At 73.3% G+C, this 56,523-nt stretch carries 54 protein-coding genes, 1 tRNA gene and 2 pseudogenes (2 of these 57 running past the window's edge); 26 read left to right on the top strand and 31 right to left on the bottom strand.

All coding sequences use genetic code 11. The annotated features are described in order from the left end of the window. On the bottom strand, positions 1 to 174 hold the start of the coding sequence (locus ACWIX3_RS17060) for a helix-turn-helix transcriptional regulator (protein ID WP_448608531.1). 870 nt of this gene lie to the left of the window's left edge; only the first 174 of its 1,044 coding nucleotides appear in the window; it begins with the start codon at positions 172 to 174; its stop codon lies beyond the left edge, outside the window. A 55-nt stretch (positions 175 to 229) separates the two neighbouring features. Here ACWIX3_RS17060 and ACWIX3_RS17065 point away from each other — a divergent pair, with 55 nt between their 5' ends. Further along, positions 230 to 1,330, top strand: coding sequence for a DUF3866 family protein (locus ACWIX3_RS17065; RefSeq protein WP_448608532.1), 1,101 nt, complete (start codon positions 230 to 232; stop codon positions 1,328 to 1,330). Positions 1,331 to 1,428: 98 nt separating this feature from the next. Here the strand turns inward: ACWIX3_RS17065 and pafA are convergent, their stop codons facing one another. The 7 genes from pafA to ACWIX3_RS17100 form a co-directional block, all read right to left on the bottom strand. Beyond that, entirely contained in the window at positions 1,429 to 2,787 is a 1,359-nt protein-coding gene (gene pafA, locus ACWIX3_RS17070) for a Pup--protein ligase (RefSeq protein ID WP_448608533.1), read from the bottom strand. 331 nt (positions 2,788 to 3,118) lie between these two features. Then, positions 3,119 to 3,982 (bottom strand): proteasome subunit alpha, encoded by an 864-nt coding sequence (prcA, locus tag ACWIX3_RS17075; protein WP_448608534.1) that lies wholly within the window; start codon positions 3,980 to 3,982, stop codon positions 3,119 to 3,121. 5 nt (positions 3,983 to 3,987) lie between these two features. Continuing rightward, a complete protein-coding gene (gene prcB, locus ACWIX3_RS17080; RefSeq protein ID WP_448608535.1) occupies positions 3,988 to 4,830 on the bottom strand; it encodes a proteasome subunit beta in 843 nt (280 codons plus the stop codon). A gap of 518 nt (positions 4,831 to 5,348) precedes the next feature. Next, positions 5,349 to 5,558 (bottom strand): ubiquitin-like protein Pup, encoded by a 210-nt coding sequence (locus ACWIX3_RS17085; protein ID WP_448608536.1) that lies wholly within the window; start codon positions 5,556 to 5,558, stop codon positions 5,349 to 5,351. Between the two features lie 98 nt (positions 5,559 to 5,656). Then, positions 5,657 to 7,162 carry a depupylase/deamidase Dop gene (gene dop, locus ACWIX3_RS17090; protein ID WP_448608537.1) on the bottom strand — a complete coding sequence of 502 codons (1,506 nt, stop codon included), beginning with the start codon at positions 7,160 to 7,162 and terminating at the stop codon, positions 5,657 to 5,659. 256 nt (positions 7,163 to 7,418) lie between these two features. Continuing rightward, complete coding sequence (gene arc / locus ACWIX3_RS17095) at positions 7,419 to 9,143, bottom strand: proteasome ATPase (RefSeq protein WP_448608538.1); 1,725 nt, start codon at positions 9,141 to 9,143, stop codon at positions 7,419 to 7,421. Positions 9,144 to 9,342: 199 nt separating this feature from the next. After that, positions 9,343 to 10,233 carry a tRNA (adenine-N1)-methyltransferase gene (locus ACWIX3_RS17100; protein WP_448608539.1) on the bottom strand — a complete coding sequence of 297 codons (891 nt, stop codon included), beginning with the start codon at positions 10,231 to 10,233 and terminating at the stop codon, positions 9,343 to 9,345. An 87-nt stretch (positions 10,234 to 10,320) separates the two neighbouring features. On the opposite strand from ACWIX3_RS17100, the gene ACWIX3_RS17105 reads away from it, so the two are divergent. From ACWIX3_RS17105 to ACWIX3_RS17115, 3 genes and pseudogenes are all read left to right on the top strand, one after another. Continuing rightward, positions 10,321 to 11,325, top strand: a complete 1,005-nt coding sequence (locus ACWIX3_RS17105; RefSeq protein WP_448612484.1) for a RecB family exonuclease — start codon at positions 10,321 to 10,323, stop codon at positions 11,323 to 11,325. Positions 11,326 to 11,572: 247 nt separating this feature from the next. After that, positions 11,573 to 11,710, top strand: a pseudogene (locus tag ACWIX3_RS17110) (GNAT family N-acetyltransferase); the annotation flags it as partial. 91 nt (positions 11,711 to 11,801) lie between these two features. Continuing rightward, the gene (locus ACWIX3_RS17115; RefSeq protein ID WP_448608540.1) at positions 11,802 to 12,983 is read left to right on the top strand and encodes an amidohydrolase family protein; all 1,182 of its coding nucleotides are present in this window, start codon (positions 11,802 to 11,804) and stop codon (positions 12,981 to 12,983) included. Here the strand turns inward: ACWIX3_RS17115 and ACWIX3_RS17120 are convergent. After that, positions 12,980 to 13,726 carry an HAD family hydrolase gene (locus ACWIX3_RS17120; RefSeq protein ID WP_448608541.1) on the bottom strand — a complete coding sequence of 249 codons (747 nt, stop codon included), beginning with the start codon at positions 13,724 to 13,726 and terminating at the stop codon, positions 12,980 to 12,982. The two genes, ACWIX3_RS17115 and ACWIX3_RS17120, sit on opposite strands and share 4 nt — an antisense overlap. Positions 13,727 to 13,815: 89 nt before the next feature. Then, positions 13,816 to 17,625: a methionine synthase gene (gene metH / locus ACWIX3_RS17125; RefSeq protein ID WP_448608542.1), complete on the bottom strand. Its 3,810-nt coding sequence runs from the start codon at positions 17,623 to 17,625 to the stop codon at positions 13,816 to 13,818. A gap of 115 nt (positions 17,626 to 17,740) precedes the next feature. Here metH and ACWIX3_RS17130 point away from each other — a divergent pair, with 115 nt between their 5' ends. Beyond that, complete coding sequence (locus ACWIX3_RS17130) at positions 17,741 to 18,604, top strand: PAC2 family protein (protein WP_448608543.1); 864 nt, start codon at positions 17,741 to 17,743, stop codon at positions 18,602 to 18,604. A 291-nt stretch (positions 18,605 to 18,895) separates the two neighbouring features. Here ACWIX3_RS17130 and ACWIX3_RS17135 read toward each other — a convergent pair whose 3' ends face one another. Then, positions 18,896 to 19,924: an HD domain-containing protein gene (locus ACWIX3_RS17135; protein WP_448608544.1), complete on the bottom strand. Its 1,029-nt coding sequence runs from the start codon at positions 19,922 to 19,924 to the stop codon at positions 18,896 to 18,898. Further along, positions 19,924 to 21,222, bottom strand: a complete 1,299-nt coding sequence (gene mshC / locus ACWIX3_RS17140) for a cysteine--1-D-myo-inosityl 2-amino-2-deoxy-alpha-D-glucopyranoside ligase (protein ID WP_448608545.1) — start codon at positions 21,220 to 21,222, stop codon at positions 19,924 to 19,926. The genes ACWIX3_RS17135 and mshC overlap by 1 nt, the downstream gene beginning before the upstream one ends. Positions 21,223 to 21,341: 119 nt before the next feature. On the opposite strand from mshC, the gene ACWIX3_RS17145 reads away from it, so the two are divergent. After that, the gene (locus tag ACWIX3_RS17145; protein ID WP_448608546.1) at positions 21,342 to 22,058 is read left to right on the top strand and encodes a maleylpyruvate isomerase family mycothiol-dependent enzyme; all 717 of its coding nucleotides are present in this window, start codon (positions 21,342 to 21,344) and stop codon (positions 22,056 to 22,058) included. Positions 22,059 to 22,067: 9 nt separating this feature from the next. Here ACWIX3_RS17145 and ACWIX3_RS17150 read toward each other — a convergent pair whose 3' ends face one another. From ACWIX3_RS17150 to ACWIX3_RS17170, 5 genes are all read right to left on the bottom strand, one after another. Beyond that, entirely contained in the window at positions 22,068 to 22,451 is a 384-nt protein-coding gene (locus ACWIX3_RS17150; RefSeq protein WP_448608547.1) for a VOC family protein, read from the bottom strand. A 94-nt stretch (positions 22,452 to 22,545) separates the two neighbouring features. Next, positions 22,546 to 23,301, bottom strand: coding sequence for an SCO1664 family protein (locus tag ACWIX3_RS17155; protein WP_448608548.1), 756 nt, complete (start codon positions 23,299 to 23,301; stop codon positions 22,546 to 22,548). Between the two features lie 31 nt (positions 23,302 to 23,332). Beyond that, positions 23,333 to 23,884: a DUF3090 family protein gene (locus tag ACWIX3_RS17160; protein WP_448608549.1), complete on the bottom strand. Its 552-nt coding sequence runs from the start codon at positions 23,882 to 23,884 to the stop codon at positions 23,333 to 23,335. A gap of 48 nt (positions 23,885 to 23,932) precedes the next feature. Beyond that, entirely contained in the window at positions 23,933 to 24,634 is a 702-nt protein-coding gene (locus ACWIX3_RS17165) for a histidine phosphatase family protein (protein ID WP_448608550.1), read from the bottom strand. A 129-nt stretch (positions 24,635 to 24,763) separates the two neighbouring features. After that, a complete protein-coding gene (locus ACWIX3_RS17170) occupies positions 24,764 to 25,225 on the bottom strand; it encodes a MarR family transcriptional regulator (RefSeq protein ID WP_448608551.1) in 462 nt (153 codons plus the stop codon). Between the two features lie 51 nt (positions 25,226 to 25,276). Here ACWIX3_RS17170 and ACWIX3_RS17175 point away from each other — a divergent pair, with 51 nt between their 5' ends. Continuing rightward, positions 25,277 to 26,122, top strand: coding sequence for an alpha/beta fold hydrolase (locus tag ACWIX3_RS17175; RefSeq protein ID WP_448608552.1), 846 nt, complete (start codon positions 25,277 to 25,279; stop codon positions 26,120 to 26,122). A 105-nt stretch (positions 26,123 to 26,227) separates the two neighbouring features. Here ACWIX3_RS17175 and ACWIX3_RS17180 read toward each other — a convergent pair whose 3' ends face one another. Then, complete coding sequence (locus tag ACWIX3_RS17180; RefSeq protein ID WP_448608553.1) at positions 26,228 to 27,061, bottom strand: undecaprenyl-diphosphate phosphatase; 834 nt, start codon at positions 27,059 to 27,061, stop codon at positions 26,228 to 26,230. Positions 27,062 to 27,247: 186 nt separating this feature from the next. Here ACWIX3_RS17180 and ACWIX3_RS17185 point away from each other — a divergent pair, with 186 nt between their 5' ends. Then, complete coding sequence (locus ACWIX3_RS17185) at positions 27,248 to 28,228, top strand: aldo/keto reductase (protein ID WP_448608554.1); 981 nt, start codon at positions 27,248 to 27,250, stop codon at positions 28,226 to 28,228. After that, on the top strand, positions 28,225 to 30,237 hold the full coding sequence (locus ACWIX3_RS17190) for an AAA family ATPase (protein WP_448608555.1): 2,013 nt from the start codon (positions 28,225 to 28,227) through the stop codon (positions 30,235 to 30,237). The genes ACWIX3_RS17185 and ACWIX3_RS17190 overlap by 4 nt, the downstream gene beginning before the upstream one ends. Here ACWIX3_RS17190 and ACWIX3_RS17195 read toward each other — a convergent pair. Further along, positions 30,234 to 30,995: a DUF2470 domain-containing protein gene (locus ACWIX3_RS17195; RefSeq protein ID WP_448608556.1), complete on the bottom strand. Its 762-nt coding sequence runs from the start codon at positions 30,993 to 30,995 to the stop codon at positions 30,234 to 30,236. The two genes, ACWIX3_RS17190 and ACWIX3_RS17195, sit on opposite strands and share 4 nt — an antisense overlap. A gap of 195 nt (positions 30,996 to 31,190) precedes the next feature. Between ACWIX3_RS17195 and ACWIX3_RS17200 the strand changes: the two genes are divergently transcribed. After that, positions 31,191 to 32,801, top strand: a complete 1,611-nt coding sequence (locus tag ACWIX3_RS17200; RefSeq protein WP_448608557.1) for an alpha/beta hydrolase — start codon at positions 31,191 to 31,193, stop codon at positions 32,799 to 32,801. Between the two features lie 46 nt (positions 32,802 to 32,847). Here ACWIX3_RS17200 and ACWIX3_RS17205 read toward each other — a convergent pair whose 3' ends face one another. After that, on the bottom strand, positions 32,848 to 33,114 hold the full coding sequence (locus ACWIX3_RS17205) for a hypothetical protein (RefSeq protein WP_448608558.1): 267 nt from the start codon (positions 33,112 to 33,114) through the stop codon (positions 32,848 to 32,850). A gap of 151 nt (positions 33,115 to 33,265) precedes the next feature. Between ACWIX3_RS17205 and ACWIX3_RS17210 the strand changes: the two genes are divergently transcribed. Continuing rightward, the gene (locus tag ACWIX3_RS17210; RefSeq protein WP_091214422.1) at positions 33,266 to 33,472 is read left to right on the top strand and encodes a DUF5703 family protein; all 207 of its coding nucleotides are present in this window, start codon (positions 33,266 to 33,268) and stop codon (positions 33,470 to 33,472) included. A gap of 109 nt (positions 33,473 to 33,581) precedes the next feature. After that, complete coding sequence (locus ACWIX3_RS17215) at positions 33,582 to 34,151, top strand: class I SAM-dependent methyltransferase (protein WP_448608559.1); 570 nt, start codon at positions 33,582 to 33,584, stop codon at positions 34,149 to 34,151. Positions 34,152 to 34,154: 3 nt separating this feature from the next. On the opposite strand, the gene ACWIX3_RS17220 is transcribed toward ACWIX3_RS17215, so the two are convergent. Both ACWIX3_RS17220 and ACWIX3_RS17225 read right to left on the bottom strand, forming a co-directional pair. Then, complete coding sequence (locus ACWIX3_RS17220; protein ID WP_448608560.1) at positions 34,155 to 34,958, bottom strand: SDR family oxidoreductase; 804 nt, start codon at positions 34,956 to 34,958, stop codon at positions 34,155 to 34,157. Positions 34,959 to 34,965: 7 nt separating this feature from the next. Continuing rightward, the gene (locus ACWIX3_RS17225; protein ID WP_448608561.1) at positions 34,966 to 35,664 is read right to left on the bottom strand and encodes an aspartate/glutamate racemase family protein; all 699 of its coding nucleotides are present in this window, start codon (positions 35,662 to 35,664) and stop codon (positions 34,966 to 34,968) included. Positions 35,665 to 35,762: 98 nt separating this feature from the next. Between ACWIX3_RS17225 and ACWIX3_RS17230 the strand changes: the two genes are divergently transcribed. Beyond that, a complete protein-coding gene (locus ACWIX3_RS17230) occupies positions 35,763 to 36,620 on the top strand; it encodes a LysR family transcriptional regulator (RefSeq protein ID WP_448608562.1) in 858 nt (285 codons plus the stop codon). Between the two features lie 6 nt (positions 36,621 to 36,626). On the opposite strand, the gene ACWIX3_RS17235 is transcribed toward ACWIX3_RS17230, so the two are convergent. Next, positions 36,627 to 37,946: a M20/M25/M40 family metallo-hydrolase gene (locus ACWIX3_RS17235; protein WP_448608563.1), complete on the bottom strand. Its 1,320-nt coding sequence runs from the start codon at positions 37,944 to 37,946 to the stop codon at positions 36,627 to 36,629. A gap of 82 nt (positions 37,947 to 38,028) precedes the next feature. Here ACWIX3_RS17235 and ACWIX3_RS17240 point away from each other — a divergent pair, with 82 nt between their 5' ends. Together ACWIX3_RS17240 and ACWIX3_RS17245 are read left to right on the top strand one after the other, a co-directional pair. Then, positions 38,029 to 39,063 (top strand): diguanylate cyclase, encoded by a 1,035-nt coding sequence (locus tag ACWIX3_RS17240; protein ID WP_448608564.1) that lies wholly within the window; start codon positions 38,029 to 38,031, stop codon positions 39,061 to 39,063. 67 nt (positions 39,064 to 39,130) lie between these two features. Continuing rightward, positions 39,131 to 39,215: transfer RNA gene (locus ACWIX3_RS17245), tRNA-Leu, on the top strand. Between the two features lie 101 nt (positions 39,216 to 39,316). Here ACWIX3_RS17245 and ACWIX3_RS17250 read toward each other — a convergent pair. Next, on the bottom strand, positions 39,317 to 39,442 hold the full coding sequence (locus ACWIX3_RS17250; protein WP_448608565.1) for a hypothetical protein: 126 nt from the start codon (positions 39,440 to 39,442) through the stop codon (positions 39,317 to 39,319). Between the two features lie 429 nt (positions 39,443 to 39,871). Between ACWIX3_RS17250 and ACWIX3_RS17255 the strand changes: the two genes are divergently transcribed. Next, complete coding sequence (locus tag ACWIX3_RS17255) at positions 39,872 to 41,158, top strand: MFS transporter (RefSeq protein WP_448608566.1); 1,287 nt, start codon at positions 39,872 to 39,874, stop codon at positions 41,156 to 41,158. A gap of 12 nt (positions 41,159 to 41,170) precedes the next feature. On the opposite strand, the gene ACWIX3_RS17260 is transcribed toward ACWIX3_RS17255, so the two are convergent. The 4 genes and pseudogenes from ACWIX3_RS17260 to ACWIX3_RS17275 all read right to left on the bottom strand — a co-directional run. Beyond that, on the bottom strand, positions 41,171 to 41,548 hold the full coding sequence (locus ACWIX3_RS17260; protein WP_448608567.1) for a nuclear transport factor 2 family protein: 378 nt from the start codon (positions 41,546 to 41,548) through the stop codon (positions 41,171 to 41,173). A 588-nt stretch (positions 41,549 to 42,136) separates the two neighbouring features. Next, positions 42,137 to 42,451 carry a tyrosine-type recombinase/integrase gene (locus ACWIX3_RS17265; protein WP_448608568.1) on the bottom strand — a complete coding sequence of 105 codons (315 nt, stop codon included), beginning with the start codon at positions 42,449 to 42,451 and terminating at the stop codon, positions 42,137 to 42,139. A 4-nt stretch (positions 42,452 to 42,455) separates the two neighbouring features. Further along, positions 42,456 to 42,596, bottom strand: a complete 141-nt coding sequence (locus ACWIX3_RS17270; RefSeq protein WP_448608569.1) for a hypothetical protein — start codon at positions 42,594 to 42,596, stop codon at positions 42,456 to 42,458. A 429-nt stretch (positions 42,597 to 43,025) separates the two neighbouring features. Beyond that, positions 43,026 to 43,251: pseudogene (locus ACWIX3_RS17275) on the bottom strand (IS3 family transposase); the annotation flags it as partial. 116 nt (positions 43,252 to 43,367) lie between these two features. Between ACWIX3_RS17275 and ACWIX3_RS17280 the strand changes: the two are divergent. The 7 genes from ACWIX3_RS17280 (at position 43,368) to ACWIX3_RS17310 (ending at position 50,168) form a co-directional block, all read left to right on the top strand. After that, positions 43,368 to 43,541 (top strand): hypothetical protein, encoded by a 174-nt coding sequence (locus ACWIX3_RS17280; protein WP_448608570.1) that lies wholly within the window; start codon positions 43,368 to 43,370, stop codon positions 43,539 to 43,541. A 547-nt stretch (positions 43,542 to 44,088) separates the two neighbouring features. Next, a complete protein-coding gene (locus ACWIX3_RS17285) occupies positions 44,089 to 44,709 on the top strand; it encodes a HEAT repeat domain-containing protein (protein ID WP_448608571.1) in 621 nt (206 codons plus the stop codon). A 74-nt stretch (positions 44,710 to 44,783) separates the two neighbouring features. Next, positions 44,784 to 45,434 carry a hypothetical protein gene (locus tag ACWIX3_RS17290; RefSeq protein ID WP_448608572.1) on the top strand — a complete coding sequence of 217 codons (651 nt, stop codon included), beginning with the start codon at positions 44,784 to 44,786 and terminating at the stop codon, positions 45,432 to 45,434. An 855-nt stretch (positions 45,435 to 46,289) separates the two neighbouring features. Then, positions 46,290 to 47,744 carry an alanine/glycine:cation symporter family protein gene (locus ACWIX3_RS17295; RefSeq protein ID WP_448608573.1) on the top strand — a complete coding sequence of 485 codons (1,455 nt, stop codon included), beginning with the start codon at positions 46,290 to 46,292 and terminating at the stop codon, positions 47,742 to 47,744. Between the two features lie 5 nt (positions 47,745 to 47,749). Next, positions 47,750 to 47,872 (top strand): hypothetical protein, encoded by a 123-nt coding sequence (locus ACWIX3_RS17300; protein WP_448608574.1) that lies wholly within the window; start codon positions 47,750 to 47,752, stop codon positions 47,870 to 47,872. A gap of 415 nt (positions 47,873 to 48,287) precedes the next feature. Next, positions 48,288 to 48,431, top strand: coding sequence for a hypothetical protein (locus tag ACWIX3_RS17305; RefSeq protein ID WP_448608575.1), 144 nt, complete (start codon positions 48,288 to 48,290; stop codon positions 48,429 to 48,431). Between the two features lie 309 nt (positions 48,432 to 48,740). After that, entirely contained in the window at positions 48,741 to 50,168 is a 1,428-nt protein-coding gene (locus tag ACWIX3_RS17310; protein WP_448608576.1) for a DUF2252 domain-containing protein, read from the top strand. Between the two features lie 428 nt (positions 50,169 to 50,596). Here the strand turns inward: ACWIX3_RS17310 and ACWIX3_RS17315 are convergent, their stop codons facing one another. Genes ACWIX3_RS17315 through ACWIX3_RS17325 form a run of 3 tightly spaced genes read right to left on the bottom strand, consistent with a single transcriptional unit; the run spans position 50,597 to position 52,988 of the window. Further along, positions 50,597 to 51,244, bottom strand: coding sequence for a response regulator transcription factor (locus ACWIX3_RS17315; protein ID WP_448608577.1), 648 nt, complete (start codon positions 51,242 to 51,244; stop codon positions 50,597 to 50,599). Further along, complete coding sequence (locus ACWIX3_RS17320) at positions 51,232 to 52,437, bottom strand: sensor histidine kinase (protein ID WP_448608578.1); 1,206 nt, start codon at positions 52,435 to 52,437, stop codon at positions 51,232 to 51,234. Before ACWIX3_RS17320 ends, ACWIX3_RS17315 begins: the two co-directional genes overlap by 13 nt. Further along, the gene (locus tag ACWIX3_RS17325) at positions 52,431 to 52,988 is read right to left on the bottom strand and encodes a hypothetical protein (RefSeq protein ID WP_448608579.1); all 558 of its coding nucleotides are present in this window, start codon (positions 52,986 to 52,988) and stop codon (positions 52,431 to 52,433) included. Before ACWIX3_RS17325 ends, ACWIX3_RS17320 begins: the two co-directional genes overlap by 7 nt. 141 nt (positions 52,989 to 53,129) lie before the next feature. Here ACWIX3_RS17325 and dacB point away from each other — a divergent pair, with 141 nt between their 5' ends. The 3 genes from dacB to ACWIX3_RS17340 form a co-directional block, all read left to right on the top strand. Then, positions 53,130 to 54,734, top strand: coding sequence for a D-alanyl-D-alanine carboxypeptidase/D-alanyl-D-alanine endopeptidase (dacB, locus tag ACWIX3_RS17330; RefSeq protein ID WP_448608580.1), 1,605 nt, complete (start codon positions 53,130 to 53,132; stop codon positions 54,732 to 54,734). Positions 54,735 to 54,817: 83 nt separating this feature from the next. Beyond that, positions 54,818 to 56,068 carry a serine hydrolase domain-containing protein gene (locus ACWIX3_RS17335; protein ID WP_448608581.1) on the top strand — a complete coding sequence of 417 codons (1,251 nt, stop codon included), beginning with the start codon at positions 54,818 to 54,820 and terminating at the stop codon, positions 56,066 to 56,068. Positions 56,069 to 56,158: 90 nt separating this feature from the next. Continuing rightward, positions 56,159 to 56,523, top strand: partial view of a serine hydrolase domain-containing protein gene (locus ACWIX3_RS17340; RefSeq protein ID WP_448608582.1) — the 5' end (the start) only. The gene runs 817 nt beyond the window's last position; only the first 365 of its 1,182 coding nucleotides appear in the window; its start codon is at positions 56,159 to 56,161; its stop codon lies beyond the right edge, outside the window.

Below are 56,523 nucleotides of genomic sequence, written 5' to 3' on the forward strand. Positions count from 1 at the left end.
CTCGGCCTTGTCCCGCTCGAACATGCGCTTGAACGCCTCGTCGGCGCGGGCGGTGCCGTCGTCGGGCTCGTAGCCGGGCACGGTCGCCCGGATCTTCGCCGCGGTCACGTACTGCCGGGTGCCCAGCAGGGCGATGACCAGGTTCACCAGCCGCTCAGCCCGCTTCGCCGCCACGCGCCCAGGCTAGTCACGAGCGGCGGCCCGTGAGGGCGCTGGCTAGCCTGCGCGGGTGGGGGAACGCGGAACGGCACAGCAGCGGATCCGGTGGCGCCGGGGCACGGTGACCGCCCTCGGGCGCTCCTGGCGCGACGCGCAGGAGCTCACCGCCGAGGTGGACGGCGACGGTGAGGTGCGGGCGCTGGCGTACCCCTCGCTGGTCGGCGTCCCGGAGGTCGGCGACACGGTGCTGCTCAACACCACCGCGTGGGCACAGGGGCTCGGCACCGGCGGGTACGCGCTCGTCGTCGCCGTCCCCGACCGGCTGCCGCCGGACCCCACGGGCCCCGGCCACCTGGTCAAGGCCCGGTACACGCCGCTGCAGGTGACCGTGCAGGGCGTCGACGAGCAGGACACCGAGCACCACCGCACGATCGCCGACGCCGAGGACCTCGCCGGGATGCCGGTCGTCGTCGCCGACCTGCACTCGGCTCTGCCGGCGGCGCTGATCGGCGTCCTGGCCACCGACCCCGACCTGAGGGTCGCCTACGTCATGACCGACGGCGGCGCGCTGGTCGCCGGGTTCTCCCGCACCCTGTCGGCGCTGGCCCCCTCGCTGGCCGGCGTGGTGACCGTGGGCCAGGCCTTCGGCGGTGACCTGGAGGCGGTCACCCTGCACACGGGTCTGCTGGCGGCCAAGCACGTGCTCGGCGCCGACGTCGCCATCGTCAGCCAGGGGCCGGGCAACCTCGGCACGGGAACGCCGTGGGGCTTCTCCGGGGTCGCCGCCGGCGAGGCGTGCAACGCCGTCACCGTGCTGGGCGGGGAGCCGGTCGGGGCGCTGCGGATCTCCGACGCCGACCCGCGTCCGCGGCACCGCGGTGTCTCGCACCACTCGCTGACCGCCTTCGGCCGGGTGGCGCTGGGCGGGGTGACGCTGGTCACGCCGCGCGGGCTGGGCTCGGAGCTGGGCAGCCAGGTCGAGGAGGACCTCGCCGGCCAGCCCGAGCGCAACCGGGTGGTGTGGATGGATGTCGACGGGCTGGAGGAGGCACTGGGCCTGTCCCCCGTGCCGCTGTCGACGATGGGCCGCAGCTTCCCCGAGGAGCGCGCCTACTTCCTCGCCGCGGCGGCCGCCGGCCGCTACGCCGCCCTGCAGGTCCCGCTGGACTGAAGCATCGCCGTCCTACCGGACCGCACCGCGGCCAGGAGCCGTCCCCCAGCAGCGTGGAGCCGCTGCGTCGTGCCTGCGCGGACCGCTCCTCGGGCACGTCACATCGAGGCGATGAGCTTGTCCACGCGCTCGTCGACGGCCTTGAAGGGGTCCTTGCACAGCACGGTGCGCTGCGCCTGGTCGTTGAGCTTGAGGTGCACCCAGTCGACGGTGAAGTCGCGACGCTTCTCCTGCGCCCGGCGGATGAACTCCCCGCGCAGCCGGGCCCGGGTGGTCTGCGGAGGCACGTTCTTGGCCTCGAACACCCGCGGCTCGTGCGCCACCCGGTCGACCTGGTTGTTGCGCTCGAGCAGGTAGTACAGCCCCCGGGTGCGGCTGATGTCGTGGTAGGCCAGGTCCATCTGCGCCACCCGCGGAGAGCTCATGGGCAGGTCCCGCTTGGCCCGGTAGCGCTCGATGAGCTGGTACTTGGTGGCCCAGTCGATCTCCCGCTCGATGAGCGAGAGGTCGCCGCTGTCGACGGCCTTGAGCACCCGCCCCCACAGCTCGAGCATCTGCCGGTGGATCGGGCCGAAGCCCTCCCGGTCGACGAACTCCGCGGCCCGGGAGTGGTACTCGGACTGGATCTCCAGCGCCGACATCTCCTTGCCGTTGGCCAGCCGCACCTTGCGCCGTCCGGTCATGTCGTGGCTGATCTCGCGGATGGCGCGGATCGGGTTCTCCAGCGTCATGTCCCGGATCGGCACGCCGGCCTCGATCATCCGCAGCACCAGGTCGGTGACGGCCACCTTGAGCAGCGTCGTCGTCTCGTTCATGTTGGAGTCGCCGACGATGACGTGCAGCCGCCGGTAGCGCTCGGCGTCGGCGTGCGGCTCGTCGCGGGTGTTGATGATCGGCCGGGAGCGGGTGGTCGCCGAGGAGACGCCCTCCCAGATGTGCTCGGCGCGCTGGCTGAGGCAGTAGATCGCCCCGCGCGGGGTCTGCAGCACCTTGCCCGCGCCGACGACGATCTGCCGGCTGACGAGGAACGGGATGAGCACGTCGGCCAGCCGGCTGAACTCCCCGTGCCGGCCCACCAGGTAGTTCTCGTGGCAGCCGTAGCTGTTGCCGGCCGAGTCGGTGTTGTTCTTGAACAGGTAGATGTCGCCGGTGACGCCTTCCTCGGCCAGCCGTTGCTCGGCGTCGACCAGCAGCCCCTCGAGGATCCGCTCCCCGGCCTTGTCGTGGACCACCAGCTCGGTGAGGTCGTCGCACTCGGCGGTGGCGTACTCGGGGTGGCTGCCCACGTCCAGGTACAGCCGCGAGCCGTTGCGGAGGAAGACGTTGGAGCTGCGCCCCCACGACACCACGCGGCGGAACAGGTACCGGGCCACCTCGTCCGGCGACAGCCGCCGCTGCCCGCGGAAGGTGCACGTCACGCCGTACTCGGTCTCGATGCCGAAGATGCGTCGCTCCACGCACCGAGCCTAGGCGCCGATGGCGACGGAGGGTGGCTGGCGCGCACGCCCGGGGCCCGGCGGACGGCTCAGGAGCCGGGGAGCGGACCACGCCCGTCGACGGCCGGCAGCGTCGTCCCCGCGGCCGACGGCAGCTGGTCCGACGCCCCGGCCCGCGGGCCGAGCGCAGCACGCGCTCGCGGACCGGCAGCACACCCCGAACGACCGCGCCGACCTGCACGGAGACGATGGCGTCGGCGGTGTTCGCGGTGGGTCGACGACGTCGACGGCTGCGCTTCCCACGGGCACCGTGCCCCTGTGGGCCCGGTGGGCGTCGGGTCGGCGCCCACGGTCAGGTGGTGGGTGCCTCTCCTCCGCTGCCCGCCGTCCCGCCGGTGTCCGGTGCGCCGGGGTCGCCGAGCCCTGCCGGTGTGCCCGGCGCGGGGACGCTCGGGGAGTGCGCAGCGGTGTGCGGCTGCTCGCCGCCGGCGGCCGCGCCGCCCTCGGAGCGGTCGAGCAGCGTGCGCAGCGCGGCACCGGTGATCCGCCGGAAGGCCCGCTTGGGCCGCCGGCGGTCGAGGACCGCGACCTCCAGCTGCTCGGCGGACAGCAGCGCGGGGCCGCCGTTGCCGGCGCTGGTGGCCGGGCTGACCGCCGAGAGCGCCTGCACGCCGACCCGCAGCGCCTCGGCCAGGCCCATGCCGGGCAGGAAGTGCTCGCGCAGGTTGGCGCTGACCGCCTCGGCCTGGCCTCCCATGACGACGAAGTCCGGTTCGTCGACGACCGAGCCGTCGAAGGTCAGCCGGTAGAGCTGGTCGGTCTCAGGGGTGTCGCCCACCTCGGCGACGCACAGCTCGACCTCGAAGGGCTTCATCTGCTGGGTGAAGACCTCGCCCAGGGTCTGCGCGTAGGCGTTGGCGATCACCCGGCCGGTGACGTCGCGACGGTTGTAGCTGTAACCGCGGACGTCGGCCAGCCGCACGCCGGCCACCCGCAGGCTCTCGAACTCGCTGTAGCGGCCGACGGCGGCGAACCCGATCCGGTCGTAGATCTCCCCGACCTTGTGCAGCGTGGAGCTGGGGTTCTCGGCGATGAACAGCACGCCGTCGGCGTAGGTGACGACGGCGACGCTGCGACCGCGGGAGATGCCCTTGCGGGCGTACTCCGACTTGTCGCGCATCAACTGCTCGGGCGAGGCGTAGTACGGCATGGTCATGGCGTTCAGCCCTGCCCCTCGGCGGCGGCCCGCTCGTCGATGATGGTCTTCGCGACGGCGGCGACCTCGTCGTCGGTTAGCCGGACGGCGCCCTCGGCGTCGACCCGGTAGACGATCGGGTAGAGCCGGCGCACCGGATCGGGACCGCCGGTCGCCGAGTCGTCGTCGGCGGCGTCGTAGAGGGCCTCGACGAGGCTGCGCGTGGCGGCGTCGCCGTCCAGGTTCGGTCGCCAGGTCTTCTTCAGCGAGTTGCGGGCGAACAGCGAGCCGGAGCCCACGGCGGCGTAGCCACGCTCCTCGTAGTTCCCGCCGGTGACGTCGTAGCTGAAGATCCGCCCGGGCGTGGTGTCGGGCGCGGCGTCGAGGTCGAAGCCGGCGAACAGCGGCACGACGGCCAGGCCCTGCAGCGCGGCGCCGAGGTTGCCGCGGATCATCTGGGCCAGCCGGTTGGCCTTGCCGTCGAGGGAGAGGGTGAGGCCCTCGATCTTCTCGTAGTGCTCGAGCTCGACCTGGTAGAGGCGGACCATCTCGATGGCGATGCCGGCCGCACCCGCGATGCCGATGACCGACCAGGCGTCGGCCGGGTAGACCTTCTCGATGTCCCGGCTGGAGATCAGGTTCCCCATGGTCGCCCGCCGGTCGCCGCCCATGAGGACGCCGCCGTCGTACGTGACCGAGACGATGGTGGTGCCGTGCGGCGTGACGTCACCGACGGGCAGCTGCGGCACCGGACGCCGGCCCGGCAGCAGGTCCGGTGCGGCCGCCGCGAGGAAGTCGGTGAACGAGGACCCCACCCGGTCCAGGTAGGCGGGCGTGAACCCGCTCCGGCCAGCCGACGACTCGCTCACCCATCCGCCTCTCTCGCCACCGGGGACCAGCAGCCTCACTCGTTCGGCGCCTGTGCACGGGCCCTCTGCGGGGCCGGTCAGGACGCCGTCACGACCCTACCGGCGGGCTCGCGGGACGGCTGGCCGTGTCCGGTGCGGGCGGCTGCCGTTGGCTCGGCCTCGATCCTGGACACTCTGCTCCGCACGGTGTGGCGAGGAAGGCAGTGGGTGGCACGCCCGACCGGGCGGCGGTCGCACGCGGGGACACCTCCAGCGACTTCACGGATCCGCAGGCGGGGCGCCACGTGTGACCACCCGGCACGGTGCGGCCGGGTGCGGCGAACTGGTGTGCGCGGTCGTACGCGCCGGGCTCCGCGGCTCCGCGCGGCGCGCTCCGCCGAGTGCCGGCGACAGGAGAACGCCAGCCCGTCCCGAGACCTCCCGCTCGTGCTGGACTCGGACACAGGACGGTGAGCCCCGCAGTCACGACAGGACTTCGTCGCCACGTGACCGGGACCGGCAGACCGAGATGATCTCGGTCACTGACCCCCTTTCTGCACGTAGCTGCGCACGAATTCCTCCGAGTTCTCCTCCAACACCTCATCGATCTCGTCGAGGATGGAGTCGAGGTCCTCGGAGACCTCCTTGTGCCGCTCGGCGACCTCGGCGTCGACCGACGCCTCGACCTCCTCGGTCTCCTCCCGGTTGCGCGTCGAACGCTGCTGACCGCCGCCGTCCCTCGTGGCCATGGGTTCCTCCCGGTGCAGGTCGTGGCTGGTGCTCTGGGCCGTGCCCTGGTGCTGAAGCTACCCGCGGGGTGCCACGTTCGGAGGTCGACCGACCGGGGTCAACCGCCGGTGATCGTGTCGACCAGCTCCTGGGCCGAGGTCGTCGCCTCGAACAGCTCTCCGACGTGGTCCCGGGTGCCCCGCAGCGGCTCCATGGTCGGGATGCGCACCAGGTTCTCCCGGCCGAGGTCGAAGACCACCGAGTCCCACGACGCCGCGGCGACCTGGGCCGGGTAACGGCGCAGGCACTCCCCGCGGAAGAAGGCCCGGGTGTCAGCCGGCGGGCGCACCATCGCCCGCGTCACCTCGTCGTCGGTGACCAACCGCTGCATCGAGCCGCGCGACACCAGCCGGTGGTACAGCCCCTTCTCCGGCCGCACGTCGGAGTACTGGAGGTCGACCAGGTGCAGCCGCGAGTCGCCCCACGACAGCCCGTCGCGCGAGCGATAGCCCTCCAGGAGCCGCAGCTTGGCCGGCCAGTCGAGCCGGTCGGCGCAGCGCATCGGGTCGATCGCGAGGTCCTCGAGGACCTCGGCCCACCGGCGCAGCACGTCGGCGGCCTGGCCGTCGTCCTCCCCGCGCCGGTCGACGTGCCGCTGCGCCATCTCGAGGTACGCCAGCTGCACCTCCAGCGCCGTCATCCGGCGCCCGTCGCGCAGCCGCACCTGGTGGGTCAGCGACGGGTCGTGGCTGATGGCCTGCAGCGCCGCCACCGGCTCCTCGATCGAGAGGTCCTGGGTCAGGGTGCGCGCCTCGATCATGTCCAGCACCAGGGCCGTCGTCCCCACCTTGAGGTAGGTCGAGAGCTCGGCGAGGTTGGCGTCGCCGATGATCACGTGCAGCCGGCGGTACTTGTCGGCGTCGGCGTGCGGCTCGTCGCGGGTGTTGATGATCGGCCGCTTGAGCGTCGTCTCCAGGCCCACCTCGACCTCGAAGAAGTCGGCGCGCTGGGAGAGCTGGAAGCCCTGCGTGCGGCTCTCGGTGCCGATGCCGACGCGCCCGGAGCCGGCCACCACCTGGCGGGTCACGAAGAACGGGATGAGCCCGCGGATGATGTCGAGGAACGGCGTCCGCCGGTCCATCAGGTAGTTCTCGTGGGCGCCGTAGGAGGCGCCCTTGCCGTCGGTGTTGTTCTTGTACAGCGAGATCGGCTGGGTGCCCGGGACGCGCGCGGCGCGGCGGGCGGCCTCGGCCATCACCTGCTCGCCCGCCTTGTCCCACAGGACGACGTCGCGCGGGTTGGTGACCTCCGGCGTGGAGTACTCCGGGTGCGCGTGGTCGACGTAGAGGCGGGCTCCGTTGGTGAGGATGACGTTGGCCATCCCCGAGTCCTCCTCCAGGTCGTTGTGGTCCAGCGCCTGGGCCGGGGACAGGTCGAAGCCCCGGGCGTCGCGCAGCGGGGACTCCTCCTCGAAGTCCCAGCGCGGCCGGCGGGGCGTCGGCGCCTCCGCCACCGACCAGGCGTTCACGACCTGGCTCGACAGCGTCGTCGGGTTCGCCGTCGGCTGCCCGGGCACCGAGATGCCGTACTCGACCTCGGTACCCATGACCCGCCGCACGCTCATGTCGCCACCCTAGGCGTCCGGAGCGACACCGTCCGGGAGACCGGCGGCCGCCCGCCGACCATGCGCCTCCTCGCGGCGGGATCGGCGATCTCGCCCGGCTCGGAGGCCCGGCGCGGGCGGGATCACCCGTCCCGCCCGGCGGACGGACCCCCGGACGACGGACGGCCCGGCCCCGCCGTCGCGGGGACCGGGCCGTCGGCCGGCCTCGTCCAGGGCCTGCCGTGAGGAGGACGGGGTCCTCCCGGAGGTCCTCCTCCTACAGGTACTGGCCGGTGTTCGTCGCGGTGTCGATGGCGCGACCGCTCTCGGTGCCCTTGCCGCTGATGAGCGTGCGGATGTAGACGATCCGCTCGCCCTTCTTGCCCGAGATCCGCGCCCAGTCGTCGGGGTTGGTGGTGTTGGGCAGGTCCTCGTTCTCCTTGAACTCGTCGAGGCAGGCCTGCATCAGGTGGCCGACGCGCAGGCCGCCGGCGCCGGTCTCCAGCCGCTCCTTGATCGCCATCTTCTTCGCGCGGTCGACGATGTTCTGCAGCATCGCCCCGGAGTTGAAGTCCTTGAAGTACAGGACCTCCTTGTCACCGTTGGCGTAGGTCACCTCGAGGAAGCGGTTCTCCTCGCTCTCGGTGTACATCCGCTCGACGGTGCGCTGGATCATCCCGCCCACGGTGGCCTCGCGGCTGTTGCCGTGCTCGGCGAGGTCGTCGGGGTGCAGCGGCAGCGTGGTCGTCAGGTACTTGCTGAAGATGTCGCGGGCGGCCTCGGCGTCCGGCCGCTCGATCTTGATCTTCACGTCGAGGCGGCCGGGCCGCAGGATCGCCGGGTCGATCATGTCCTCGCGGTTGGAGGCGCCGATGACGATGACGTTCTCCAGCCCCTCCACGCCGTCGATCTCGCTGAGCAGCTGGGGCACGATCGTCGACTCGACGTCCGAGGAGACCCCGGACCCGCGGGTGCGGAAGATCGAGTCCATCTCGTCGAAGAAGACGATGACCGGCGTCCCCTCGCCGGCCTTCTCACGGGCCCGCTGGAAGACGAGCCGGATGTGCCGCTCGGTCTCGCCGACGTACTTGTTGAGCAGCTCGGGGCCCTTGATGTTGAGGAAGTAGGACCTCGCCTGGCCCTCCCCCTTCACCGCGGAGACCTTCTTGGCCAGGGAGTTGGCGACGGCCTTGGCGATGAGCGTCTTGCCGCAGCCGGGCGGGCCGTAGAGCAGGATGCCCTTGGGCGGACGCAGCTCGTACTCGCGGAACAGGTCGGCGTGCAGGAACGGCAGCTCGACGGCGTCGCGGATCTGCTCGATCTGCCGGGACAGCCCACCGATGTCGCTGTAGTCGATGTCGGGGACCTCCTCCAGCACGAGCTCCTCGACCTCGCTCTTGGGGATCCGCTCGTAGACGTAGCCCGAGCGGGTCTCCAGCAGCAGCGAGTCGCCGCTGCGCAGCGGCTGGTCGGCGAGGGAGTCGGCGAGCTGGACGACGCGCTCCTCGTCGGTGTGCCCGATGACCAGCGCGCGCGGGGCCTCGCCCTCGACCGGCTCGAGCAGCTCCTTGAGCATCACGACGTCGCCGGCGCGCTCGAAGCCGCAGGCCTCGACGACGTTCATCGCCTCGTTGAGCATCACCTCCTGGCCGCGCCGGAGGTCGTCGACCTCCACGGCCGGGGAGACCGAGACGCGCAGCTTGCGGCCGCCGGTGAAGACGTCCACCGTGCCGTCGTCGTGGCGGGTGAGGAAGACGCCGTAGCCGGACGGCGGCTGGCCGAGCCGGTCGACCTCCTCCTTGAGCGTGACCAGCTGGTCACGGGCGTCGCGCAGCGTGCCGGCGAGCTTGTCGTTGCGCTCGGACAGGAAGGCCGCCCGGCCCTCCGCCTCCGCGAGGCGCTCCTCCAGCAGCCGGAGCTGCCGGGGGCTCTCCGCCACCTTGCGGCGCAGCAGGCCGATCTCCTCCTCCAGGTAGGAGATCTGGCTGAGCAGCGCCGTCACGTCACGCTCGCGCCGCGCCCTGAACTCGTCGGGACCATTGCCAAGACCGGGGCCCATCGCGCACCTCCGACACATCGGGAGAGCCAGGACGCAAATCTATACACGCCCGGCGACAGCGTGCCCGGGGCTCGCTGGGGAAGGACCCCGCTGCTCCCCACGGCCTCGCGAGCTCGGCGCGGGCCCCTGCAGTGGGGCCGGGTCAGCCCTTCTGCGCCCGTCGCTGCCGCACCGGGGCGACGACGCCCTCGGCCAGCCGGCGCGCGGTGACCAGGAAGGCGGTGTGCGCGACCATCCGGTGCTCGGGACGGACGGCGAGGCCGACCGCGTGCCAGGGCCGCAGCAGGGACTCCCACGCGTGCGGCTCGGTCCACACCCCCTGGGCCCGCAGCGCCTCGACGTAGGTGGACAGCTGGGTGGTCGTGGCCACGTAGCCGACCAGGACGCCGCCGGGACGCAGCGCGGCGGCGACGGTCGGCAGCACCGCCCAGGGTTCGAGCATGTCCAGCACCACCCGGTCGACGACCTCCTCGGCCGCGTGCTGGTCGAGGTCGCCCAGCCGCAACGACCAGGTGGCCGGGACCTCGCCGAAGAAGGCACCGACGTTGGCACGGGCGACGTCGGCGAAGTCCTCGCGGCGCTCGTAGCTGGTGACGCGGCCGTGCTCGCCCACCGCGCGCAGCAGCGAGCAGGTCAGCGCCCCGGAGCCGGCGCCCGCCTCGAGCACCCGCATGCCCGGACCGATGTCGCCGAAGCCGACGATCTGCGCGGCGTCCTTGGGGTAGATGACCTGCGCACCCCGCGGCATCGAGAGCACGAAGTCGGCCAGCAGCGGCCGGAACGCCAGGTAGCCGGTGTTGGCCGTCGAGTGGACCACCGAGCCCTCGGGCGCGCCGATGAGGTCGTCGTGCGCGATCGCGCCGCGGTGGGTGTGGAAGAGCTTGCCGGGCTCGAGGACGACGGTGTGCAGCCGGCCCTTGGGGTCGGTCAGCTGCACCCGGTCACCGGCGACGAAGGCCCCCGCGACCGGCTCCCCGCGCGGGGCCCCGGCCGTGCCGTCGGTCGTCTCGGCGGTCTGCTGCTGCGCGTCCACGGGCGGCCAGCCTACGGAGGTGCGCCGGCTGTCCGGCGCGCGCTCTCCGTTCTGTCGGTACCCCGGCCTAGCCTCGGAGAGGTGACGATGGTGCAGACCGGGCAGCCCGCGCACGCGGCTGCCTCTTCCCCGGACGCCCCCGTCGCCGACACGGGGACGGTCGAGGGGCGGGCGCCGCGCCGCCCCTCGCTGTCCCCGAGCCGGGCGGCCGACTTCAAGACCTGTCCGCTGCTGTACCGCTTCCGCACGATCGACCGGCTGCCCGAGCGCAAGAGCCTGGCCGCGGTCCGCGGCACGCTGGTGCACGCCGTCCTCGAGCGGCTCTACGACCTGCCCGCCCGAGAGCGCACGCCGGAGGCGGCACGCGAGCTGGTCGCCCCGGCGTGGGAGGAGCTGCGGGCCGACCCGGAGGTCGCCGAGCTGTTCACGGGAGGCGCCGCCGCCGACGCACCCGCCGAGCAGTCCGTGGAGGCCCCGACCCCGGAGGCCCCGTCCCCGGAGGCCCCGTCCCCGGAGGCCCCCTCCCTGGAGGCGTGGCTGGCGTCGGCCGGCAAGCTGGTGGAGACCTACTTCACCCTCGAGGACCCGTCGCGCATCGAGCCGCACGGGCGCGAGGAGCTGGTCGAGGTCACCCTGCCCGACGGGCTGCTGCTGCGGGGCTTCGTCGACCGGCTCGACGTCGCGCCCAACGGCGCCATCCGGGTGGTCGACTACAAGACGGGGTCGATGCCGCGCGAGGCGTTCGAGGGCAAGGCCCTGTTCCAGATGAAGTTCTACGCGCTGGTGCTGTGGCGCACCCGCGGCGTGGTGGCCAGCCAGCTCAAGCTGCTGTACCTCGGCAACGGCGACGCGCTCACCTACGCGCCCGACGAGGCCGAGCTGGTCCGATTCGAACGCACGCTGCAGGCCATCTGGGCGGCGATCGAGCGTGCGGTGGCGACCGGCGACTTCCGGCCCAACCGCACCCGGCTGTGCGACTGGTGCGACCACCAGGCGCTGTGCCCGTCGTTCGGCGGCACGCCTCCGCCGTTCCCGGCCGAGGCCGCCGCCGCAGCCGGGTGGGCCACCCTGCCGGTCGTCGAGCGCGACTGAGAGAGGTCCCTGCCCCCGCCACCCGGAGCTCGCGGCGGGACCCTGCAGGACGCCGGCGCCCCGTCCGACGCGGTGCGGCTGTCCCCGGAGCTCGACCTGCGGGCCGACGCCGCGGTCGAGGCGGCCCGGGCCGCCACGCGCGCCACGCCCGCGCGAACGGTGCTGGTCGCCGAGGTCGGCGGAGCGGTCGTCGGCACGGCGGACCTCACGGTCCTGGCCAACACGGCCCCGTGCGGGACGGCCGTGCCTGCTGGTCGAGGACGTCGTCGTCGACGCGGACGCGCGCCGGGCCGGGGTCGGCCGGGCGCTGCTGGCGGCAGCCCGGGCGCACGGCGAGGCCGCCGGCTGCTGCGAGCTCCAGCTGTCCGCCGACGACCCGGAGGGGTTCGCCTGCTACGAGGCCGCCGGGCTGCAGGCCGCGGCGCGCACCTACGAGACGCGCTGGACCCGGTGCACCGACCGCGGGAGCATTCCCCATGCGCGGTTACCGGGCACCGCGGGCCTTCGACGGCGAGCGGTTCCTCGACGGCGGGGCGCTGGTCCTCGTCGAGGGCAGCACCATCGTGGGCGTCGAGCCCGCGACCGCACCGGCGCCGGAGGGCTGCCCGGTCGCCGACGCCGCCGGCGGCACGCTGCTGCCCGGTCTGGTCGACACCCACGTGCACCTCTGCGGCGACGCCGGCCCGCGGGCGCTGGACCGGATCCCCGAGCTGGACCGCGCAGAGCTCGACGCCGTCGTCACGGCCGCCGAGCAGGCCACGCTGCGGGCGGGGGTCACCGCCGTGCGCGACCTCGGCGACCACGAGTGGGCCGTGCTCGAGCGGGCCGGACGCGACGGCGCGCGGCCGACCGTCGTCGCCGCCGGGCCTCCGATCACCTCCCCGGGCGGGCACTGCTGGTCGATGGGCGGCGAATCCGTGGGGGTCGAGGCGCTGCGCCGCGCGGTGCGCGAGCGGGCGGAGCGGGGCGCCGGAGTCGTGAAGGTCATGGCCAGCGGCGGCCTGCTGACCCCCGGCACCGACCTCACCGCGTGCCAGTTCACGCCCGAGGAACTGCGCGCCCTGGTCGAGGAGGCGCACGGGCTCGGGCTGCCGGTGACCGCGCACGCGCACGGCCTGGCGGCCGTCGAGCGCAGCGTGGCGGCCGGCGTCGACGGCATCGAGCACTGCAGCTGCCTCACCCCCACCGGCCCGCGGCTGCCGCCGGAGCTGGGTGCCGCCCTGGCCGCCGCCGGCACCTGGGTGTGCCCCACCGTGGGCTTCCTGCCGGGGGTCGATCCCCCGCCGCACGTGCAGGCCCGGATGCAGGCGGTCGGCGCCACGGTCGAGCAGCACCTGCCGCACGTCGCAGAGCTGCACCGGGCAGGCGTGACCCTGCTGGCCGGCACCGACGCCGGGGTCGGCCCTCCGAAGCCGCACGGCCAGGTGGCCCACGCGGTCGCCGACCTGGTGGACCGGTGCGGCGTGCCGCTCGCCGAGGCCCTCACCGCGGCGACGGCCCGGGCGGCGCGCGCGTGCGGGCTGGGCGACCGCACCGGACGGCTGGCGGCCGGGTACGACGCCGACCTGCTGGTCGCCGACGGCGACGTCCCGACCGACGTCCCGGCCCTGCAGCGGCCCCGCGCCGTCGTCTCCCGCGGGCGGGAGGTGCCGCTCTAGGCGCGGGCGTCCACGGCGTCGCGGGCGGCCAGCACCTCGGTGAGGTCGGCCAGCCGTACCCCGGCCAGGGTGTCGCGCAGCACCAGCCCGGGCCGCTCGGGCAGCGGCTGCAGGGACGGCACGCCGAGCACCGCGGCCCCGGCGGCCAGCCCGGCCGTGACCCCGGACAGCGAGTCCTCGAGCGCCACGCAGCCGGCGGCGTCCACGCCGAGAGCGGCCATCGCTCGGCGGTAGGGCGCCGGATCGGGCTTGCGCGCGGGCACCTCGTCGCCGCAGACGGTCACGTCGAAGGCAGGCAGCCCGTCGAGGTCGCGGTCGACCTCGGCCAGCACGGTGGTGGCCAGCCGCCGCGGCGTGGTGGTCACCAGCGCCGTCGGCAGCGCGGCGTGCCGGGCCTCGACGAGCAGCTCGCGAGCACCGGGCCGCCAGGTGAGCGGCCCGGTGAGCAGCTCCGCGACGGTGTCCTCGATCCAGCGGGCGTCGGCGCGCGCCTCCGCCTCGCCGCGGCTCACACCCAGGTCGGCGTAGAGGACGTCCAGCGCCGTCGCCATGCTCGTGCCGACGGTCCGCTCCCGCGCCTCGGCCGACATCTCCCCGCCGAGCCGGCGGGCGAGGGCGAACATCGCCGCACCCCAGTGCTGCTCGGTCTCGACGAGCGTGCCGTCCATGTCGAACAGGAGAGCCTGCAACCGGCCCGCTGCCGGCAGCGTCGGATCGCCCGCGTCGCTCGTCTCGGTGTGCACCCCTTCGACGGTACGGCGCGGCCGGGCGCCGGGTGGCCCCGGTGCAGGGCGCAGCGCCGAGCTGGCGGGGCGTAGGGCACCGGGGTCCTTCACTCGTCGTCGGTGCGGTACCCCAGGTTCGGTGAGAGCCAGCGCTCGGCCTCGGCGAGCGTCCAGCCCTTGCGCCGCGCGTAGTCCTCGACCTGGTCGCGGCCGAGCCGCCCCAGCAGGAAGTAGCGCGACTGCGGGTGGGCGAAGTAGAGGCCGCTGACCGCGGCACCGGGCCACATGGCCATGCTCTCGGTGAGCGTGATGCCGGTGGTCGCCTCGACGTCGAGCAACTGCCAGATGGTGCGCTTCTCGGTGTGCTCGGGGCACGCCGGGTAGCCCGGTGCGGGGCGGATGCCGCGGTAGCGCTCGGCGATCAGCGCGTCGTTGTCGAGGTGCTCGTCGGCGGCGTAGCCCCAGAACTCGCGGCGCACCCGCTCGTGCAGCCGCTCGGCGAACGCCTCGGCGAGCCGGTCGGCCAGCGCCTCGAGCAGGATCGCGCTGTAGTCGTCGTTGGCCGCCTTGAACGCCGCGACCCGCTCGGCCGCGCCGATGCCGGCGGTCACCGCGAAGGCACCCACGTGGTCGCGCAGCCCGCTCTCCTTCGGCGCGACGAAGTCGGCGAGGGACTTGCGCGGCGAGCCGTCGCGGCCCTCGGTCTGCTGGCGCAGCTGGTGCAGCGTCGTCCGGACGGCGGTGCGCGACTCGTCGGTGTAGACCTCGATGTCCTCGCCGTCCACCCGGTTGGCCGGGAACAGGCCGAACACGCCCCTGGCCCGCAGCCAGCGCTCCCTGACGATCCGGTCGAGCATCCCCTGGGCGTCCTCATACAGCCGCCGCGCGGCCTCGCCGGTCGCGGGGTTGTGCAGGATGTCGGGGAACCGGCCGCGCATCTCCCAGGCGTTGAAGAACGGCTGCCAGTCGATGTATCCGCGCAGCTCCTCGAGCGGGTAGTCGTCGAACACCCGCGTGAAGCGGGTGACCCGCCCGTGCAGGTGGTCGCAGGCCGGCCCTGCGCAGACGTCCCGGGCCTGCTGCAGCAGCATCCGCGGCCGCGGCGGGACGTAGTTCCTCCAGTCGAACGCCGGTGCGGCGGCGCGCGCGTCGGCCAGCGGCAGCAGTGCGCGGGTGTCCTGGCGGGCGGCGTGCCGCTCGCGCAGGCCGGCGTACTCGGTGTCGACGTCGGCCAGCAGCTTCGGTCGCTGCTCGTTGGACAGCAGCGCGGCCACGACCGGCACCGACCGGGAGGCGTCCTTCACCCAGATGACCGGACCGTGGTAGCGGGGCGCCACCTTGACCGCGGTGTGCGCGCGCGAGGTCGTCGCCCCGCCGATGAGCAGCGGGATGTCGAAGCCCTGCCGCTCCATCTCGGCGGCCAGGTTGCTCATCTCGTCGAGGGACGGCGTGATCAGCCCGGACAGGCCGATGACGTCGGCGCCCTCGTGCTTGGCGGTGTCGAGCACCTGCTGCGCGGGGACCATGACGCCGAGGTCGACGACGTCGTAGTTGTTGCACTGCAGGACGACGCCGACGATGTTCTTGCCGATGTCGTGGACGTCGCCCTTCACGGTGGCCATGACGACCTTGCCGTTGCTGCGCTCGGCGTCCCCGGGCCGCTTCTCCGCCTCGATGAAGGGCACGAGGTGGGCGACGGCCTTCTTCATCACGCGCGCGGACTTCACGACCTGCGGCAGGAACATCTTCCCGGCGCCGAACAGGTCGCCGACGACGTTCATGCCCCGCATCAGCGGGCCCTCGATGACCTCGATCGGGCGGCCGCCGCGCGCGGCGATCTGCGCCCGCAGCTCCTCGGTGTCGGCCTCGACGAACCCGTCGATGCCCTTCACCAGGGCGTGCGTGATGCGCTCCTCGACCGGCAGCCCGCGCCACTGCTCGGAGGCGACCTCCTGGGGCGCGCCGCTGGAGGCGTACTCGCCGGCGATCTCCAGCAGCCGCTCGGTGGCGTCGGGACGCCGGTTGAGGACCACGTCCTCGATCCGCTCGCGCAGCCGCTCGGGCACCTCGTCGTAGACCTCGAGGGCCCCGGCGTTGACGATGCCCATGTCCATGCCGGCGGCGATCGCGTGGTAGAGGAAGACCGCGTGGATCGCCTCGCGGACGGCGTTGTTGCCGCGGAAGGAGAACGACACGTTCGAGACGCCGCCGGAGACCAGCGCACCGGGGAGGTTCCGCTTGATCCAGCGGGTGGCCTCGATGAAGTCCAGCCCGTAGGCGGCGTGCTCCTCGATGCCCGTGGCGACGGCGAAGACGTTGGGGTCGAAGATGACGTCCTCGGCCGGGAAGCCGACCTCCCCGACGAGGATGTCGTAGGCCCGCCGGCAGATCTCCTGGCGCCGCTGGAGGGAGTCCGCCTGCCCCCGCTCGTCGAAGGCCATGACGACGACGGCGGCACCGTGCTTGCGGCACAGCCGAGCGTGCCGGACGAACTCCTCCTCCCCCGCCTTGAGCGAGATGGAGTTGACGATCGACTTGCCCTGCACGCACTTGAGGCCGGCCTCGATGACCTCCCACTTCGAGGAGTCGACCATCACCGGCACCCGGCAGATGTCGGGCTCGGCGGCGACCAGCTTGAGGAAGCGGTCCATCGCCTCGACGCCGTCGATCATCCCCTCGTCCATGTTGACGTCGATGACCTGGGCGCCGGCCTCCACCTGCTGCCGCGCGACGGCCAGCGCGGTCGGGTAGTCGCCGGCGCGGATGAGGTTGCGGAAGCGGGCCGAGCCGGTGATGTTCGTGCGCTCGCCGACGTTGACGAACAGCGAGTCCTCGTCGACGGTCAGCGGCTCGAGGCCGGAGAGCCGCAGCGCCGGGCGCACCTGCGCCGGCGTGCGCGGGGACCGGCCCTCGACCGTCGCGGCGATCGCGGCGATGTGCGCGGGCGTCGTCCCGCAGCAGCCGCCGACCACGTTGACGAACCCGGCGTCGGCGAACTCGGCGAGGACCGCCGCGGTCTCCTCAGGCGACTCGTCGTACTCCCCGAAGGCGTTGGGCAGGCCCGCGTTCGGGTAGCACGAGACGAACGTGTCGGCGACACGGGAGAGCTCGGCCAGGTAGGGCCGCATCTCCGCGGCACCGAGCGCGCAGTTGAGGCCGACCAGCAGCGGGCGCACGTGCCGGATCGAGTGCCAGAAGGCCTCGGTGACCTGCCCCGACAGCGTCCGCCCGGAGGCGTCGGTGATCGTGCCAGAGACCATGACCGGCCAGCGCCGGCCGCGCTGCTCGAACAGCGTCTCCAGGGCGAAGACGGCGGCCTTGGCGTTGAGCGTGTCGAAGACCGTCTCGATCAGCAGGACGTCGGCCCCGCCGTCGACCAGCCCGTCGGCCTGCTCCAGGTAGGCCTCGACCAGCTCGTCGAAGGTCACGTTGCGGGCGCCGGGGTCGTTGACGTCCGGGGAGATGGACGCCGTCCGGCTGGTCGGGCCGAGCGCGCCGGCGACGTAGCGGGGCCGGTCCGGCGTCCGCTCGGTCATCGCGTCGGCCTCGGCGCGGGCCAGCCGCGCCGAGGCCAGGTTGATCTCGTAGGCGAGGTCGGACATGCCGTAGTCGCGCAGCGAGATCGCCGTGGCGTTGAAGGTGTTGGTCTCGATCAGGTCCGCGCCGGCCTCGAGGTACTCGCGGTGGATGCCCGCGACGAGCCCGGGCTGCGTGACGCTCAGCAGGTCGTTGTTGCCCTGCACGTCGGTGGGCCAGTCGGCGAAGCGCTCGCCGCGGTAGCCGGCCTCGTCAGGCCGGTCGCGCTGGATCGCCGTCCCCATGGCACCGTCGAGCACCAGGATCCGCTGCCGCAGCACGGCCGTGAGCTCCGCGGTCGCGTCCGGGCGGAGGGTGGGCGACGCACTGCGGGACTGCACCGAGCCAGGGTAGCCGCCCACAGGGGGTATCCCGGTCGCTCGCGCGGAGGACGCCGGTCGCGCGTCCGGGCCGACGACCGCGGCCGGGGAGCGCGATCGACGTAGGCTCCCAGGGGTGATCGACCCGAAGTCCACCCCTGAGGACCTGCCCCGGCTCGACGACCCGGTGGTGGTCGTCGCCTTCGAGGGCTGGAACGACGCCGGGGACGCCGCGACCGGGGCGCTGGAGCATCTCGAGCTCATCTGGGACGCCACCCCGCTCGCCGCGATCGACCCCGAGGACTACTACGACTTCCAGGTCAACCGGCCCTCCGTCTCGCAGATCGGCGGGGTCAGCCGCCGGATCGAGTGGCCCACCACGCGCATCTCCGTGGCCCGTCCGCCGGACGCCGGGCGCGACGTCGTCCTGATCCGCGGCATCGAGCCCAACATGCGCTGGCGCAGCTTCTGCGAGGAGCTCATCGAGCTGTGCCAGGAGCTCGACGCCGGCACCGTGGTCGGCCTCGGCGCCCTGCTCGCCGACACGCCGCACACCCGCCCGACCCCGGTCTCCGGCTCCGCCTACGACGCCGAGTCGGCCGAGAAGTGGGGCCTGGAGACCTCCCGCTACGAGGGGCCCACGGGCATCCTCGGGGTCTTCCAGGACGCCTGCGTGCAGGCCGGGCTGCCGGCGATCAGCTTCTGGGCCGCCGTTCCCCACTACGTGTCGCAGCCGCCGTCCCCCCGGGCGACGGTCGCGCTGCTGCAGCGGGTCGAGGAGGTCCTCGAACTGACCGTGCCGCTGGGCGCGCTGCCCCAGCAGGCCGACGAGTGGGTCAAGACCGTCGACGAGATGGCCAACGAGGACGCCGAGGTCGTCGAGTACGTGCGCTCGCTCGAGGAAAGGGCCACCGAGAGCGACCTCTCGCAGGCCAACGGCGACCAGATCGCCCGGGAGTTCGAGCGCTACCTGCGCCGCCGGGGCTCCTCCCCCAGCTAGCCGCGACGGCGGTGCCGCCTCCGGGCGGTACTGCTTCCGTCGAGCCGTTAGTTGGGGATAACGGTCGGGAGCCGGAACATCAGCGCCGGCTCGCCACAGCCTCCGCTGTCCCACAGCTGAGTTGGGCATAACGGACGACCAGCGGGGCAGGGCGCCGTGGGCCGACCGGAGAGCCGCCGTGCGACGCCGGTCGTGACGAGTCGGCCCCGAGGGGCTCCGCGAGGAACGACGCAGCTGCTCAGCGGCGCAGGGGGACGGCACCTGGCCGCGGTGCGGTCCGGAGGACCCCGATCAACGCAGCAGCGGGCGCATGCGCGCGGTCGCGTCGGCGCCGAAGAGCCGGTCGTGCGTGGACAGCGCGAAGCGGTCGGTCATCCCGGACACGTAGTCGACGACCTGGGTGACCGGGTCGGCCGAGGTGTCGCGGTAGGTCGCCGGGATGAGCTCGGGGTGGGCCAGGTGGTGGTCGACCAGCCGGCGGGTGACGTCGATGGCCAGCTGCTTCTGCCCGGCCGCGGTCTCCGAGGCGTACACCCGCTCGAACAGGAAGGCCCGCAGCTCGTGCATGGCCTCCAGCGGCTCGGGCGCCATGACGACCACTCCCCCGTCGGCGAGCGACCCCGCGACGACGGCGTCGATCATGGCGCCCACCATCCGGCTGCCCGGGTCGCCGAAGACCGCGCGCGCCCGGGCCGGCAGGTCACCGACCTGCAGCACCCCGGCACGGACGGCGTCCAGGGCGTCGTGGGAGAGGTAGCCGATGCGGTCGGCGTAGCGCACGCACTCCGCCTCGCGGGTGGTCGGCGGTGGCGTGATCTTCCAGCTGTGCGCCCGGATGCCGTCGCGGACCTCCCAGGTGAGGTTGAGGTGCTCGAGCACCTCCACGATCCGCACCCCCTGGGCGGCGTGGTGCCAGCCGCCGGGGACGTAGGGCTCCAGCGCGTCCTCGCCGATGTGGCCGAACGGCGAGTGGCCCAGGTCGTGGCCGAGCGCGACCGCCTCGGCGAGGGCCTCGTTCAGGCCCAGCGCGCGGGCCAGCGAACGGGCGACCTGGGTCACCTGCAGCGTGTGGGTCAGCCGGGTGACGAAGTGGTCGCCGTCGGGGTTGAGGAAGACCTGCGTCTTGTGCTTGAGCCGGCGGAAGGCCTTGGCGTGCAGGATCCGGTCGCGGTCGCGCTCGAAGGCGGTGCGCAGGGGGTCCTCGGCCTCCGGGACGGCGCGGCCGCGGCCGGCCGTCGACCGGGTCGCCGCCGGCGCGAGGGCCTCCTCCGCACGCTCCCGGGCCGCCCGGTCGACCAGGCGGAAGGCCCCCCCGCCCATCAGCGCGACCGGGGCGCCGGGCCGTCCACCGCGGCGTCCAGCGCGATGCCGAGCAGCGCGTCGACCGCGTCGGCGACGACCCGCGGGGCCCCGTCGTCGGGATCGTCGTCCGGCCCGGCGGCCAGCGTCCGCGCCGCCCACTCGTCGACCAGCGCGATGGCACCAGGGCTGTCCAGGTCGTCGGAGAGCCGCTCGCGCAGCCCCTGCAGCACCGGGGCGGCCGGAGCGCCAGCATCCCGTGTCACGGCGCGCCGCCAGGCGTCCAGCCGCTGCTCGGCGGCGGCGAGCAGGTCCGGCGTCCAGGCGCGGTCCGTGCGGTAGTGCCCGGCCAGCAGCGCCAGGCGGACGGCCATCGGGTCGACGCCCTCGCCGCGCAGCTTGGAGACGAAGACGAGGTTGCCGCGGCTCTTGCTCATCTTCTCGCCGTCCAGGCCGATCATCGCCGCGTGCACGTACGCCCGGGCGAAGGGCAGCTTCTCCCCTGTCATGGTGCCGCTGAGCGCCTCGGCGTGGACGGCGGAGAACTCGTGGTGCGGGAAGACCAGGTCGCTGCCGCCCCCCTGGACGTCGAACCCCATCCCGATCGTCTCCAGCGCGATCGTGGCGCACTCGATGTGCCAGCCCGGGCGGCCGGGGATGCCGCGCGGGCCGGGCCAGGAGGGCTCTCCGGGCCGCTCGCCGCGCCAGAGCACCGGGTCCAGCCGGTTGCGCTTGCCCGGGCGGTCGGGGTCGCCGCCGCGCTCGGCGGAGTACCGCAGCATGGTGGCCTCGTCGTAGCCGGACTCGCTGCCGAAGCCGGGCGCCTGCGCGACGTCGTGGTAGACGTCGCCGGTGCCGTCGTCGAGCACGTAGGCCAGGCCCTCGTCGAGCAGCGTCTCCACGTGGGCGACGATGCGCGGCACCGACTCGACCGCGCCGACGTAGTCGTCGGGCGGGAGCACCCGCAGCGCGGTCATGTCCTCCCGGAACAGCGCGGTCTCCCGCATGCCGAGCACGACCCAGTCCTCGCCGTCGCGCTCGGCCCGCTCGAGCAGCGGGTCGTCGATGTCGGTGACGTTCTGCACGTAGTGGACGGCGTGGCCGGCGTCCCGCCACACCCGGTTGACCAGGTCGAAGGCCAGGTAGGTGGCGGCGTGGCCGAGGTGCGTGGCGTCGTAGGGGGTGATGCCGCAGACGTACATCCGCGCCGTCGTGTCCGGCGAGGTGGCGACCACCTCGCCGCGCGCGGTGTCGTACAGCTTGAGGACCGGACCGGTGCCCGGGAGGGTCGGGAGGAGCGGAGCGGGCCAGGCGAGCACGTACCGAGCCTAGAGGCGGCTACCCACGCGCCCGGTCGGCCCTCATCCTGTCGGAGGACCCTGGCACCTCAGGACATGGCGCCTGGGACGACCCGGGCGCCGGCGCGGGAGGAGGGGCCGTGGAGCTCGACGAGTACCTGCAGGTCCTGCAGGAGGCCGACGCACGCTTCGCCGACGTCGCCGCCGAGGCGGTGCTCGCCCGCGGCTGGGCGGCGCCGGTGCCCGGCTGCCCCGGCTGGACGTTGGCCGACCTGGTCTGGCACCTGGCCGAGGTGCAGCACTTCTGGGCCTGGGTGGTGCGCACCCGCGCCGGCGACCCCGGGGCGTACGCCGGGCCGGTCCGCCGTCGGGACGACGAGCTGCTCGGGTTCGGCGTGGCCCAGTCCGCGGAGCTGGAGACGGTGCTGGCCGGCGCCGACCCGGCCGAGCGGGTGTGGACCTGGGCGCCGCGGCAGGACGTGGCCTTCGTGCTCCGCCGGCAGGCGATGGAGGCGGTCGTGCACACCGCCGACGTCGAGCAGGTGCTCGGCGACGTGCGCCCGATCCGCACCGACGTCGGCCTGGACGGCCTCGACGAGTGGCTGGAGGTGATGGTCCCCGGCGCGCTGCCGCAGGGCCCGCCGGAGGGTGCGCACCCCGTCGTCCTGCACGCGGTCGACGCCGGCGTGGAGCGGGTGCTGTTCCCCGGCTCCCGGCCGGTGCCCATCGCCCGGCTCACCGGCACCGCCGGCGACCTGCTGCTCGCCGTCTGGCGGCGGGTGCCGCTGGAGGTGCTCACGGTGGACGGCGACGGGCTGCAGGCCGCCGCGATGATCGACCTGGTGCGGCTGGGGTAGCGCCCGGGCTCAGGGCCAGGTGGTGGCGTGCCGCTCGAAGTCCTCCCCGGTCTGCACGCCCACGACGTCGAAGATCATCCCGGCGGGGTCCTTCATCTGCCAGAAGCCACCCATGTCGGCGATCCGCCGCGCCCCCAGGGCCTCCAGCCGGGCCACCTCGGCCTCGACGTCGTCGGTCTCGACGTCGACGTGCCAGCGCGGCGGCGTCCCGTGCCCGGTGCGCTGGACCTCCAGGTGGAACCCGCCGGCGAACGAGCCCAGCGACGACCAGTTCTCGTCCGAGGGGTCCGGGGACACGTGGTGACCGGTGGCGGCGGACCAGAAGGCCCGTCCGGCGTCGTGCAGGTCGGGGGGCAGGTCCAGCATGAGGACGGCCAGGCGGGATCTGTGCACGGCGGGGATGGTGCCGCACCGCGCGCTACGCCGGAACGGCCTCCCGGCGGGGTCCCGACGCGAGCCTGCGAGCGGTGGGGGCAGGGAGGTCCGCTCAGAACGGCGGCCAGGGCAGCGCGGGCCAGTCGCCGCTGGGCTGCGGGTGCCGGCCGGTGCGCAGCAGCTCGGCGACCCGCTGCTGGGTGCGCCGCACCTCGCGCCGGGTCAGGTGCTCGTGCAGCTGCTCGCCGAGGTCGCCGAGCAGGTCACCCGTGAGCCTCTCCAGCACCTCGAGCGCCTCGGCCGGCAGCGGCTTGCCGGCCCAGCGCCACAGCAGGGTGCGCAGCTTGGGGTCGATCGAGAAGCAGATGCCGTGGTCGACGCCGTACACGTGCCCGTCGGAGGTCGGGATGATGTGCCCGCCCTTGCGGTCGGCGTTGTTGACGACGGCGTCGAAGACGGCCATGCGGCGCAGTCCGGGGTGGTCGGAGCGCACGAAGGCGGCCAGGTCGACGTCGGGGTCGCCGTCCACCCACAGCTGCACCATGCCGGGGCCGAACGGACCGTCCCGCAGCACGGTCGGCGGCACGACCCGCCAGCCGGTCGCCTCGCTGACCAGCGCCGCGGACACCTCGCGGCCGGCGAGGGTGCCGTCGGGGAAGTCCCAGAGCGGCCGCTCGCCCGCGACCGGCTTGTAGACGCACTCGGCCTCCAGCTCGTCGGTGCGCACGTAGCCGACCAGCGTGACGTTGCTGGCGTCGAGCATCCGGCCCTCGAGGTCGATCTCGCCGTCGAGCAGCAGGGCGCGCGCCTCGGCGTCGTCGGCCGGAGGGCGCAGACCCGCGGCGGGGTCGGCGGGGCGCTCGGTCATCGGGGCTTCCTCGTCGACCCGGCTCCCCGGCTCAGCGGCGGTACCCGTTCTGCCGCGGGCACACGTGCCCGGCGGGGTCCAGTGGGAGCGAGCACAGCGGGCAGGCCGGGCGCCCGGCGGCCACGACCCGGCGGGCGCGGACGACGAAGGCGCGGGCGGCGGCGGGGGTGATCGTCACCCGCAGCGCGTCGGGGCCCTCCTCGCTGTCGGAGAGGATGACGTCCTCCTCGACCGGCTCGTCCCCGGCGGCCACGGCCTCGACGACGACGGCCTGCGACTCGCCGTCCCACGCCAGGCCCATGGCCGCGACCCGGAACTCCTCGTCAACGGGCGCGGTGAGCGGCTCGAGGTCGTCGACCTCGGCGTCGGGCGGGACGACGGTGCCCGGACGGGTGGCGACCTCGTCGAGCAGCTCGTTCATCCGGTCGGCGAGCACCTGCACCTGCGCCTTCTCCAGCGCCACGCTGACCACGCGCCCGGAGGAGTCGGTGGCCTGCAGGTAGAAGGTGCGGTCGCCGGGCTGGCCCACCGTGCCGGCGACGAACCGGGACGGGCGGTCGAAGAGGAACAGCTGGCGCGGCACGGCCCCAGGTTACGCGGGCGGGAACCGCGGGCGAGCCGGGACGCGAGGTCAGACGGTCGCGCCCGCGCCGCCCCCGACGACCGCGTCGGAGTCGGCCCTGCGGCGGCGCCGTCCCTTCTTCTTCGGCGGGATCAGCGCGGCGACGTCCCCGCCGGTGTCGTTCACGCGGACCACGAAGGGGCGGGTGTCGGTGTAGGTGACCACCGAGATCGACGCCGGGTCGACGACGATCCGCTGGAACTGGTCGAGGTGCAGGCCGAGGGCGTCGGCGAGCACGGCCTTGATGACGTCCCCGTGGCTGCAGGCGAGCCAGACGGCGTCCGGCCCGAGGCGGGCGTTCCACTCACGGACGGCGGCCACCGCGCGGGCCTGGGTCTGCGCCAGCCCCTCCCCCTCCGGGCCGGGGAAGACCGCCGCCGAGGGGTGCTGCTGCACGACCTTCCACAGCGGCTCCTTGACCAGCTCCTTGAGCGGCCGGCCGGTCCAGTCGCCGTAGCGCGCCTCGCCGAGCCGGTCGTCGGTGGCCAGCTCCAGGTCACGCCCCGGGAGGACGGCTCCCGCGGTCTGCCGGCAGCGCTCCAGCGGGCTGCTGACGACGGCGGCCAGCGGTACCGGTACCAGCCGCTCCCCCACCGCCCTCACCTGCTGCTCGCCGGTCTCGTCGAGCTGCACGCCCGGGGTCCAGCCGGCGAGCACGCCGCCGGCGTTGGCCGTCGTCCGGCCGTGTCGCAGGAGGATCACGGTGGTCACGACGCCCGAGCCTAGGGCGGCCCCGTCCCGGGCCCCGCCGTGAGCCTGCGAAGGGTGGGGAGGACGGGGTCCCTTCTCTGCCCCGCACCGCTCGCGAGCTCGCGGCGGACCCTGCAGGAGGGCCGACGCTCAGCCCTGACCGGCGTCCACGGCCGCGACGGCGGCGACCAGGTCGTCCAGGAAGGCGTCGATGACCGCCCGCTCGTCCGCGCTGCGGCGGGCGAGGACGGCGGCCGTGGCGTCGATGAGCGGCTCGAAGAACGCCCAGCCCAGGTCCTTGGCCGAGTCCTGCACGAGGACGTCGACCCGCCGGCGGTCGTCCCCACGCGGAGCGCGGCGCACGTGCCCGGCCCGCTCCAACCGGTCGAGCAGCGCGGTGACCGAGGCGGTGGTGACCCGCAACTGACCGGCCAGCCAGGTGGGGCTGGCCGGGGCGCCGGCCCGCTCCCGGTCGAGCAGGCAGACCAGGGCGCGGACGTCGGTGGCGCTGAGCCCGTTGCGCGCGGCGAAGGCGGCACCGGCGGCGTCGAGCAGGAGGGTGAGCGCACGGATCCGGTGCACCGTGGCGGGCGCCTGCCTCGGTTCCGTCACGCCCGGGATGTTAGCCGGTCGAGTTGCTAGACAGCCTAGCTATCGTGCGGCATGGGCTTCGACGAGAGCTACGCGGCCGCGGCCGCACGGTGGCCGGACGGGACCACGTCGGTCGACGTCCCGACGTCCTGGGGCCGGACGCACCTGCTCGCCGCGGGACCGGCCGGAGCGGCGCCGCTGCTGCTCCTGCACGGCGACGGCGCGACGGCCACCGCCTGGGCCGGTGTGGCGACCGCCCTCGCCGGCCGGTTCCGGCTGTTCGCACCGGACCAGCCGGGCAACCCCGGCCGCAGCACGGCGACGCGGCCCTTCGGCTCGACGGACGACCTGACGGCGTGGCTGACCGAGCTGGTCGCCGCGCTGGACGCCGGGCCGGTGCACCTCGTGGGGCACTCGGCCGGCGCGCACCTGGCACTCTGCGCGGCGCTCGGGGGCGGGCCCGCGGTCGCCTCCGTGTCGCTGCTCGACCCGACGGCGTGCTTCACCGGGTTCGACCCGCGCTACCTGCTGCACGCGCTGCCGACGCTGGTGCGCCCCACCCCGGGCGGCGTCCGGCGGTTCCTCGCCTGGGAGACCGGCGGCCGCGAGCTGGACCCCGCGTGGCTCGACGTCCACGTGCGGGGCGCCACCGAGGTCGCACGGACGCCGATCGTCCGGACCCGCCGCCCGCCGCGGGACCGGCTGGCCCGGCTGACCACGCCGACCCTCGTGCTCGTCGCCGGACGCAGCCGGGCACACGATCCGCGACGCCTGGCACGCAGCGCCGGTGTACTGCACTCCGTCACGGTGGTCGAGCTGCCGGCGGCCAGCCACCACACGGTGCCCGTCCTCGACGCCGGGGAGATCGCCGCGGCCGTCAGTGACCACGTCATCCGGAGCACGCCGGCCCCGCGTTGACCATGGGGGCGATGCCGGGAGACACCCCGTGCCGGGCGCGTCCGCGTGCGGGAACCCCGTGATCGGCTCGGAGGAGGGCGGGGCACGGGCGGTCGCACCCGCGCGTCACTGCGGAGCGAGGACCCCCGCGCCGACGAGGGCGAGGACGAGCAGGCCCAGCACCACCCGGTAGACGACGAACGGCGTGAAGCTGCCGCGGTCGAGGTAGCGCAGCAGCCAGGCGATGACGGCCAGGCCGACGCCGAAGGCCAGCACCGTGGCCAGGATCGTCGGCCCCCAGGACACCGTCTCCCCCGCGACGCCCCCGGTGAGCGCCTCGTACACCTGGAAGAAGCCCGAGGCCAGGACGGCGGGGACGGCGAGCAGGAACGAGTACCGGGCCGCGGCCGCCCGCGAGTAGCCGAGGAACAGGCCCATGGTGATCGTGCCGCCGGAGCGGGAGACGCCGGGCACCAGCGCCAGGGCCTGGGCGAAGCCGAAGGCGATGCCGTGCCCGACGGTCAACTGGTCGAGCTCGCGCTTCTTGCGGCCCACCCGGTCGGCCCAGTACAGGACGAGCGAGAAGGCGACCAGCGCGATCGCGACGATGCGCAGGTCGCGGAACGTCGTCTCGATGCGGTCCTGGAAGAGCAGGCCCAGGATCCCGATCGGCAGCGTGCCCGCGATGATCAGCCAGCCCATCCGGGCGTCGGGGTCGCCGCGCATCGCACGGTCGCCCAGCGAGCGGACCCAGGCACTGGTGATCCGGCCGATGTCGCGGCGGAAGTACAGCAGCACCGCGGCCTCGGTGCCGATCTGCGTGATGGCGGTGAACGCCGCGCCCGGATCGCCCCAGCCGAAGGCCTCCCCCACCACCCGCAGGTGCGCGCTGGAGGAGATCGGCAGGAACTCCGTCAGGCCCTGCACCAGCCCCAGGACGACGGCCTCGATCCAGCTCATCGCCCGCGGTCCCCCCGTCGGCCGCGAGCGGTCGGTCGGGTGGGTGGGGTGGGGCGGTGGGGCGGGCTGGTCAGGAGGAGCACGGGAGGCCACCCTAGGCCGCGCCCCGCCCCGCCCCCCGGGCGGCGCGCAGGGAGCGCCGCGGTCCCCGACCGCCGTCCGGACCCGCCGGTAGGTTGGCCTCCCGTGGAGCAACGCGCACTCGGGCGCAGCGGCCTGGTCGTCTCACGCCTGGCACTGGGCACCATGACCTGGGGCCGGGACACCGACGAGGACGAGGCCGCGATGCAGCTGACGGCGTTCGTCGACGCCGGCGGCACGCTGGTCGACACCGCCGACGTCTTCTGCGACGGCGACAGCGAGCGCCTCCTGGGCCGGCTGCTGGCCGACGTCGTCCCCCGCTCCGACGTGCTGGTCGCCACCAAGGCCGTCGGGCGCACCGCGGCGGGGCCGATGGGCCGCGGCGCCTCCCGCGGCCACCTCCTCGCCGCTCTCGACGCCTCGCTCGGGCGCCTGGGCCTCGACCACGTCGACCTGTGGCAGCTGCACTCCTGGGACGACACGACCCCGCTGGAGGAGACCCTCGCCGCCTGCGACACCGCCGTCTCCTCGGGCCGGGTGCGCTACGTCGGCATCAGCAACTTCACCGGTTGGCAGACCGCGCAGGCGGTCACCTGGCAGCGGGCCTGGCCCGGCCGGGTGCCCCTGGTGAGCACCCAGGTGGAGTACTCGCTCCTGCAGCGCGGCGTCGAGCGCGAGGTGATGCCCGCGGCCGAGGCGCTGGGGCTGGGCGTGCTGGCCTGGTCGCCGCTGGGTCGCGGCCTGCTCACCGGCAAGTACCGGCAGGGCGCGCCGGACGGGTCGCGGGGCGCCTCTCCGCAGTGGCAGGGCTTCATCGACGGGCTGCGCTCGGCCACGGCCGACCGGATCGTCGAGGCCGTGGTCACCGCCGCCGGGGGGCTGGGCACCACGCCGCTGGCCGTGGCGCTGGCCTGGGTGCGCGACCGTCCCGGCGTCACCGCTCCGGTGGTGGGCGCGCGCACGGCCGCGCAGTTGCAGTCCTCGCTGGACGCCGAGGCGGTGCGGCTGCCGGCGGCGATCCGCACGGCGCTCGAGGACGTCTCGGCGCCCTACTTCGGCTACCCCGAGCGGAGGTACGACCGGTGAGCGCCGTCGCCGCCAGTCCGGGCGCCGACCCGGTCTTCACCGCCTTCTGCGCCGCGGGCCTGTGGCCGGGCCTGGGCAAGCGGGCGGCCGCCGAGCTGCCGGCGGCCGGCATCACCTCCCCGGACGACGTCACCGCCGACAAGCTGCTCAAGCTGCCGCGCGTGGGCCGGCAGCGGGCCGAGCGCCTCTTCTCCGGCTTCCTGTCCGCCGCACCCACCTACGAGGTCGTGGAGCTGCTGGTCGGCGCGGGACTGGACGCCAGGCTCGCGTCGACCGCCGCCGACGCCCTGGGCAACGACGCCGCCCGCCGGCTGCGCGACGACCCCTGGGCGCTGCTCGGACTGACCGGGGTCACCCTCGGCGACGCCGACCGGCTGGCCATCGCCGTCCTGCCCGGCGCTGACAAGCAGGACAGCCGACGCGGCCGGGCGATCGTCGCCCAGACGCTGCGGACGGCGACCCGCGACGGGCACACCGTGCTTCCCGCCGACCTGGTGGTGGCCGCGCTGCGCGCCGAGGGCGTGGCGGCCCCGGCCGCGGCGATCGTCGCGGCGGTCGAGTCCGGCGAGGTGCTCGAGCACGAGCCGCCGGAGCCGGACGTCGACGAGGAGGACGACCTCGACGAGCTGCCGGAGCCCGCAGAAGGACCTCGGTCCGCCCTCCGGTCGCAGGCTCGCGAGGGAACCCGGACCGAGGCCGTACGCATGCTCTCGCTGGCCCGCTACGGGATGGCCGAGGAGGCGGTCGCGGAGAACGTCGCCCGGCTGGCCGCGACCGCCGAGCGGATCGCCGACCCCGCGGCCGTCCGCTCGGTGGCCAAGGGCCTGGACGGCGCCCAGAAGCAGGCCGTGGCGCAGGTGCTCGGCGCCGGCGTCTCGCTGCTGACCGGTGGACCGGGCACCGGCAAGAGCCGCACCGTGGCCGCAGTGGTGGAGCTGCTGCGGTCCAAGGGCACCGAGGTCGCCCTCGCGGCACCCACCGGTCGGGCGGCCAAGCGGCTGGAGGAGCTGACCGACCACCCGGCGGTCACGGTGCACCGGCTGCTCGGCGCGCAGGGCACCTCCGGCGGGTTCGCGCGCAACGAGGAGTGGCCCCTCGACGCCGACGTCGTCGTGGTCGACGAGGCCTCGATGCTCGACGTCGAGCTCACCGCCGCCCTGCTCGAGGCCTGCCAGGACGGCACCCACCTGCTCCTCGTCGGCGACCCGGCGCAGCTGCCCTCGATCGGCCCCGGGCACGTGCTGGGCGACCTCATCGACTCCGGGGTCGTGCCGGTCACCGAGCTGACCACCCTCTACCGGCAGGCCGAGGGTGGCGCGATCGCCCGGCTGGCCAACGCCGTCCGGGGCGGGGAGCTCCCGCCGGTGGACTCCCCCGACCGCGAGGTGGTCGTCGTCCCGGCGTCGGGCAGCGCGGAGGCGGCCAAGCGCGTGGTGCAGCTGGTCACCGACTCCATCCCGCGGGCACTGGGGATCGACCCGGCCACCGTGCAGGTCGTCACGCCGGTGCACCGCGGCCCGGCCGGGACGATCGAGCTCAACAAGGCGCTCAAGGCCCAGCTGAACCCCGGCGAGGGCACGGTGTGGGGCTTCGACGTGGGCGACCGGGTGGTGGCCACCGCCAACCACCTCGACCTGGAGCCGATCGGGTTCGCCAACGGCGAGGTCGGCGTGGTCACCGGCACCGGCGACGGCACGGTCGACGTCGACTTCGCCTCCGGGCCGGTGACGGTGACCGGGTCGGCGATGAGCGACCTCCGGCACGGCTGGGCGATCACCGTGCACCGCGCGCAGGGCTCGGAGTGGCCCGGCGTGGTCGTCGTCCTGCCGCCCGAGGCCGGCGGGATGCTGTCGCGGCCGCTGGTCTACACCGCGCTGACCCGCGCCCAGCGGCACCTGTCGGTCGTGCACGCCTCCGGGGCGGCGCTGGCGCGCGCGGTGAGCCAGGTCGACGTCCGGCCGCGGCGCACCCGGCTGGCGCAGCTGCTGGCCGACGACGCGCCCGACTAGCCCCGGGCCGCCCGCGCGGCGCAGAGCAGCTGCCGGGTGGCGGCCGGCAGCTGGCCGGGGCAGGTCAGCGGCCGCGGGAACGGCACCCGCAGGTCGCGGTGCCCGGCAGGGCGCTCGATGCGCAGCCGGACACCGAAGCGGTCGAGCCCCAGCGGGCGGACGACGTCCCGCGGTCCGAGGTCGCCGGCCGGGATGCGGTCGCACAGCAGGGCGAGCACCTCGGGGTGGTCCCGGTCGAGGTGCTGGAGCATCCGCGCCTCGACGGCGGCCAGCGGGTCGGGACGGGCCTGCGCGTAGGCCTGCGGGGCGACCTCGGTGCAGCGCTCGCCCTCCCGCAGCACCACCTCGGCGACGTCGAGGCGCAGCAGCGTGGCGCCCTGCCCCACGTCGAGCAGCGGGCCCACGGGCCGGGTCTCGGCGAAGGCGAGCGCCGCGGCGCGCCGGGTGGCCGGGTGCACGGGCGTGAGCCAGCCGGAGAGCCACAGCTGGGCGCGCAGCGGGTCCCGCAGCGGCACCGGCGCCCGGTCGCTGACCATGAGGACGGCGGTGAGGTCGTCGCGGCCGGCGAGTGCGGCGTCGACCTCGCCGTCGGTCGGCACCAGCACGTAGGTCGTGCCCGTGGCGGTCGTCGCGTGCGCCAGCGGGCGGCCGGCGTCCAGCCCGCGCACGCACAGCGCGGCCGGGGCGCGGCCCGCGACGGTCCGGGCGCGCTCGGCGGCCTCGGCGCGGAGGAGGGGCGTTGCACGGCTCGACGTCACGGGGCTCCCTCGGGGTGGGCGGCGAGTTAGGCGAGCCTAACCTGACCGCCCGGGCGGCGGGAGCTTGCGCGCCACGCGCGACACGCCCGGGGGTTACGAAATGGTCCCGTCCACCAACCTTGTCCCTCAGGCACGCGGGGTGTTGCATGGCGATCCCGGGCGCCCACCGGCCGCCCCCTGCCTCGGGAGCTGCCCGTGAGCGCACGCCGTCGTGCCGCCGTCGTCAGCACACTGATCGTCCTGGTCCTGGGCACGGGGACGGGAGTCGCCGCGGCGGAAGGTCCGGCGGGTGAGCCCACCGCCGTCCCGGCGGCGCCGCTGACCTGGGCCGGGTGCGGGGCGACGGCCGAGGCCAGCGCGGCCGGCGTGGAGTGCGCGACCGCGGACCTCCCGATGGACTACGACGAGCCGGGCGGGGCGCGGGTGCAGATCGCCGTCGCGCGGGTCCCGGCCGCCGACCCGGCCGACCGGATCGGGTCGCTGTTCGTCAACCCCGGCGGCCCCGGCGGTGAGTTCGTGACGTACCTGCAGGGGGCCGGCGCCGGCATCTTCGCGACCCTCAACCAGCGCTTCGACATCGTCGCCTTCGCCCCGCGCGGGGTCACGCCGAGCACGCCGTCGATCGACTGCCGGGTCGACCAGGAGACCCAGGGCATCTACTCGGTCCCGGTGCCGACCCCCCTGGACATCGACGTCGACGCCTACGTCGCCAAGGTGCAGGGGTACGTCGACGCCTGCGTGGCGAACAACGGGGAGATCCTCGAGCACGTCTCGACCGCCAACGTCGCCCGCGACATGGACGCCCTGCGCGCGGCCGTCGGCGACGAGCAGCTGACGTACCTGGGCTTCTCCTACGGGACCTTCCTCGGCGCCACCTACGCCAGCCTCTTCCCCGACCGGCACCGGGCGATGGTCCTCGACGGTGCGCTGGACGCCGACGAGTACATCAACGACCCGTTCAGCGCGATCGCCACGCAGACCGCCGGGTTCGAGCTCGCCCTCGCCCGCTTCACCGAGGCCTGCGCGGTCGACCAGGTGGCCTGCTCGGGCTTCGGCGGCTCCGACCCGTACCTGGCGTACGACAAGCTGCTCGCCCAGGCCGACGCCACGCCGATCCCGGCCGCCGGCTACACCGCCGACCCGCGTCCGGTGACCGCCGACGACATCCGGACGGTCACCCTGCGCCTGCTCTACGCCAAGCAGCGGTGGGGCCTCCTTGGCGCCGTCCTCGCCGAGACCGCCGCCGGCGACGGATCGACGGTGCGCGCACTCCTCGACCAGCTCGTCTACGCCGACGGCGCGTCGACCGACCGCTACTTCACCATCGGCGCGTCCGAGCAGCGCTACCCGCAGGGCGACCTGGACGTCTACCTCGACCGCGGCGCCGAGTCGTGGGCGTCCTTCCCGCACTTCTGGTCGAACAGCGGGTACGCCGAGATCAACTACGCGCTGTGGCCGGCCCACGACGAGGACGCCTTCGCCGGGCCGTTCGCCGTGCCGGAGTCCTCGTCGACCCCGTTGGTCATCGGGACCACCTACGACCCGGCCACGCCCTACTCCGGGGCGGTCCGCCTGGTGGCGGACCTGGGCAATGCTCGGCTGCTGACCATGGAGGGCGACGGCCACACCGCGTACGGCGGGAAGTCCCCCTGCATCGACGCGGCGACCGACGCCTACCTCATCGACGGCGCACTGCCCGCCGAGGGCACCGTCTGCCAGCAGGCGACCCCGTTCGTGGGCGTCGAGGAGGTGCCGACGACGGCCTCCACGGCGACCCAGTGGCTGGCCGCGCCGATCCTCCCCTGAGGTCCCGGGCCCGCCGGCGCGCGCCGGCGGGCCCGTCGACCGCGGACTAGAGCGGGGCCTCGTCGTCGTCGACGGGCACGTCGACCTCCTGCTCGAGCACGTCGGCGGGATCGGCCTCGCGGTCGCCGACCGAGCGCAGCGGGCTGCCGGCCTCGCCGGGGCGGGCGGCCAGCTGCTGCTCGAGGGCGTCGGCCTCGGGGACGTCCTCCCCCGGCGGGGTCGCGTCACCGGCGAGGGCGACGGCCGGCGGGTCGAGCGGGGCGTCCTGCTCGGCGCGGTCGGCGTCGGGCACGTCGTTGCCGGGAGCGGTCACGTCGTCCTCCGTGTCGTCGGGGGTGGGTCGGCCCCATCCTGCCGCCCGGGGCCACGCCGGGCAGTCCTGGGGACGACGGTCGGGGAACCGAACACCTCCGGGAGATGACGATCACGTGACCGGCGGGCGTCCGGAGGGCACAATCGGCGAGATGGAGGCGGTCGCCGGGGATTACGAGTTCGCGCCGCTGCGGATCCCGCCGGGTACGTCCCGGTCCGCAGCGGCGACCATGCTGAGCCTGCAGGCGGACACCGGCGGCTGGGAACTCGCCCGGCTGCAGCTGCACGCCGACGGCACGCGCAAGGTGATCCTGCGCCGCCGCGCCCGGCTGTCCTACCTGCCCAAGCCGCACATCTGAGCGCTGAGCGGCCCCGGCCGCTGCGTTGCCGCCTGCGGTCGCTGGCCGGCCGCCGGCGTGCCAGGGTTCGGAGGACCGCCGCCGGCCCCGGGCGGCCGGGGAGGACGGTATGAGAGAGATCCTGACCGACCGGTTCCGCTTCCTGCGCGCCTTCGTCGCGAACCCGCGCCAGGTGGGAGCGATCCTCCCCACCTCGCGCTGGGCGGTGCGGGCCATGCTGGACCTGGCCGACCTCTCCCGCGCCGAACTGGTCGTCGAACTGGGCGCGGGGACCGGGGTGCAGACCGGTGAGATCCTCACCCGGCTCGGCCCCGCCGGCCGGCTGGTGTCGCTGGAGATCGACCCGGACCTGGCCAAGCTGCTCGACGAGCGCTACGACGACCCCCGCCTGCAGGTGGTCTGCGACTCGGCGGAGAACCTCGACACGCACCTGGGCGGGAAGCGGGCCGACGTGCTCGTCTCCGCGCTGCCCTACACCTCGTTCGACGCGGGGCTGCGCCGCCGGGTGCTCGACCTGCTGCCGGTCGCGCTGGCGCCCGGCGGCGTGCTCCTGGTGATCCAGTACTCACCGCTCATCCTGCGTGAGCTGCGCCGCCGCTTCCCGTCGGTGCAGCAGCGGATCACGCCGTGGAACGTGCCGCCGGCATTCCTGTACGCCTGCCGCACCGACGCCGCCTGACCCTCACCGCATCGACGGTGGGCGCAGCGCCTCCGGGACGACGGCGGTCTCGCCGCTGGCGGTCCTCGCGCTGGGCACGCCCTTGAACCGGTAGGGCACGGTGCCGATGCCGGGTTGGACGACGTAGGCAGCGCCCGGCTCGCCCGACGCCCAGGCCATGACCATCGCGTCGGCGACCTCCTCGGCGGAGAGGACCGGGAAGCCGGCGGCGGTGAACTGGTCGCGGATCCGGTCGATGATCGCGGTGTCGGCGAACCCGGGGCAGATCGCGCTGATCGTCGTCCCCTCGCGCGCCAGACGGGGGGCCATCGAGCGGACGAAGGCGATCGCGCCACCCTTGGCGACGCTGTAGCCGGGGTCGGTGGCCATCGGCGAGAGCCCGGCCAGCGACGCCGTGACGACGATCGCGCCGCCGCCGGCCCGCTGCAGCGCCGGGCGGGCGGCGAGGGTGCCGTAGACGACGCCGAACAGGTCGACCTCCACCACGTGCAGGAACTCCTCGAGGTCGACCTCGTCGTCGGACTTGGCAGCGGAGATACCGGCGTTGAGGTAGGCCGCGTCGAGCCGGCCGTGCCGCTGCTCGACGCGCTCGACGACGGCGGCGTTGGCCGCCCGGTCGGTGACGTCGAGGACCTCGAACTCCGCGCCCAGGTCGGCGGCGACCGATCGGTTGCGCTCGCTGTCGAGGTCGGCGAGGACGACGGTGACGTCGCGCTCGGCGAGCTTGGCGGCGAGGGCCCGGCCGAAGCCACCGGTTCCTCCCGTGACGAGTGCGACGGATCCGGGACGAGGAGTGGCGGCGGTCACCTGGCCATCAGACCACGACCGGCCGCGGGGCGAGGGCGGCGTCGACGGCCGCGGTCACGTGGAGCCGCGCCGAGGGCAGCAGCGGCACCGGGCTGTCGCCGGGGCCGAGCAGCAGCTCGAGCTCGGTGCAGCACAGCGCCACGGCGTCGGCGCCCCGCGCGGCGAGCCGGCGGACGACGGCGCGCAGGTCGGCGCGGGTGGCGTCGGAGAGCACACCCCGGCACAGCTCGTCGAAGATGGCCGCGTCCACGCGGTCGATGTCGCCCTCCGGCGGCACGAGCACGCTGAGGCCGGCATCCTCCAGGCGCTCGCGGAGGAACGGCGCCCGCACGGTGCCCGCCGTGCCGAGCAGGCCGATCGTGGGGCCGGGCGCGGCGGCGGCCACCGGGTCGGCGATGTGCAGGAACGGCACGCCCAGGGCCGCCTCGATCGCCGGCGCCGTCCGGTGCATGTAGTTGGTGCACAGCAGCACCACCTCGGCACCGGCGGACTCCAGCGCTCGCGCCTCGGCGGCCAGCAGCGCGGCGGCGTCGTCCCAGCGGTCCTCCAGCTGGCACTCCCGGATGACGCGGAAGTCCAGGCTGCGCACGAGCAGCGACGCGCTGGCCAGCCCGCCCAGCCGTTCCCGCACCAGCTCGTTGGCGATGCGGTAGTACAGCGCCGTCGACTCCCAGCTCATCCCGCCCAGCAACCCGATGGTCCTCATGCGCCCAGGCTCGCCCCCGGGGAGGGTGTCGTCCAGGCCGGGATGTCGGCGTCCTCACCCAAGCTCTGCTTGGATGTGGAACCGTGGATCCTCGCCGGGTGCTCGTCTTCCGTGAGGTCGCCCGCGCCGGGTCGCTGGCCGGGGCGGCGCGCGTGCTGGGCTGGACGCAGCCTGCGGTGAGCCAGCAGGTACGGCAGTTGGAACGGGAGATCGGCACGGCCCTCGTCCTGCGGCAGGGCCGGGGCGTGGCGCTGACCGAGGCCGGCCGGGTCCTGCTGCGGCACGCCGAAGGGGTCGCCGACCGGCTGGCCGCGGCCGAGCAGGAGATCGCGGCGCTGACCGGCCTGGCCGCGGGCACGGTGCGGCTGTCCGCCTTCCCGACGGCGGCGGCGGTCCTGCTGCCGCCCGCACTGGTCGCGCTGCGGGAGCGGGCGCCGGCACTGCAGGTGCACTTCACCGAGGAGGAACCACCGGAGGCCGAGGCGGCGGTGCGCAGCGGCGCGGCGGACCTGGCGCTGGTGTTCCGCCACGAGGACGACGAGGACGCCGTCCCCGGCGACCTGCTGCGCGAGCCGCTCGCGCGCCACCCGGTGCGAGCCGTCGTCCCTGCGGGGGAGCCGATGCCCACGACGCTGGCCGATCTGCGCGACCAGCCGTGGATCGCCGGGTGCGTGCGCTGCCGCGGTCACCTGCTGCGCTGCGCGCGGCGGGCCGGCTTCACCCCCGACGTCCGCTTCGCCACCGACGACCACGTCGTCGTGCAGCGCCTGGTGGCCCAGGGGCTCGGGGTGGCACTGCTGCCCAGTTGGGCCCTGGCGGCGGGCACGCAGCCCGGATTGGTCTCCGTCGACCTGCCCGACGTCGACGGCCGGGTGGTCGAGACGTTGGCGCGCCCGGACGCCCGGCGGGTGCCCGGCGTCGCCGCCCTGCTGGCCGCGCTGCGCGCCGCGGCCTGAGCGGCGTCAGCAGGCGCGCAGGAACCGGTCGAGGACCCGGATGCCGAAGCGCAGCGACTCGACCGGCACCCGCTCGTCGATGCCGTGGAACAGCGAGGCGAAGTCCAGGTCCGGGGGCAGCCGCAGGGGGGAGAAGCCGAAGCAGCGCATGCCCAGGCGCTCGAAGCTCTTGGCATCGGTGCCGCCGCTCATGGTGAAGGGCACCGGGCGCGCGCCGTCGTCCTCGGCCACCAGCGCGGCCACCATCGCGTCGACCAGCGGGCCGTCGAACGTCGTCTCCACGGCCTGGTCGTGCACCAGCCACTCGCGCTGCACGCCCTCGCCGATGAGGCCGGCGAGCTGGCGCTCGAACTCCTCCTCCTGGCCGTAGAGGAAACGGCCGTCGACGGTGGCGCCGGCGGTGCCGGGGATGACGTTGGCTTTGTAGCCGGCGTCGAGCATGGTCGGGTTGACCGTGTTGCGGAGGGCCGCGCCGATCATCCGGCTGATGCTGCCGAGCCGGGCCAGGGCCTGCTCGGGCTCGTCGGGGTCGATCTCGATGCCGTAGGCCTCCTCGACGGCGGCGAGGAACTGGCGCATCGGCGGGGTGAGCGTGGTGGGCAGCCGGGCCGCGCCGAGCCTCGCCACGGCCGAGCACAGCCGGGTGACGGCGTTGTCGTCGTGCACGAACGAGCCGTGGCCGGGCTTGCCGCCGGCGGTCAGCCGCATCCAGGCCAGGCCCTTCTCCGCCGTCTGGACGAGGTAGAGGCGCAGGTCGTCGCGGACGGTGATGCTGAACCCGCCGACCTCGCTGATCGCCTCGGTGCAGCCCTCGAAGAGGTCGGGGTGTTCGTCGACGAGGTAGCGGGCGCCGAGCCGGCCGCCGGCCTCCTCGTCGGCGACGAAGGCCAGGACGACGTCGCGCGGCGGCTGGACGCCGGTGCGGGCCCAGTCGCGCACCAGCGCGAGGGTCATCGCGTCCATGTCCTTCATGTCGACCGCGCCGCGACCCCAGACGTAGCCGTCACGCTCCTCGCCGGAGAAAGGGTGCACGCTCCACTCGGCCGGGTCGGCGGGGACGACGTCCAGGTGACCGTGGATGAGCAACGCCGGCCGGTTCGGGTCGGCGCCGGGGATGCGGGCGACCAGGCTGGCCCTCCCCCGCTCCGACTCGTGGACGACCGAGTCGATGCCGACCTCGTCGAGCTTGCCGGCGACCCACTCGGCCGCCGTCCGCTCGCCCTTCCCGGTGGCGGTGTCGCCGGTGTTGGTCGTGTCGATGCGGATGAGGTCGGAGAGCAGCTCCGCGACCTCTCCCTGTGCCCGGCTCAGGTCGGTGTCTGCCACCCGGCGAGCGTAGGACCGCCGCCACCGCTCCATCGGGTGAGGTGGACTCACCCGTCCGGTCGGGCGTGCCGATGTCCGGGTCATGCCCACCGCAGCCGTCACGAGGACCCGCGAGCCACGGGCCGCCGCCCGCAGCGCGCGGTTCATCCTGCTGGTCTGCTCCGGGGTCGTGACGGCCTTCACCGTCGTCCAGCACTCCTCTGCCGGGACGACGACCCTCGTCTCGTGGCTCGGCGTGGGCCTGCTCGCGGCCGCCGCGGTCACCTGCGCACTGGTGCCCGCCGATCGGCTGGACCGCACCGGCGCCCTCGTGGCACTGCCCTGCGGGGGCGTGCTGCTGGTCTGCCTGCTCAACCTGGTGACGCAGGACGCCTCGACCGCCGCGCAGGCCTTCCTCGCCTTCCCGGTGCTGTGGGCGGCGTCCCACCTCCGGCAGGTCGCCGTCGTCCTCGTGACGGCGGCGGCGGTGACCGCCCTGGGCGTCACCCTGACGACGCTGCGGCCGCTGGAGGCGGCGGTGACCGACGTCGTCTTCTTCGGCACCGTGCTGGTCGTGATGGCCCTGCTGCTGGTGCGGGCCCGCGAGGTGCAGGACCGGCTCGTGGCCGCGCTGGAGCAGCAGGCCGCGGTCGACGCGCTCACCGGCCTGGTCAACCGCCGGGTCTTCGACACCGCACTCGAGCGCACGCTCACCCGCCCCGCCGACGCCGGCACGGCCCTGGTGCTGGTCGACGTCGACAGCTTCAAGTCGATCAACGACACGTACGGCCACCCGGTGGGCGACGACGTCCTGGTGCACCTGTCCGGGATCCTGCGCCGCTCCGTGCGGACCGACGACGGTCTGCTGTCGCGGCTCGGTGGCGACGAGCTCGCCGTCCTGCTGCCCGGTTCACCGGCCGACGCCGCCGCGCGGCGGGCCGAGGAGCTGCTGGAGGCGGTCCGCTCCACGCCGCTGCCCCTGCCCGACGGCACCCTGCTGTCGCTGTCGGTGAGCGTCGGGGTCGCGCACGTGGCCGCCGGGTCGGCCGACCTGCGGGCTCTGTACTCCGCCGCCGACGGCGCCCTGTACGAGGCGAAACGGGCCGGCCGCGGCCGCGTCGGCGTGGCCGCGGGATGACCCCGCCGTGCGGCCGAGGGGGTGTCCCGGACCCGGACCGGGGTCGGGTAGTCTTGCTCCCGCACTCGTCCGGGTGGCGGAATGGCAGACGCGCTAGCTTGAGGTGCTAGTGCCCTTTATCGGGCGTGGGGGTTCAAGTCCCCCCTCGGACACAGTCTCACCCCGGTGTTCCTGCAGGTCAGGAGTCCAGGGTGTCTTGCTGTCGGAGCTCCTGAGGCCCCCGTGATACCCGCGTGATACTTCGCGCGCCGGATCAGCCCTCGAGCAGCGCCGCGAAGCGGTCGGCCGCCTCGCGCCCCATGCCGGGGTGCACGTGCTGGTAGACGGTGAGCGTGATAGTGGCGCTCGCGTGGCCCAGGCGCTCCGAGACCACCTTCACCGGCCGTCCGCGTCGTCCGTTGCCCGGACCGGCCACTGCGGTGATGTGAATCCGCCATTGGGCGGCGGGCGGCCACGCCGCCGAGGCCCGACGATTCCTCCGCGGCCACGACCTCGCGTGCTGTGCCCGCTGGACCAGCCCCACTACGCGAACGTCTTCCTCGAGTTGGCCAACCGCTGACGGGTTGCGGCAAACGCCTCACAGGGCCGGATCAGGATCGACCCGCGGGTTGATCTTGGAGTGGTCAGTCTCCACCGGTGGACGCCGTCCATGCTTGATGGCGACGGGCTAGCGGGCAAAGGACACTCGATCATCGGCGTCGGCAGGTCGCGGCTCCCCAGGGCATCGGTAGGCCGCCCCGATCGCCAGCAGTCCCGGGGCGCAGACTGAGCCCGTCCCTTCCATCCCACACCGCCGAGCGAGGGACCCATGACCGGCGAGACGACCGAGCGAGCCGGTCTGGCACGGGATGCGCCCGCCGCCCCGCTTGGTCCGCTCGGGATCCTGCGGATCGGCCCGTTCCTGGTGCTCTACATCAATGCAACGGTCGTGTTCCTAGGGGTGATGGCGCAGACCGTCGCCCGCAGCTGGCTGGCCTTCCAGCTCACCGGGTCCAATGCTGCCCTCGGCGGCGTGCTGCTCGCGTTCGGCGTGGCGATGCTGCTCGCCACGCCATGGGGTGGGGTGGCCGCCGACCGGCTGCCGAAGCGACTGGTGCTGCAGCTCGCCGTCTCCCTGCTCGCCATCGCCAGCGCGGGCGTCGGCTTCGCGGTGGCCTTCGACGTGGTCGAGTACTGGATGCTGCTAGCCGCCAGTGTCCTGCAGGCGCTCGGGTTCGCCTTGTTCAACCCGGCACGGATGGCGTTCCTCGCCGAACTGGTGCCCCGGACGGCGGTCCCCGCAGCGGTCTCGTTGCTGCTGGTCAACGCCGAGGTCAACCGGGTCATCGGCCCCGCCATCGCTGGGCTGGTCATCGGCTCGCTCAGCTTCGGCACCGCTGCGGTGTTCCTGGCCACCGCGGTCCTCTCCGCGGTCGGCCTGCTGCTCACCGCGGCGCTGCCACCCGGCCGGCGGGTGGGCGACGCGTCGGACCGCTCGCCCCTGGGTGAGTTGGCTGACGGCGTCCGCTACGTCCGCCGGCGTCCTGAACTCCTGGCGCTGCTCTGGTGCGGCATCGGCGTGACGATGGCCGGGCTGCCCTACCTCGCCTTCCTGCCCACCGTCGCCAGCGACCTGTTCGGCCTCGGGTCGGCCGGCTACGGCATCCTCTCGGCCACCTCCGCCGTGGGCGCGGTCGTCACGGGAGTACTGCTCGGCCGGCGGTCCTACCGACGCTCCGAGACGCGCGTGCTGATCCTGGCCGGGACGACGTTCGGGGTGGCCCTGGGCACGCTGGCGCTCGCCCCGGTGTTCGCCGTCGCGGTCGCTGCCCTGCTCGTCGTCGGCGGCGCGATGATGGCGTTCCAGACGTCCAACCAGTCCCTGCTGATCTCGCTGTCGGACATGGAGTATCACGGGCGCATCCAGGGGCTGATCATGCTGAGCTTCGGCGCCTTCGGGATCGCTGCGCTGCCGCTCGGGCTGCTGGCCGACGCACTGGGCCTGCGCTGGACCCTCGGCGCGATGGGCTTCGCCGTCACGCTGCTGATGGCGCTCTTCGCGGTGGGCAGCCGACGGCGGTCCGCCGGGACCGACCGACTGCGGGATCTCGGCTGACGCCGGAACCGCTCAACGGCGCCAGTCCACGCCCGGCAGGGAGGCGATCCACGCCTCGACCAGCCGCCCGCCCGCCAGGCGGTGTACCACCAGCCAGGTCACCACCGAGGTCTCGCCCGTGTCGACGTTCACCCCCAGGGTCGTTGCCCGGGTCCATACCTTGTCCCCAGCCAAGACCTGGTCATCGATGGTCGTGGCCGGGTTGTGCAAGAGCTGCCAGGCCTGCTTCAACTCCCGCTTGAACTCCGCCCGGCTCAGTGACCGCGTCCCGGCCGAGGAGTGCCGCACGTAGGGCTCGCCGAGCAATTCGTCGACGACGGAGAGATCCCGATGGCGCCACAGCCCGTCCCAGTAGCGCCCGACGATCGCCCGCCCGTCCTCGGCCTCCACGGCCGGGAATCCTAGGCCCGGACCGCGCGCGGCACGGGGCGCGGCCGGCCGCCGGGCACCTGGTCGAGCCACGTAGTCCTCTGAACAGCCCGGCACGGTCACCCCGGCAGCATGCCGCACGAGCCCGGGACGGGGCGGGACGTCTCGAGCGAAAGGCCAGCCGCTGCGAACGACGTGTGACCGGATGACCCCGCCGATCGAGGCGCCGGCCTCGGCGGCGTCGTCGCAGGGACACGCGGCCGCCCTTGCGGGTTGGCGACCACGGCGGGCGGACGTCGTCATGGCGAGCGGCATCGGTCCCGCGGTCGACGCTTCGCTCATGTCAACGCACGCGAGGGCGCAAGCTTCTCGCCTTGCTCCCCGCTCCGCCACAGACGGTCGGAGTTCCGCCCGGGCGACAGCGACCTCGGCGACCCAGCAGCGGAATTGCAACGCCCCGCCAGCGACCTCATGGCGTGTGCTTATGTACCGTGTCGCCCCTCGGACACAGTCTCACCCCGATGTTCCTGCAGGTCAGGAGTCCAAGGTGTCTTGCTGTCGGAGCTCCTGAGGCCCCCGTGATACCCGCGTGATACTTCGCGCGCCGAATCAGCCCTCGAGCAGCGCCGCGAAGCGGTCGGCAGCCTGGCGGCCCATGCCGGGGTGCACGTGCTGGTAGACGGTCAGAGTGATGGTGGCGTTGGCGTGCCCCAGGCGCTCGGAGACGACCTTCACCGGCACGCCATCGGCGAGCAGCACAGTGGCGTAGGTGTGGCGGAGGTCGTGCAGCCGTATCACCGGCAGCTGTTCCTCCCCCAGTGCCTTGCGGGCTTGAACCACCTGGCCGGCGAAGCGGCGGGAGAACCGTTCGGGGTGCCGGTGGGTGCCGTCCAGATTGCTCAGGACGAGAGCCGAGTCCCGCACGAGGTCAAGGGCCAGCCCTCCACGGGCAGATTGATCGGTAGGCACGCAGCGCGGCGACGGTGCCCGCGTCGAGGTCGACGAACCGGGACCGGCCGGTCTTGGTCGGGCCCTCGACGAGGCGCTCGCCGGCGCCCTTGGCCTTCACCACGCCGACGCTGCGGCGGACAGCGAGCCGGTCGGTCCATGTCGACGTCCCGCCAGCGCCTCACCGCGGCGCATCCCGGTGGCCGTCAGCAGCCGCCAACCCATGGCCAGGTCCGGATCCTGGGCGGCGGCTCAGCCGAGGAACCGGCCGAGCCGGTGCGGTCCAGGCCTGCATCTCCGGCGAACGGGCCTCCGACGGACTCGGTGGTGTCGACCTGTCGGTCGGGTTGACCGGGAGCCGCTCCTGCTTCACCGCGTCACCCAGGGCCGACCGCAGGATCGTGTGGCCGTAGCGCACCGTCCGCACGGAGGCCACCCTGACCGTCAGCCCGCCCGGATGCCTCCAGCCTTCGCATCCGAGCTTCGACCGCCGAGCCGGTGAGACGGGTGATGGAGCTGCCCCGATCCGGTTGACGTGTCGGGTGGGTGGTCAGGCCGCCTGAGCGACCCGGGTGAGGGTCAAGTGAGCGATCGGTGCCAGTAATAGGAGTCGGCGTTGTCGGCGGCGCCAATGGCAGGTCGTTCTCGATCCGGTCGACGATTGTCAGCCGGAGATCCTCCCGGGTGGCCCAACGTTACCGGCTGCGAACACTGCGCCGCAGCAACGCAGAGAAGGACTCCATCGCGGCGTCGTCCCCGCAGGCGCCCACGCCGCCCGTACGCGGCCACCGCATGTACGCGAACATCGACGACCCTGATCCCCTCGAGGTCCACGACGTCCAGCAGCACCTCATCGAGGCGCAAGATCGAGGCGGAAGCGTCGTTGGAACGGTTGGCCAAGCACTTCGAGCAGCGGCTGCCCGCTGAACCGATCAGTTGCGAGGCCATCACTCGGAACGAGGACGGTTCCTACTCCGACCAGGTGCACGCCATGTTCGACACCCATGTGGAAGCCGCCACGCGCATCCCGGCCGGCCTCCTGCACCGACGGGACCGGTTCACCTGATGGCACGCTCGCGCCGCCGGGCCTCAGTCGCGGTGTGCAGGCTGCCTTGGAGCGAGTGTCCGGAAAGGTGAGGGGCCGACAGGTGTGGACGTCGGGGTAGCGGGCCCGGCTGGTCGCGCTCGTCCTTGACCAATATGCGCGTCGCGAGACTTCCGAGCTGGCCAGGCTGGTTCGTCCCCTGCCACCCGCTCCACGCATCAACGCAGGTCAGCCGGCTTGTCAGGCCTCCTGGAGAAGTTCTCAGGGAGCCTCCGGAGGGCCCGTTCGAACCCTTACGGGCCTCGACAATGCCGTGACGCACGAGTGACGCGGGGATGACACCCACGAGCCAGACTGACCCACGCCCCTGCCGAGACCTGGTCCTCCGCGTCCCGTCATCGGTCTCGCCCGGTCAAGGGGCGACCCCCGTCGGCGTTCGGCGCCGCGTCAAGGAGTAACCACGATGCCGATACCACGAAGCTCGGATACACCATCCGTCGCGGACAGTGACGACCAACTGGAGCCCGGACCTGCCCGGCGGGCCCTCGACGCCGATGACGACTCAGACGTGAGCCGGCTGATCACGGAGACCCTGTACTCGCTGATGAACCCGTCCGGCGACACGGCCGAGGAGGCGTACCAGCGCAGTCTGGACCGGTTGCGCGAGCGCGGCGACCAGATCGCTCCGGCGGTCGGGGCTAAGTACGAGGCGATGGACGAAGATCAGTACCTGGAGCGCTGGAGCCTGGTCCAACTGCTCACCGACCTTCGACACCCAAGTGTCGTACCCGCCCTCACGGAGGTGCTACGCCGGCCGATCCCACCCGAGCGGTCGCCGGACCCGGCGCACGGGATCAGCACGGTCGGCGAGGAGGTCATCATCCGCACCACGGCGATCGAGGCCCTGGGTCGGCTCGCTGCGGACGGCGACCCGGCGGCCAAGGCGCAACTCCTCGAACAGGTGCAGCACCGGAACTTCTCCGTTCGCCGGGCCGCGATCCAAGCGATCACCGAATCCGGCGACGCCGAGCTGATACAGCATGTCCGCCGGGAACTGGAGGGTACGGACGACGAGCGGCTCCTGCAGTACCGCCGAGTCGACGTCCGCAGCGTTCCCCAGGCCGAAGGCGGCCGCTTCCTCAAGCAGGGGTCCGTCCCGCCGCTGCCGCCAACACCGCCGGCCCGCTGACCGAACCTCGTCCTCCCTCTCACGATTGGCGACCTGCCATGGCCACGTGCAGCTACACCGTCCCAGACAAGAACGTGAGCGGCGACAATTTCTACGGCGCGCTCATCTGCAATCAGACCTACATCGACTATTTTTGGAACACTTACGGATTCGCCGGGAACAAGGACTACTGGGACGACGGGTTCGGATGGGAGTCACCGTGCGACACAGACATGCCATTGGCCCGGACGTTCAACGCCTGCTATCTGCTCACCTACTCGGCCCAGGACTATCAGAACGACGACTACTCAGGGCCCATGCTGAACTGGGCACGGCGCTACGTTCGTGAGAACAACGACGACCTGCGGTCGCTGTGCGGCGACGGCACGGCCATAGCCACGTCGTTTAGCGGCATCTTCGTGGACGACCGGATCGAGCTCTACCTCGGTTTCTGGTACTCCAAGGACGTTCCCGGGCGGGCCGAGACACTCGTGCACGAGTCTCGTCATCAGGGCGGCAAGCCGCACAACGCGAAGTATCCGGCAGGCTCGGTGTTCGGCGCCGGGAAGGACGGCGCTGACTCGGACTGGAACTACCAGGGCGCCTGGATGTACGGCGCGCTGTACCTGTGGTGGTTCTACGCCGAGGGAGCCGGCACCACGACGGCCCTCCGCGAACGGGCTCGACAGCGCGGCAACCTCGTCATCGACAACGCCTTCGCGACGCACCCGGGCTTCAACATCTGATCTCGACCAGGCGGGTTCGGTGGTCAAGTCCCTGAGTGCACACCTCCATGGCGATCGGCACCGGGACCGGCCCCGATGCAGGGAGGACGGTCATCTTCACGTTCTCCGCCGACCCAGACCTGAGGACCCAAGCTTCGTGACGTCGTAGGTCCTATGGTCATCACCCCTCCGCGCGACCGGCTTCCAGCGGCTGACGGGGTCCCCTGGTGGGCGTTCAGAGGCCGTAGGGATGGACCGTCTCGGCCAGGAACCGGTCGCGGAACGCGCCGACTTCCTCTTCCTCGTCGAGGTCGGCGCAGATCCGACCGACCTCGGCCGACCCCGAACAGGTCGTGGACGGTCACGCTCGACCAGCAGCCGGGTGGTCCACCTAGAAGAGCGATGGTGGATAGACAGTCCTCCCGTCACGAGGAACGGCCCGGCCTGGCCACGCGCCACGGCAAGTTCGGCGTCATGCACCAACCAGTAGCGCACACGGCCACGGGTACCCGTGCGACCGCTGTCTCACGGCCTCCGTAGCCGTGTGCGTATGTAGTGCGTCGCCCCTCGGACACACGGATGCGAACCCCCACGACCTCCGGGTCGATGGGGGTTCGCTCGTTCCTGGACGTCGAGGCCCCCGCGAACTGTTTCGAGGGAACCCGCGACGCTCCACCCCACGTCCGGGAGCGCGACTGGCTCGACTCCCCTGGCGCCGGGACGCGCTGCGTGCCCTCGCCACTCAGGGCCCGGATGCGCATCCCCGCGCGGAGCCCGATGATTCCCTGCGGGAGCCATCAGCTCGACGACGAGCACGCGGCCCTCGCCCGCGGGGGCCATGGACCCAGCGCCGCATGCCACCACGTGGAGGCCCTGATGGACTTCATCCAGGACAACCTGATCGATCCCGTCTCGAACATCCTCTGGTCGTACGTGTTGATCTACGTACTCCTGGGAGTGGGCCTCTACTTCGGGATACGCACGCGCTTCGTCCAGGTCCGCATGTTCGGGCGCATGATTCGCCAGATCGCCTCCTCTCGGAGCGGCTCGGAAGGCGGAATCTCGTCGTTCCAGGCCTTCTGCGTCGGCCTGGCCTCGCGGGTGGGGACCGGCAACATCGCCGGTGTCGCCATCGCCCTGACCCTCGGTGGTCCCGGCGCGATCTTCTGGATGTGGGTGGTTGCCCTCGTGGGCATGGCGACGGCCCTCATCGAGGCGACGCTGGCCCAGATCTTCAAGATCCCGGCCGGTGACGGCAGCTTCCGCGGCGGGCCGGCCTTTTACATCGAGCGCGGTCTCGGGTCCCGCCGGGGCGGCATCGTCTTCGCCGTCCTGCTGATCTTCACCTTCGGCGTCGCCTTCAACATGGTCCAGGCCAACACCATCAGCGACGTGCTGGCCAGCGGACACGGGGTCGGTGAGTGGTGGTCCGCGGTTGCCCTCATGGCCCTCACGGCTCTGGTGGTGTTCGGCGGGGTCCGCCGCATCGCTCGAGTCGCCGAGTTCATGCTGCCGGCGATGGCACTGGCCTACGTACTGCTCGCCGTCGTGATCATCGCGCTCAACGTAACGCAGGTGGGCACCGTGCTCGGCCAGATCTTCTCGGCAGCCTTCGGGCTGGGCGAGGCCGCAGCAGGCATCACCGGTGGGCTGGCGGCGGCCCTGCTCAATGGCGCCAAGCGGGGCCTGTTCTCCAACGAGGCGGGCATGGGCAGTGCCCCCAACGCCGCGGCAACCGCGACCACCAGCCACCCGGTGAAGCAGGGATTGATCCAGTCCCTCGGGGTCTTCGTCGACACCATCATCGTCTGTTCCGCGACGGCGTTCATCATCTTGTTCGCCGGCTCCGCGGTGTACCGGCCCGGCGAGACGACCGAGGGCGCCTCGCTCACCCAGGCTGCCGTGGCCCACGAGCTCGGCAGCGGCCTCACCTGGGTCATGACCGTCCTCATCTTCGTCTTCGCGTTCTCCTCCGTGCTCGGGAACTACTCCTACGCGGAGGTCAACATGACCTTCCTGCGCGCCCGGCCCACCTCGTTGATGGTGTTCCGCGTTCTCGTCGTCGCCGTGGTCGGGGTAGGTGCCCTGCTGGAGCTTGCGACGGTGTGGGCACTGGCCGATGTCGCCATGGGATTCATGGCATTGGTCAACCTCGTCGCGCTGGTCCTGCTGGGTCGCTGGGCCCTGGGCGCCCTCCGCGACTTCGAGCGGCAGACGAGGGCAGGTGAGGACCCGGTGTTCCGCAGCGTCGGCAACAAGGACCTGCCCCGTGATCTGCCCGACAGCGTCTGGACCGCCGACTACGCCGCCACCCCGGACCGCACCATGTGACCGACGTGCCCGCGCACCGCATCGAGTGGATCGATGACGCCTGGGATCGGAGGAATCCACGAGCGTACGAGGCGGTGGGGGTCGCCCCTGCCGACACCGGTCTGGACGAGCCCGACAGCCCGCTGTGACTCAGTCGGGAGCGCCTGGTCGACCCGTGAGGCGTGCGCGTATGTAGCGTGTCGCCCCTCGGACACTCCTGCGTCCCGGTGTTCCTGCAAGTCAGGAGCCCGGGGCGCTCTGGTACCGGGCTTGGGGAGTCCTCGCGACCCGGATCAGCGTCGGGCAGGGCGGCGAGGCGGACCGACCTGGGCCGCGTGATAGCTGCGACTGCGCATGCCCGTGCGGTCTGGACCGGGCGGCCTGTCCACAACCCCGCTCTCCCGCCGACAGCAGCGGTGGGCGATGGGAGGCCTGGACCTGAGGTCACGGTCCTCGGGCCGTAGTTCCGTCTCCAGTTGAGCGGACGCAGCAGACGCCCTGGCGCGGCCAAGCACCCAGATGTAGACAGAACCCCTTTCCCGCCGTCGACGAGGGAGCAAGCCCATGGCAGACAAGTCGCCCCACGACGACCACACCACGAAGAAGTCGGGCAAGGCCGTCAAGGCCAAGCGCAGCGAACGCAAGGACAAGCAGCGTGCCGCCACGGAGATGGAGCGGCTGATGCACCCCCGCAGAGCCAGGAGCTGACCGAGCGCCACTCGAGTCCGGTGGAGCATGCAGCTGGGTCAGGTCGGCCGCTCCCCGACGCCGGTCGGCGCCTCGGCAGCCGGCCCGGGGTAGAGCAGACCGCCGGGCAGCAGCGGCGCGGCCAACATCCGCCGTTGCTCGGAGGCTGCCTGCCGCCAGGGCCGCGGGTGCAGTTCGCGGTGTGAGGGGTCGGTCCGCTGTCAGTGGGCCACCGAGCGAGGAGCCGGTGCCCAGCCCCATCGACCGGGACCTCGGGTCGGGGGGCGCTGCTCACCGGTTCTCGGTCCGACCCGCTGCGAGGCTTCGCACGTGACCGTCGATCAGGGCACGCCGCGGGCGCACACGGTTCTCACGGCGGCCGACGACCGCGGGTTCTCATCGTTGCGGCACAGCGGTCCCCCGCGCGCGGCGCGGTACGAGCTCGGCCGTCAACTGCGCCGGAGCGCGCCACGCTCCGCGCTCGGGGACTGGACTCCCCCACCCGAACGTCCGGACGTCGTCGACCAGGTGATCCGCTCGAACGAGGGTCGGCTGGACTGGCTGGTCCCCGTGCGCATCGGGCGGATGATCGCTTCTCCCTACGCATTGCTCCGGGGAGCGGCCAACGTGCACGCCGCCGACTTCGCCGGGTTGCCGGCTACGGGGATCACGCCGGTCGTGTGCGGCGACGCGCACCTCGGCAATTTCGGGTTCTACGCCTCCCCCGAACGCGACCTCGTGTTCGACCTCAACGACTTCGACGAAGCACACCCGGGTGCCTGGGAGTGGGACCTGCGTCGGCTCACCACGAGCGTGTGGGTGGCGGGTCGGGAGAACGGGGCGTCGGAGGCTGCCTGCCGTGAGGCGGTGGGGCGCTGCGTCGAGGAGTACCGACTGCAGATTGCGGCCCTGGCCGAACAACCGCTCCTCGCCCGCTCGTACGAGCACCTGGACGTCGATCGGTTGCTGCGGACGGCGCCCGGAACGGGGCTGCGCGGCGAGATCGAGACGTCGGCCCGCCGGGCCCGCAAGCGTACGAGTGACCGGGCGCTGCCCCGGATCACCGAGGAACGTGAAGGTGCGCGGAGGATCGTGACCGAGCCACCGCTGCTCACCCGCCCGCAGCCGGCCCAAGCGGAGCAGTTGGCCGAAGCGCTTGACGCCTACCTGAACACGCTGCCGCCGCACTGGGCCAGGGTCGTGGGCGGCTACCGCCTGGTCGACATCGCCCACAAGGTGGTCGGCGTCGGTTCGGTCGGGCTGCGCGCGTGGGTGGCTCTCTGCGAGGGCAGCAGCGCCGACGACGTGCTGTTCCTCCAACTGAAGCAGGCCAGGCGCTCGGTGGTCGCACCGTTCGTGCACGGCGAGTCAGCGTGGCACGCCCACCAGGGCCAGCGCGTCGTGGAGTACCAGCAGGCGGTGCAGACGGTGAGCGACCCCCTGCTCGGCTGGACGAGCGTCGGCGACGTCCAGTACTACGTCCGTCAGTTCCGGGACATGAAGGGCGCGATCACCCTCGTGGGCATTGACGCCCGCGCCCTCACCTCGTACGCGGGCATCTGCGGGTACCTCCTCGCCAAGGGACACGCCCGTACCAGCGGGGCGTCGATGATCGCGGGCTACCTCGGGGGCGGCTCGAGAGCCCGCGAGGCCCTCTGCCGGTTCGCCCGCGCCTACGCCGATCAGACCGAGCGCGACCACGCCGACCTGGTGCGGGCCGTCCAGCGGGGCGTCCTGCCGGCCGAGACCGGCGTCTGAGCGACCTTGCGCACGTCGAGCGGTGCCGCCGGCTCGCCGACCGGGCACCAGCGTCCGGCGATCAGAGCTGACCTCGCCGACTAGCCGATCCCCTGTCCCGGCCGGCCGATCACAGTCACGAGGACCCAGAGACGGGATCGGCCCCAGGCGAACCGCGAACGCGTGGTGCGGCTGAGGGACTCGATTCCCTGCCCTGCCACTGCCACTGTGGTGAGTTCCCAGCCGTGCTGGAGCTTCGTCCGACCAGTGACGAAGCATCGGCCAGCGCCGTCATCCACCGCGGGGGTGCCGGGGATAGGAGCTGCGATGAAGATCGCGGTGGCAAGTGACCACGCGGGCTGGTCGATGAAGGAAGAGATCCAGGAGATCCTCGCCGGGCATGACGTCAGCTGTCGACCACGACCGTGCTGGGGAGGTTGGTGAGCCGCTCATGACGAGAGGTAGCGGATCACCGCCAGTACTCGGCGATGGTCGTCGTCGCTGAGCGCCAGGTCGAGCTCGTCGTAGATGTGGGACGTGTGTTGCACGACCGCCCGCTCGGTGATCGACAGGGTTCGGGCGATCGACGCGTTGGTCCGGCCTTCGGACATCAGGGCCAGCACCTGCTGCTGGCGAGGGGTCAGCCGGTCGAGCGCATCGTGATCCCCCCTGGCACGGGCGACCAAGAGGCTCACGACCTCGGGGTCGAGGACGGTACCGCCGGCAGCGATGCGGCGGAGATCGTCCGTGAACACGTCGATGTCGGCGATCCGCTGCTTGAGGAGGTACCCGATGCCCGACGAGCGGTCGTCCAGCAGTTCGACGGCGTAGGCGCGCTGGAGGTGCTGCGACAGCACGAGGACGGCGATCTCGGGATGCTTTCGCCGAATCTCCATCGCCGCCCGCAGGCCCGCGTCCTTGTGATCGGGCGGCATCCGGATGTCGGTGACGACGATGTCGGGGACGTGCTCTTCCGCGCTGCGGACCAGCTCGTCCGCATCACCGACCGCAGCGACGACGTCGAACCCGGCCGCTCGCACCACGTGCGTGAGCCCGCTTCGCAGCAGTGCCTCGTCCTCGCCGATCACGACCCGCACGGCAGCTCCACGAGCAGATGTGTGCCTCCGCCGGCCGGGCTCTCGATGGTGAACCGGCCGCCGAGGGCGTCGACACGATCGGCGAGGCCGTGCAGCCCCGCACCACCCCCCTGAGTCGCACCGCCGACGCCGTCGTCGGTCACGCCGATAACGAGCCGGGTGGGCGAGTGTTCGAGCGTCACGGTCAACGTGTCGGCCGCGGCGTGCTTGACCGCATTGGTCAGCGCCTCTGCGACCACGAAGTAGGCCGTCCTCTCGACCGTCGCCGCCAGGCGCCCGTCGACCGCGGCCACCGTCAGCCGAGTGGGCAGCGGCATGCGATCGACCAGGTCCTCGATCGCCGCGGTCAAGCCCCGCTCGACGAGGGCGGCCGGCATCAGGGCGTGGACGATCTCCCGGAGGTGCCGCGCGGCACCGTCGATGCCGACACGGAGGCGCGTCGCCGCGTCGGGGAGATCGGCCGACCCGCCGATGCGAGCCAGTTGTTGTGCTTCCATCGCCAGCAGGACGAGCTCCACCTGCAGACCGTCGTGCAGGTCCTGGGCGATGCGTTGCCGCGCGCGGTCGCCTGCCTCGACGAGGCGGGCGCGCGACTGCTGCAGGTCGGCATGGCTGGCCCGCAGCTCGGCCGTCAACCGGTCGTGGTCGATGGCGAGGGCGGCCACCTGACCCGCCTCGCGGACCAACTCGGCGTCGTCGATGACCGTCGCGTCGTAGACGATGGCGCCGATCCGTCTCGACCCGAGCTCGATGTCGACCAGGACGCGGTGCTCGCCCAGCGCCGACGTGTCGAACAAGGCGCCGTCGCCGTCCACGAAGGCGCGCCCGTCCCGCGACGCGTAGACGACCTGCAACGACGCGTCCCCGAGGGTGCGCCCGAGGGCGTCGGCGAGCAGCTCCGGGGTGGCGGCGGACGACGCCAGCCAGGCACTGAGCTCCTGGATCTCGGCCGTCCTCGCGAACCCGCCGCGCAGCATCGCCGCCGCGAGGGCGACGGGCACCCCGGCCAGCAGGACGATCTGGAGTCCGACCACCTGCGCGACCGAGAGACCGGCGGACGGACCCAGGAGAGGACCGAGCGGCGTCGCCAGGACCGCCAGGATCCCGTAGGCGTACAGCGGTAGCAGGACCCCACGTTGGCCGGGCGTCGCGGTACGCAGCCGCTCGACGAGCACACCCGCGGTCATCAGCATGACGACCATCCCCGCGCCGCGCTGGAGCCAGGTGCCGGCGTGGAGGAGATCCCCCGATGGCCGACGGAGAGCATGCCGCCCGGGCTGGCACCCGGATCGAAGAGGTACAGCGGGACCTGCAGGACGAGCGACACCGCGAAGCTCCCCACCACCGTCAGGCGGGAGGTGCGCGAGCGGAGGCGCCCGGACGGGAAGGCGTGCAGCAGCCACACCACCACGGCGAGCGGGGTGGTGGCGAGCACGACACCGACCGCCACCAGGACGGGTGTTCCGGTGTTGGCGAGCGCGACCACGAACCACGACAACGCCCCGATGACCATGATCGGGCCGGTCCGGTTGCTCGGCCGGCGCCGCCACGCCTCCAGCCCCGCGGCCAGGTAGACGAGTCCCCCGGCCGGGAACATCGCGAGCAGCCACCACGGCGCGATGCGCTGGTCGGCGAACAGGGCGATCTCGACGCCGGCGGCGACGGCACCGAACGCGCCGATCAGCGCGAGGCTCACCATCAGCGCCCGCGCCAGCGGTGATCGCACACCTCCCCGACGCGCCACCGGGGCAGCATGGCACCGGCGACGCGCGATCGGTGCAGGTCGCGCCGGCAACGACACCCGCAAGACCCTGTACCCAGGTCCAGGTGGGGAGGCCACTCCGGTCGATTGCCCGGCGGTCCCGACGTCGCCATGGTCCCCTGCATGAACCGCCGAGCGGCTGTCCTCCCGTTGCTCGTGTCGACCGTCGTGCTCACCGCGTTCACCCCGTCGACCGAGTCGTCCGCCTCGCCGGGCGAGGGGCCCGGCATCCAGCCGCAGGTCGGCGAGCTCCCCGCCGCCGCCGCCGCCGTCATGTCCGAGCCCGAGTTCGAGACGGCCCGGTGGCTCTACTCCGTCGCAGAGGCGGAGACGGGCCGAGTCGTCCTGGCCGGCCGTGCCGGGGAGTCCGTCTTCACCGCGTCGACCGCGAAGAACTTCACCGTCGGCACCACGTACGCGACGCTGGGCACCGACGCCACGCTCACCACGCCGGTGTACGCGACGACCGAGCCGGCCGGTGGCGTCCTCGCCGGCGACCTGGTGCTGGTGGCGTCGGGAGACCTCGCCATGGGCGGCCGCGGCGCCATGAGCGGCCGCGTGGACCACACGTTCACCGCCGACACGATCGACCACGTCTACGGCGACATCGCGCCGAACGCGGCGTTCGTCCCGGACGACCCGTTGGCCGGCCTGGACGACCTCGCCCGGCAGGTGGCCGCCTCCGGCGTCACCGAGATCGCCGGCGACGTGGTCGTCGACACCCGGCTGTGGGACACGTTCGACGGCCAGGAGGGACCTGCCCCGTCGATCTACGTCAACGACAACATCCTGGACATCACGGTGGCGGCGGCCGGGATCGGTCAGCCCGCCGTCCTCGACCTCCGGCCGCAGACGCAGGCCGTCACCGTGGAGTCGACGGTGACCACCACGGACGCGGGCACGCCGACGTCGCTCGCCGTCACCGCCGATCCGGGCGATCCCACGTCGGTCACGGTCAGCGGCACCATCGTGGCCGGCGCGTCCCAGCTCACCATCTACCGGGTCCCTGAAGCCGCGTCCTGGGCGCGCACCCTGTTCGTCGAGGCACTCGGTCGCGCCGGGGTCACGGTCGCCTCCCCCGCCGTCGGGCCCAACGACCAGACGGGATTGCCGCCCGCGGGTTCCTACCCGGCCGAGGGCCGGGTGGCTGCCCTGACCTCCCCGCCGATGAGGGCCTTCGGTCGCATGATCCTCGAAACCAGCTACAACACCGGCGCGAACGCCCTGATGTGTCTGCTCGCGGTCCACGGCGGCTCGCCGAACTGCCTCGACGGGCTGGCGGCGGTGCACCACCAGCTCGACCGGGCCGGCGTCGTGGCCGAGGACGTGGTGCTGTTCGACGGGCAGGGCGCCGACCCGGCCTCGACGACCCCGGACCAGATGGTCGCTTGGATGAGGTGGGCGCAGACGCAACCCTGGGGCGAGGAGTTCGCGGCCGACCAGCCCGTCCTCGGGGTGAGCGGGACGCTGGCGAGCACGGGTCAGGACGGTCCCGCCGCGGGCGAGGTCGCGGCCAAGACGGGGACGAGCGTCGACGTCGACCCCACCACGGGCCGCGTGCTGTACAAGGTGCAGAGCCTCGCCGGCTACCTCACCACCGAGCGGGGCGAGCGGTTCGTGTTCTCGCTGTCCATGAGCGGGGCGACGTACCCCGATGTGCCCACCGGTCTGCACGACGCCAACGAGGACGTGGCGGCCGTCGCCGCGGCCCTCCAGCAGGCGCTGTGACACCCGCGGTGCGCCCGGCCGGGAAGCCACCCGGCGCGGACATCCGGACACCCCCCGACCGGCTACCCATCGGAAGGTCGACCATGACAGCTGCAGAGCGCTCGTGCGGGTCCCGTCGTTCCCGGCCACCCGGTTCGCTGGCCGCCTCGATCGCGACGACGGCGGTCGCATTGCTGGTCGTGGCCCCTACCCCGGCGAACGCGACGCCCGTCGGCGCGGCGGTGCCCTCGGGGGATCCGGCGTACGCCGCGGCGGTCCAGCCCGAGCTCGACCGCCTCATGAGGGACCTGGCGGTCACCGGCGCTGCCGTCCTGGTCCGGTCGCCCGAGCTCGGCGACTGGGCCACCACCATGGGCACCCGGACCTGGCACGGCACCGAGCCGGTCACGCTCGCCGACCACGTCCGGGTCGGCAGCAACACCAAGACCTGGACCGCCACGGTGATCCTGCAGCTGGTCGACGAGGGCAGGATCGCCCTGGACGACCCGGTGTCGCGGTACCGCCCGGACGTGCCCAACGGGGAGGACATCACCATCGCCCAGCTGCTGGACATGACCAGCGGGCTGGCCAACTACACCGAAGACCTCGAACTGAACGAGCAGATGGACAGCAACCCCGGCCGGGTGTGGAACCCGGAGGAACTGCTCGCGATCGGCCTCGCCGAGCCGCCCGCCTTCCCTCCGGGCGAGGGGTTCCTGTACTCCAATACCAACTACGTGCTGTTGGGCGTGATCATCGAACAGCTCACCGGGGTCCCGGTGGAGCAGGCCTTCCAGGACCGGATCTTCGATCCGCTGGAGCTGAGCGAGACCTCCTTCCCGGCGCGGACCGACGCCTCGATCCCGCAACCGCACCCGCAGATGTACACCTTCGGCACGAACGTGGAGACCATCGACAGCCTCGTGCTGCCACCAGAGGTCCAGGCCGCAGCCCGCGCCGGCACCCTGGAGCCGATGGACGTCACCGACACCAACCCCTCCTGGGGGTGGACCGCGGGCGCCGGGATCTCCACCGCGCAGGACCTCGCCGACTACGTGGAGGGACTGGTCGACGGGTGCCTGCTCAGCCCGCAGCTGCAGCAGGAGCGGATCGCCAGCGTCCAGCCGGTGGACCCGGACGACCCGGCCAGCCCTGGCTACGGGCTCGGCCTGGCCAGGTTCGGGCCCGTGTACGGACACAGCGGTGAGCTGCCCGGGACCAACTCCTTCATGGGCCACGACCCGGTCCGGGACATCACCGTCGTCACCTGGGCTTCCACCGCGCCCGCACCCAGCGGCGAGGGCCCGGCCGTCGAGCTCGCCAAGGCTGTGATCGCCGAGCTCTACGCCGACTGACCGGCACCCCCGGCAGACCGGGTCGGGCACGACGGGGGCCCGGGCCGCGCGGACACCACACCGTTCCCTCCACGGGAGGAGCTGTTCCTCATGCGCCGATGGATGCGCCCCGCCGCCCTCGCACTCGCCCTGCTCGCCGGGGCCGGGACGACCGGCTTCACGGCCACCCCCGTTCTCCCGGCCGGGTCCGCTCCTCCCCCGGCCCCGACCCTCGACCCGGACCTCGCCGCACAGGTCGACGAACTGGCCCGGGCCGCGCTGACCAACGGCATCACCGGTGCGGTGGTCGGCATCTCCGACCCGGACCGGGGGAGCTACCTCCAGGCCTACGGGACCGCGGACACCGCGGGGACCCCGATGACCACCGACGTGCACTACCGCATCGCCAGCGTGACCAAGACCTTCACCGCCCAGGCGGTGCTCCGCCTCGCCGACCAGGGGAAGCTGTCCCTCGA

This window comes from Geodermatophilus sp. URMC 60, assembly GCF_053502585.1.

Excerpts from the sequence above, each read along its gene's own strand:
- prcA (WP_448608534.1), bottom strand. The coding sequence starts at position 3,982 with ATGACCATGCCGTACTACGCCTCGCCCGAGCAGTTGATGCGCGACAAG.
- ACWIX3_RS17085 (WP_448608536.1), bottom strand. The coding sequence starts at position 5,558 with ATGGCCACGAGGGACGGCGGCGGTCAGCAGCGTTCGACGCGCAACCGG.
- dop (WP_448608537.1), bottom strand. The coding sequence starts at position 7,162 with ATGAGCGTGCGGCGGGTCATGGGTACCGAGGTCGAGTACGGCATCTCG.
- ACWIX3_RS17105 (WP_448612484.1), top strand. The coding sequence starts at position 10,321 with ATGGTGCAGACCGGGCAGCCCGCGCACGCGGCTGCCTCTTCCCCGGAC.
- ACWIX3_RS17115 (WP_448608540.1), top strand. The coding sequence starts at position 11,802 with ATGCGCGGTTACCGGGCACCGCGGGCCTTCGACGGCGAGCGGTTCCTC.
- ACWIX3_RS17135 (WP_448608544.1), bottom strand. The coding sequence starts at position 19,924 with ATGGGCGGGGGGGCCTTCCGCCTGGTCGACCGGGCGGCCCGGGAGCGT.
- ACWIX3_RS17155 (WP_448608548.1), bottom strand. The coding sequence starts at position 23,301 with ATGACCGAGCGCCCCGCCGACCCCGCCGCGGGTCTGCGCCCTCCGGCC.
- ACWIX3_RS17175 (WP_448608552.1), top strand. The coding sequence starts at position 25,277 with ATGGGCTTCGACGAGAGCTACGCGGCCGCGGCCGCACGGTGGCCGGAC.
- ACWIX3_RS17180 (WP_448608553.1), bottom strand. The coding sequence starts at position 27,061 with ATGAGCTGGATCGAGGCCGTCGTCCTGGGGCTGGTGCAGGGCCTGACG.
- ACWIX3_RS17210 (WP_091214422.1), top strand. The coding sequence starts at position 33,266 with ATGGAGGCGGTCGCCGGGGATTACGAGTTCGCGCCGCTGCGGATCCCG.
- ACWIX3_RS17215 (WP_448608559.1), top strand. The coding sequence starts at position 33,582 with ATGAGAGAGATCCTGACCGACCGGTTCCGCTTCCTGCGCGCCTTCGTC.
- ACWIX3_RS17225 (WP_448608561.1), bottom strand. The coding sequence starts at position 35,664 with ATGAGGACCATCGGGTTGCTGGGCGGGATGAGCTGGGAGTCGACGGCG.
- ACWIX3_RS17240 (WP_448608564.1), top strand. The coding sequence starts at position 38,029 with ATGCCCACCGCAGCCGTCACGAGGACCCGCGAGCCACGGGCCGCCGCC.
- ACWIX3_RS17255 (WP_448608566.1), top strand. The coding sequence starts at position 39,872 with ATGACCGGCGAGACGACCGAGCGAGCCGGTCTGGCACGGGATGCGCCC.
- ACWIX3_RS17295 (WP_448608573.1), top strand. The coding sequence starts at position 46,290 with ATGGACTTCATCCAGGACAACCTGATCGATCCCGTCTCGAACATCCTC.
- ACWIX3_RS17305 (WP_448608575.1), top strand. The coding sequence starts at position 48,288 with ATGGCAGACAAGTCGCCCCACGACGACCACACCACGAAGAAGTCGGGC.
- ACWIX3_RS17320 (WP_448608578.1), bottom strand. The coding sequence starts at position 52,437 with ATGCTGATGACCGCGGGTGTGCTCGTCGAGCGGCTGCGTACCGCGACG.
- dacB (WP_448608580.1), top strand. The coding sequence starts at position 53,130 with ATGAACCGCCGAGCGGCTGTCCTCCCGTTGCTCGTGTCGACCGTCGTG.
- ACWIX3_RS17335 (WP_448608581.1), top strand. The coding sequence starts at position 54,818 with ATGACAGCTGCAGAGCGCTCGTGCGGGTCCCGTCGTTCCCGGCCACCC.